Annotated in this window: 47 protein-coding genes, 7 tRNA genes and 3 rRNA genes (2 of these 57 only partly in view); 21 read left to right on the forward strand and 36 right to left on the reverse strand. The window is 53.6% G+C overall.

All coding sequences use genetic code 11. The features are described 5' to 3' along the window. The 4 genes in view from hemC to hemY are tightly spaced (at most 21 nt apart) and all read left to right on the forward strand, a layout consistent with a single transcriptional unit that may run on beyond the window. Positions 1–100, forward strand: partial view of a hydroxymethylbilane synthase gene (gene hemC / locus KI228_RS21745; protein WP_042998804.1) — the 3' portion only. Its footprint begins 842 nt before the window's first position; only the last 100 of its 942 coding nucleotides appear in the window; its start codon lies off the left edge, out of view; its stop codon occupies positions 98–100. Beyond that, complete coding sequence (hemD, locus tag KI228_RS21750) at positions 97–837, forward strand: uroporphyrinogen-III synthase (protein WP_044258294.1); 741 nt, start codon at positions 97–99, stop codon at positions 835–837. Before hemC ends, hemD begins: the two co-directional genes overlap by 4 nt. A gap of 21 nt (positions 838–858) precedes the next feature. Continuing rightward, the gene (gene hemX / locus KI228_RS21755; protein WP_061069432.1) at positions 859–2,049 is read left to right on the forward strand and encodes a uroporphyrinogen-III C-methyltransferase; all 1,191 of its coding nucleotides are present in this window, start codon (positions 859–861) and stop codon (positions 2,047–2,049) included. Between the two features lie 2 nt (positions 2,050–2,051). After that, on the forward strand, positions 2,052–3,248 hold the full coding sequence (hemY, locus tag KI228_RS21760) for a protoheme IX biogenesis protein HemY (protein WP_044258291.1): 1,197 nt from the start codon (positions 2,052–2,054) through the stop codon (positions 3,246–3,248). Between the two features lie 686 nt (positions 3,249–3,934). Here hemY and KI228_RS21765 read toward each other — a convergent pair. From KI228_RS21765 to trxA, 20 genes are all read right to left on the reverse strand, one after another. Further along, positions 3,935–4,011: transfer RNA gene (locus KI228_RS21765), tRNA-Pro, on the reverse strand. 41 nt (positions 4,012–4,052) lie between these two features. Further along, positions 4,053–4,139: transfer RNA gene (locus tag KI228_RS21770), tRNA-Leu, on the reverse strand. Positions 4,140–4,158: 19 nt separating this feature from the next. After that, a tRNA-His gene (locus tag KI228_RS21775) sits at positions 4,159–4,234 on the reverse strand. A 57-nt stretch (positions 4,235–4,291) separates the two neighbouring features. Beyond that, a tRNA-Arg gene (locus KI228_RS21780) sits at positions 4,292–4,368 on the reverse strand. A 102-nt stretch (positions 4,369–4,470) separates the two neighbouring features. Further along, positions 4,471–5,856, reverse strand: a complete 1,386-nt coding sequence (gene thrP / locus KI228_RS21785) for a bifunctional threonine/serine APC transporter ThrP (RefSeq protein ID WP_042998800.1) — start codon at positions 5,854–5,856, stop codon at positions 4,471–4,473. Positions 5,857–6,059: 203 nt separating this feature from the next. After that, positions 6,060–6,800, reverse strand: coding sequence for a lipopolysaccharide N-acetylmannosaminouronosyltransferase (gene wecG, locus KI228_RS21790; RefSeq protein WP_044258290.1), 741 nt, complete (start codon positions 6,798–6,800; stop codon positions 6,060–6,062). Positions 6,801–6,802: 2 nt separating this feature from the next. Further along, the gene (wzyE, locus tag KI228_RS21795) at positions 6,803–8,155 is read right to left on the reverse strand and encodes an ECA oligosaccharide polymerase (RefSeq protein WP_042998798.1); all 1,353 of its coding nucleotides are present in this window, start codon (positions 8,153–8,155) and stop codon (positions 6,803–6,805) included. Continuing rightward, positions 8,152–9,231 carry a TDP-N-acetylfucosamine:lipid II N-acetylfucosaminyltransferase gene (locus KI228_RS21800; RefSeq protein ID WP_061069431.1) on the reverse strand — a complete coding sequence of 360 codons (1,080 nt, stop codon included), beginning with the start codon at positions 9,229–9,231 and terminating at the stop codon, positions 8,152–8,154. The genes wzyE and KI228_RS21800 overlap by 4 nt, the downstream gene beginning before the upstream one ends. Continuing rightward, on the reverse strand, positions 9,228–10,478 hold the full coding sequence (gene wzxE / locus KI228_RS21805) for a lipid III flippase WzxE (RefSeq protein WP_044258285.1): 1,251 nt from the start codon (positions 10,476–10,478) through the stop codon (positions 9,228–9,230). Before wzxE ends, KI228_RS21800 begins: the two co-directional genes overlap by 4 nt. A 1-nt stretch (position 10,479) precedes the next feature. Beyond that, the gene (gene rffA / locus KI228_RS21810) at positions 10,480–11,610 is read right to left on the reverse strand and encodes a dTDP-4-amino-4,6-dideoxygalactose transaminase (RefSeq protein WP_044258283.1); all 1,131 of its coding nucleotides are present in this window, start codon (positions 11,608–11,610) and stop codon (positions 10,480–10,482) included. 4 nt (positions 11,611–11,614) lie between these two features. Beyond that, complete coding sequence (gene rffC / locus KI228_RS21815) at positions 11,615–12,292, reverse strand: dTDP-4-amino-4,6-dideoxy-D-galactose acyltransferase (protein WP_042998794.1); 678 nt, start codon at positions 12,290–12,292, stop codon at positions 11,615–11,617. Then, entirely contained in the window at positions 12,270–13,151 is an 882-nt protein-coding gene (gene rfbA / locus KI228_RS21820) for a glucose-1-phosphate thymidylyltransferase RfbA (RefSeq protein ID WP_058587326.1), read from the reverse strand. Before rfbA ends, rffC begins: the two co-directional genes overlap by 23 nt. A 19-nt stretch (positions 13,152–13,170) precedes the next feature. Continuing rightward, on the reverse strand, positions 13,171–14,238 hold the full coding sequence (gene rffG, locus KI228_RS21825) for a dTDP-glucose 4,6-dehydratase (RefSeq protein ID WP_044258282.1): 1,068 nt from the start codon (positions 14,236–14,238) through the stop codon (positions 13,171–13,173). Beyond that, positions 14,238–15,500, reverse strand: coding sequence for a UDP-N-acetyl-D-mannosamine dehydrogenase (gene wecC, locus KI228_RS21830; RefSeq protein WP_061069429.1), 1,263 nt, complete (start codon positions 15,498–15,500; stop codon positions 14,238–14,240). Before wecC ends, rffG begins: the two co-directional genes overlap by 1 nt. Then, on the reverse strand, positions 15,497–16,627 hold the full coding sequence (gene wecB / locus KI228_RS21835) for a non-hydrolyzing UDP-N-acetylglucosamine 2-epimerase (protein WP_042998790.1): 1,131 nt from the start codon (positions 16,625–16,627) through the stop codon (positions 15,497–15,499). The genes wecC and wecB overlap by 4 nt, the downstream gene beginning before the upstream one ends. Positions 16,628–16,682: 55 nt before the next feature. Continuing rightward, the gene (wzzE, locus tag KI228_RS21840) at positions 16,683–17,729 is read right to left on the reverse strand and encodes an ECA polysaccharide chain length modulation protein (RefSeq protein WP_042998789.1); all 1,047 of its coding nucleotides are present in this window, start codon (positions 17,727–17,729) and stop codon (positions 16,683–16,685) included. A gap of 11 nt (positions 17,730–17,740) precedes the next feature. Further along, on the reverse strand, positions 17,741–18,844 hold the full coding sequence (wecA, locus tag KI228_RS21845; RefSeq protein WP_042998788.1) for a UDP-N-acetylglucosamine--undecaprenyl-phosphate N-acetylglucosaminephosphotransferase: 1,104 nt from the start codon (positions 18,842–18,844) through the stop codon (positions 17,741–17,743). A gap of 238 nt (positions 18,845–19,082) precedes the next feature. Further along, complete coding sequence (rho, locus tag KI228_RS21850; protein ID WP_002437993.1) at positions 19,083–20,342, reverse strand: transcription termination factor Rho; 1,260 nt, start codon at positions 20,340–20,342, stop codon at positions 19,083–19,085. Positions 20,343–20,429: 87 nt separating this feature from the next. Then, entirely contained in the window at positions 20,430–20,549 is a 120-nt protein-coding gene (locus KI228_RS21855) for a rho operon leader peptide (RefSeq protein ID WP_071887707.1), read from the reverse strand. Between the two features lie 133 nt (positions 20,550–20,682). Beyond that, complete coding sequence (gene trxA / locus KI228_RS21860; protein WP_001280776.1) at positions 20,683–21,012, reverse strand: thioredoxin TrxA; 330 nt, start codon at positions 21,010–21,012, stop codon at positions 20,683–20,685. Between the two features lie 239 nt (positions 21,013–21,251). Between trxA and rhlB the strand changes: the two genes are divergently transcribed. Beyond that, positions 21,252–22,520 (forward strand): ATP-dependent RNA helicase RhlB, encoded by a 1,269-nt coding sequence (gene rhlB / locus KI228_RS21865; RefSeq protein WP_042998787.1) that lies wholly within the window; start codon positions 21,252–21,254, stop codon positions 22,518–22,520. A 135-nt stretch (positions 22,521–22,655) separates the two neighbouring features. Then, entirely contained in the window at positions 22,656–24,140 is a 1,485-nt protein-coding gene (gene gppA / locus KI228_RS21870; RefSeq protein WP_042998786.1) for a guanosine-5'-triphosphate,3'-diphosphate diphosphatase, read from the forward strand. Positions 24,141–24,184: 44 nt separating this feature from the next. Here the strand turns inward: gppA and rep are convergent, their stop codons facing one another. Beyond that, positions 24,185–26,209, reverse strand: a complete 2,025-nt coding sequence (gene rep / locus KI228_RS21875) for a DNA helicase Rep (RefSeq protein ID WP_061069428.1) — start codon at positions 26,207–26,209, stop codon at positions 24,185–24,187. A gap of 381 nt (positions 26,210–26,590) precedes the next feature. Here rep and KI228_RS21880 point away from each other — a divergent pair, with 381 nt between their 5' ends. From KI228_RS21880 to ppiC, 4 genes are all read left to right on the forward strand, one after another. Further along, positions 26,591–27,730, forward strand: coding sequence for a sugar diacid recognition domain-containing protein (locus KI228_RS21880; RefSeq protein WP_061069427.1), 1,140 nt, complete (start codon positions 26,591–26,593; stop codon positions 27,728–27,730). A 119-nt stretch (positions 27,731–27,849) separates the two neighbouring features. Next, entirely contained in the window at positions 27,850–29,118 is a 1,269-nt protein-coding gene (locus tag KI228_RS21885; RefSeq protein ID WP_042998783.1) for a GntP family permease, read from the forward strand. Between the two features lie 7 nt (positions 29,119–29,125). Then, a complete protein-coding gene (locus KI228_RS21890; protein WP_042998782.1) occupies positions 29,126–30,271 on the forward strand; it encodes a glycerate kinase in 1,146 nt (381 codons plus the stop codon). A gap of 101 nt (positions 30,272–30,372) precedes the next feature. Beyond that, on the forward strand, positions 30,373–30,654 hold the full coding sequence (gene ppiC / locus KI228_RS21895) for a peptidylprolyl isomerase PpiC (protein ID WP_001140251.1): 282 nt from the start codon (positions 30,373–30,375) through the stop codon (positions 30,652–30,654). 122 nt (positions 30,655–30,776) lie between these two features. Here ppiC and ilvC read toward each other — a convergent pair whose 3' ends face one another. After that, on the reverse strand, positions 30,777–32,252 hold the full coding sequence (gene ilvC / locus KI228_RS21900) for a ketol-acid reductoisomerase (RefSeq protein ID WP_044267332.1): 1,476 nt from the start codon (positions 32,250–32,252) through the stop codon (positions 30,777–30,779). Positions 32,253–32,410: 158 nt separating this feature from the next. Here ilvC and ilvY point away from each other — a divergent pair, with 158 nt between their 5' ends. From ilvY to KI228_RS21935, 7 genes are all read left to right on the forward strand, one after another. Continuing rightward, on the forward strand, positions 32,411–33,313 hold the full coding sequence (ilvY, locus tag KI228_RS21905; RefSeq protein WP_042998780.1) for an HTH-type transcriptional activator IlvY: 903 nt from the start codon (positions 32,411–32,413) through the stop codon (positions 33,311–33,313). A gap of 132 nt (positions 33,314–33,445) precedes the next feature. Then, entirely contained in the window at positions 33,446–34,639 is a 1,194-nt protein-coding gene (fabV, locus tag KI228_RS21910) for an enoyl-ACP reductase FabV (protein ID WP_042998779.1), read from the forward strand. A 726-nt stretch (positions 34,640–35,365) separates the two neighbouring features. Beyond that, on the forward strand, positions 35,366–36,655 hold the full coding sequence (locus KI228_RS21915; protein ID WP_081097213.1) for a glycosyltransferase family 2 protein: 1,290 nt from the start codon (positions 35,366–35,368) through the stop codon (positions 36,653–36,655). Then, positions 36,652–37,341 carry a methyltransferase domain-containing protein gene (locus tag KI228_RS21920; RefSeq protein WP_044267336.1) on the forward strand — a complete coding sequence of 230 codons (690 nt, stop codon included), beginning with the start codon at positions 36,652–36,654 and terminating at the stop codon, positions 37,339–37,341. Before KI228_RS21915 ends, KI228_RS21920 begins: the two co-directional genes overlap by 4 nt. Beyond that, positions 37,338–37,730 carry a GtrA family protein gene (locus tag KI228_RS21925; RefSeq protein ID WP_061069426.1) on the forward strand — a complete coding sequence of 131 codons (393 nt, stop codon included), beginning with the start codon at positions 37,338–37,340 and terminating at the stop codon, positions 37,728–37,730. Before KI228_RS21920 ends, KI228_RS21925 begins: the two co-directional genes overlap by 4 nt. A gap of 95 nt (positions 37,731–37,825) precedes the next feature. Next, the gene (locus KI228_RS21930) at positions 37,826–38,980 is read left to right on the forward strand and encodes a glycosyltransferase family 4 protein (protein WP_146255628.1); all 1,155 of its coding nucleotides are present in this window, start codon (positions 37,826–37,828) and stop codon (positions 38,978–38,980) included. Then, positions 38,961–40,682, forward strand: a complete 1,722-nt coding sequence (locus KI228_RS21935) for a DUF7055 domain-containing protein (protein ID WP_141227680.1) — start codon at positions 38,961–38,963, stop codon at positions 40,680–40,682. Before KI228_RS21930 ends, KI228_RS21935 begins: the two co-directional genes overlap by 20 nt. Positions 40,683–40,736: 54 nt before the next feature. On the opposite strand, the gene ilvA is transcribed toward KI228_RS21935, so the two are convergent. The 7 genes from ilvA to ilvL all read right to left on the reverse strand — a co-directional run bounded on the left by ilvA (position 40,737) and on the right by ilvL (position 47,288). After that, a complete protein-coding gene (ilvA, locus tag KI228_RS21940; RefSeq protein WP_043001785.1) occupies positions 40,737–42,281 on the reverse strand; it encodes a threonine ammonia-lyase, biosynthetic in 1,545 nt (514 codons plus the stop codon). 2 nt (positions 42,282–42,283) lie between these two features. Further along, complete coding sequence (ilvD, locus tag KI228_RS21945) at positions 42,284–44,134, reverse strand: dihydroxy-acid dehydratase (RefSeq protein WP_042998774.1); 1,851 nt, start codon at positions 44,132–44,134, stop codon at positions 42,284–42,286. Between the two features lie 61 nt (positions 44,135–44,195). After that, positions 44,196–45,125 carry a branched-chain-amino-acid transaminase gene (gene ilvE / locus KI228_RS21950; protein ID WP_042998773.1) on the reverse strand — a complete coding sequence of 310 codons (930 nt, stop codon included), beginning with the start codon at positions 45,123–45,125 and terminating at the stop codon, positions 44,196–44,198. Between the two features lie 18 nt (positions 45,126–45,143). After that, the gene (gene ilvM / locus KI228_RS21955) at positions 45,144–45,407 is read right to left on the reverse strand and encodes an acetolactate synthase 2 small subunit (RefSeq protein WP_042326055.1); all 264 of its coding nucleotides are present in this window, start codon (positions 45,405–45,407) and stop codon (positions 45,144–45,146) included. After that, complete coding sequence (gene ilvG, locus KI228_RS21960) at positions 45,404–47,050, reverse strand: acetolactate synthase 2 catalytic subunit (protein ID WP_044258256.1); 1,647 nt, start codon at positions 47,048–47,050, stop codon at positions 45,404–45,406. The genes ilvM and ilvG overlap by 4 nt, the downstream gene beginning before the upstream one ends. A 2-nt stretch (positions 47,051–47,052) precedes the next feature. Continuing rightward, positions 47,053–47,103: a peptide IlvX gene (gene ilvX, locus KI228_RS21965; RefSeq protein ID WP_193762813.1), complete on the reverse strand. Its 51-nt coding sequence runs from the start codon at positions 47,101–47,103 to the stop codon at positions 47,053–47,055. A gap of 86 nt (positions 47,104–47,189) precedes the next feature. Continuing rightward, a complete protein-coding gene (gene ilvL / locus KI228_RS21970) occupies positions 47,190–47,288 on the reverse strand; it encodes an ilv operon leader peptide (protein WP_001311244.1) in 99 nt (32 codons plus the stop codon). 352 nt (positions 47,289–47,640) lie between these two features. On the opposite strand from ilvL, the gene KI228_RS21975 reads away from it, so the two are divergent. After that, the gene (locus KI228_RS21975) at positions 47,641–49,161 is read left to right on the forward strand and encodes a YifB family Mg chelatase-like AAA ATPase (RefSeq protein WP_061069423.1); all 1,521 of its coding nucleotides are present in this window, start codon (positions 47,641–47,643) and stop codon (positions 49,159–49,161) included. Positions 49,162–49,186: 25 nt separating this feature from the next. Here the strand turns inward: KI228_RS21975 and maoP are convergent, their stop codons facing one another. After that, positions 49,187–49,525: a macrodomain Ori organization protein MaoP gene (gene maoP, locus KI228_RS21980; RefSeq protein ID WP_042326051.1), complete on the reverse strand. Its 339-nt coding sequence runs from the start codon at positions 49,523–49,525 to the stop codon at positions 49,187–49,189. A gap of 118 nt (positions 49,526–49,643) precedes the next feature. Between maoP and hdfR the strand changes: the two genes are divergently transcribed. Then, positions 49,644–50,477, forward strand: a complete 834-nt coding sequence (gene hdfR, locus KI228_RS21985; protein ID WP_042998770.1) for an HTH-type transcriptional regulator HdfR — start codon at positions 49,644–49,646, stop codon at positions 50,475–50,477. A 104-nt stretch (positions 50,478–50,581) separates the two neighbouring features. On the opposite strand, the gene KI228_RS21990 is transcribed toward hdfR, so the two are convergent. The 6 genes from KI228_RS21990 to KI228_RS22015 all read right to left on the reverse strand — a co-directional run bounded on the left by KI228_RS21990 (position 50,582) and on the right by KI228_RS22015 (position 55,906). Then, positions 50,582–50,657, reverse strand: a tRNA-Trp gene (locus KI228_RS21990). Between the two features lie 8 nt (positions 50,658–50,665). Beyond that, positions 50,666–50,742 (reverse strand) — tRNA-Asp (locus KI228_RS21995). 54 nt (positions 50,743–50,796) lie between these two features. Beyond that, a 5S ribosomal RNA gene (gene rrf, locus KI228_RS22000) occupies positions 50,797–50,912 on the reverse strand. Between the two features lie 197 nt (positions 50,913–51,109). Next, positions 51,110–54,016: ribosomal RNA gene (locus tag KI228_RS22005) — 23S ribosomal RNA — on the reverse strand. A 186-nt stretch (positions 54,017–54,202) separates the two neighbouring features. After that, positions 54,203–54,278, reverse strand: a tRNA-Glu gene (locus KI228_RS22010). An 86-nt stretch (positions 54,279–54,364) separates the two neighbouring features. After that, positions 54,365–55,906 (reverse strand): 16S ribosomal RNA (locus tag KI228_RS22015). Together the 16S, 23S and 5S rRNA genes with 3 tRNA genes alongside form the textbook arrangement of a ribosomal RNA operon. A gap of 494 nt (positions 55,907–56,400) precedes the next feature. Here KI228_RS22015 and KI228_RS22020 point away from each other — a divergent pair. Both KI228_RS22020 and mdtD read left to right on the forward strand, forming a co-directional pair. After that, on the forward strand, positions 56,401–57,120 hold the full coding sequence (locus KI228_RS22020; RefSeq protein ID WP_042998769.1) for a FadR/GntR family transcriptional regulator: 720 nt from the start codon (positions 56,401–56,403) through the stop codon (positions 57,118–57,120). After that, positions 57,117–57,671: the beginning of a multidrug transporter subunit MdtD gene (mdtD, locus tag KI228_RS22025; RefSeq protein WP_044268176.1), read on the forward strand. It continues 873 nt past the right edge of the window; only the first 555 of its 1,428 coding nucleotides appear in the window; it begins with the start codon at positions 57,117–57,119; its stop codon lies beyond the right edge, outside the window. The genes KI228_RS22020 and mdtD overlap by 4 nt, the downstream gene beginning before the upstream one ends.

Consider the following 57,671-nt stretch of genomic DNA (forward strand, 5'->3'; position numbering starts at 1 on the left):
TCAGGCGGAGCAGATGGGCATTTCGCTGGCCGAAGAGCTGCTGGATAACGGCGCGCGCGCGATTCTGACCGAGGTTTATAACGGAGAATCCCCCGCATGAGTATCCTGGTCACCCGCCCGTCTCCCGCAGGGGAAGCGTTAGTGAGCCGTCTGCGCACACTGGGGCAGGAGGCCTGGAGTTTTCCGCTCATCGAATTTACCCCGGGTCAGGATTTATCGCGACTGGCCGGGGTGTTTTCGACGATCACTGATAACGATCTGCTCTTTGTGCTGTCACAGCACGCGGTCTCTTTTGCCCATGCGCAACTGGAACGTGAAGGGCTGAAGTGGCCGGCCGCCGCGCACTATTTTGCTATTGGTCGCACGACCGCCCTGGCGCTGCATACCGTCAGCGGATATGACATTCGCTATCCACTGGATCGGGAAATCAGCGAAGTCTTGCTACAATTACCTGAATTACAAAATATTGCGGGCAAACGTGCGCTGATCTTACGCGGCAACGGCGGTCGGGAGCTATTAGGCGAAACCCTGGCGGCACGCGGTGCAGATGTCACGTTTTATGAATGTTATCAACGTAGTGCTAAACCTTACGATGGGGCACAAGAAGCGATGCGCTGGCAGTCGCGCGGCGTGACAACGATAGTGGTCACCAGCGGGGAAATGCTGCAACAGCTTAACGCACTAATCCCGCAGTGGTATCGCGAAAACTGGTTACTACGCTGTCGGCTTATTGTCGTCAGCGAGCGTCTGGCGCACCTCGCCCGGGAACTGGGCTGGCAAGATATTAAGGTCGCTGATAACGCCGACAACGATGCGCTACTGCGCGCATTACAATAACTCTCATAATGGGAAGCCATAATGACGGAACAAGAAAAATCCTCCGCCGTGGTTGAAGAGACCAGGGAGGCCGTGGAAACTCAGCCACAGCCAGCTACTGCTGAAAAAAAGAGTAAAAACGGCACTGCGCTCATCCTGAGTGCGGTGGCAATCGCCATCGCGCTGGCAGCCGGTGTTGGACTCTATGGCTGGGGAAAACAACAGGCGACCACACAGACCGCCACCAGCGATGCACTGGCTAATCAACTGACCGCGCTGCAAAAAGCGCAGGAAAGCCAGAAGGCGGAGCTGGAAGGCGTCATTAAACAGCAGGCGGCGCAGCTTGAGCAGGCCAACCGTCAGCAAACTGAACTGGCGAAACAGCTGGATGAAGTCCAACAGAAAGTCGCCACGATTTCCGGTAGCGATGCCAAAACGTGGCTGCTTGCGCAGGCCGATTTTCTGGTCAAGCTAGCCGGACGTAAGCTGTGGAGCGATCAGGATGTGACGACGGCGGCCGCACTACTGAAGAGCGCAGATGCCAGCCTCGCGGACATGAACGATCCCAGCCTGATTACCGCACGCCGGGCTATCACCGATGATATCGCCAGTCTTTCCTCCGTCGCTCAGGTGGATTACGACGGTATCATCCTGAAAATTAATCAGCTTTCTAATCAGATCGATAACCTGCGTCTGGCGGATAACGACAGCGACGGTTCACCGATGGACGCCGACAGCCCTGAGCTTTCCAGTTCAATCAGCGAATGGCGCGTCAATCTGCAAAAAAGCTGGCAGAACTTTATGGACAGCTTTATCACCATCCGCCGCCGCGATGATACTGCGGTCCCGCTGTTAGCGCCGAATCAGGATGTCTATCTGCGGGAAAACATCCGCTCTCGTCTGCTGGTTGCCGCCCAGGCTGTGCCGCGCCATCAGGAAGAGACTTACCGTCAGGCGCTGGATAACGTCTCCACCTGGGTGCGTGCCTACTACGATACCGACGACGCCACGACAAAAGCCTTCCTTGAAGAAGTGGACAAGTTGAGTCAGCAGAGCATCACGATGGACGTACCGGAAACGCTGCAAAGCCAGGCGATCCTCGAAAAATTGATGCAAACCCGCGTGCGTAACCTGCTGGCACAACCGGGCGCCGCGCCATCTGAAGCGGCCCCCGCCCCTGCGTCTGAAGCACCGCAGGCAGAAACCCCGGCAGCCGCGCCGCAAGGAGAATAATGATGCTAAAAGTATTATTGCTCTTTGTGCTGTTGATCGCGGGTATCGTGATCGGCCCGATGATTGCCGGTCACCAGGGTTATGTCCTGATCCAGACCGACACGTACAACATTGAAACCAGCGTGACCGGGCTGGTCATTATCCTGATCCTTGCGATGGTGGTACTGTTTGCCATCGAATGGCTGCTGCGCCGCCTCTTCCGAACCGGCGCACATACGCGCGGCTGGTTTGTGGGTCGCAAACGTCGTCGTGCCCGCAAGCAGACCGAACAGGCGCTGTTGAAACTGGCGGAAGGAGACTATCAGCAGGTTGAGAAGCTGATGGCGAAAAATGCCGATCATGCTGAACAGCCGGTAGTGAACTACCTGCTCGCCGCTGAAGCAGCGCAACAGCGTGGTGACGAAGCGCGCGCAAACCAACATCTGGAACGTGCGGCAGAACTCGCGGGCAACGACACGATCCCGGTTGAGATTGCGCGTGTCCGCCTGCAACTGGCGCGCAATGAGAACCATGCCGCGCGCCACGGCGTGGATAAATTGCTGGAGGTAACGCCGCGCCATCCGGAAGTATTGCGTCTGGCAGAACAGGCCTACATTCGCACCGGTGCCTGGAGCTCGCTGCTGGATATCATCCCGTCAATGGCGAAAGCGAACGTCGGTGATGAAGAGCATCGTGCGATGCTGGAACAGCAGGCGTGGATTGGTCTGATGGATCAGGCACGTGCCGATCAGGGTAGCGATGGTCTACGCGAATGGTGGAAAAACCAGAGCCGTAAAACCCGTCATCAGGTCGCCCTGCAGGTGGCCATGGCCGAGCATCTGATTGAATGCGACGATCACGACATGGCGCAGCAAATCATTATCGACGGTCTGAAGCGTCAGTATGACGATCGCCTCGTGCTGCCAATTCCGCGTCTGAAAACCAATAATCCGGAACAGCTGGAGAAAGTCCTGCGTCAGCAAATCAAGACCGTCGGCGATCGCCCGCTGCTGTGGAGTACGCTGGGTCAGTCGCTGATGAAGCACGGCGAATGGCAGGAAGCGACCGTTGCCTTCCGCGCCGCGCTGAAGCAGCGCCCGGACGCGTACGATTATGCCTGGCTTGCCGACGCGCTCGACCGCCTGCATCAACCGGAAGAAGCGGCCACCATGCGCCGTGACGGCCTGATGCTGACGTTGCAGAATAATCCCCCGCAATAACGCCCTGACGCCCGGTGACGCTTCGCGCTCCGGGCATTAATCGCATACACAAAATCATTCGGGATGCATCGAGGCGGCAAGTCTGAGGATCCCCGGGAGCTTACATAAGTCAGTGACCGGGGTGAGCAGGCGCAGCCAACAAAGGGGCAGCCTTGAGGATGACGTATATGCATAAAAAAACGCCCGCTTTTTTGGAGCAGGCGTTAAACAGGTCTGTATGACAACATAAATGGGTGCTTCACTCAACGTTATGTCCATGGTGTTTGATGAGGCCGAAGCGACATCTGTCTGTGGACGATAAGCACCGTAAACGGCTCTGCATCATTCCTGAGTTTATGAGGCACTATGGCGAGCATAAGAGATGGAATGAGCATCTACCCGACTATTATTGCACATTGCATGCCAGGATTGCACCGCTAAAAATAGGGATTAAGATAATTCGCTATCCCTGAACTGGCGCGGGTTGTCGGCGATTTTGCCTTTTTCTGCCAGCCGGAAATACACCTCATTGTCGCTCAGCAGAGACAGATCTCGCCCGATATACGAAAATCTTGAAATTTCAGAAGGTTAACCGTCACCAAATGGCGACAATGGCAAACAGGGTTGTCTCAGGGAAGCAACAGGGGAAAAGAAGAAGAAAGTGTGGCGTAGAAAAAGAAAAACCCCGCCGAAGCGGGGTTCAAAATTGGTCGGCGAGAGAGGATTCGAACCTCCGACCCACTGGTCCCAAACCAGTTGCGCTACCAAGCTGCGCTACTCGCCGATGTACTGCTTTTTGAATTTTTAGTTCAATTCGTTAAGTCGTGGTGCGAGGGGGGGGACTTGAACCCCCACGTCCGTAAGGACACTAACACCTGAAGCTAGCGCGTCTACCAATTCCGCCACCTTCGCATTTCACAACTTTTAATAATGGGGTGGCTAATGGGATTCGAACCCACGACAACTGGAATCACAATCCAGGGCTCTACCAACTGAGCTATAGCCACCACTGCAAATCTTTGTTACGCGGTATCAAAACCACCGCAGCTCCAGCACCGGGTAAATGGTGCGCCCGACAGGATTCGAACCTGAGACCTCTGCCTCCGGAGGGCAGCGCTCTATCCAGCTGAGCTACGGGCGCTTAGCGCCGTTGCGGGGGTGGATAATACGGACTTCACACCCCGCTGTCTAGTGCCTTTTTAAATAAAATGCGCGTTTGGTTACGCTTTGCGCGTTTTGTCGCTTATTCCCCCGTTTTCTGGGCGATACCCTGACGGTTGAGGCCAAAAACCTTGTAAACAGCCGTCACGGAGAGCAGGAAGATGATGCCGACAAACAGCGACATACGGGTATCTTCATTAAAGTACATGCCGATCAGTACGCAAACCAGGAAAGCCATCGTCAAATAGTTTGCCCACGGGAACAGAATCGAACGGAACGGATGGCTGGCCATCGCCGCTTTATGCGCCCGACGAAAACGCAACTGGCTAATCAGGATCACAAACCACGGCACCATCCCCGGCAGCACGCTTGCACTATAAACATAGACGAAGACGCGCTGCGGATTAGGAATGATGTAGTTCAGGCACGAACCGACCAGCAGAATCGCAATCGACAACGCCACGCCCGCCACCGGAACGCCGTGACGGGAAACTTTCCCCATCGCCGCCGGCAGTTGACGATTCTTCGCCAGCGCGTAAAGCATACGCCCACAACTGTACATTCCGCTGTTACAGCCAGACAGCGCGGCGGTCAGCACGACAAAGTTGATAATCGCCGCCGCGGTAGTGATACCAATTTTGGCAAAGGTCAGGACGAACGGACTGCCGTTGCTACCAATTTCGTTCCACGGGAAGATAGTGACGATCACGAAAATCGCTCCCACGTAGAAGATCAGAATACGCCACAGCACTTTACCTACCGCGCTACGCAGCGTGACCTGCGGGTTTTTGGCTTCGCCCGCCGTAATCCCAATCAGCTCCACGCCCTGATAAGAGGCGACCACAATACACAACGCGGTGAGGAAGCCTTTCCAGCCACCGGCAAAGAAACCGCCGTGCCCGGTCAGGTTACCAAAGCCAATCGGCTGCCCGCCGTTGCCGAGGCCGAAGAAAATCACGCCCAGCCCCACCACAATCATCACGATGATGGTGGTGACTTTGATCATCGCAAACCAGAACTCAATTTCGCCATACAGACGAACGGCCGCCAGGTTTGCCAGCGCCACCAGTCCAACGGCAATTAGCGCCGGTATCCATTGCGCCATTTCCGGAAACCAGAACTGGACATAGACGCCGATCGCGGTGATCTCCGAAATACCGACCGCCATCCACATAAACCAGTATGACCATGCGGTGAGATAACCGAAGAACGGGCTCATGTAGCGGTGAGCGTAAACGGCGAAAGAACCGGCAACCGGCTCCAGGAACAGCATCTCGCCCATTGAACGCATAATGAAAAAGACGAACAGGCCGGCGACAATATATGCCAGCAGTACCGATGGTCCTGCCCATTTCAGGGTGCTTGCCGCCCCCATAAACAGGCCGACGCCAATGGTGCCCCCGAGGGCAATCAATTCGATATGACGAGCCTCCAGCCCACGCTGCAGCTCCGGTTTATTCTCTGCCATAAATCCTCTTGTCGTGTTTACATGCTTTCCGGCATTGCCGGTTATTGTTATGGGTACATCGCTGGGGGCGCATGTTTTCGCAAATTTGGCGAAATGGCAAACGAAGCATTAAAAAATTGCATTTTTTTGTAAAAACAGTGCAAAAATGAGGCAACATGGTAGCGCATGGAGCAGAATGCGCTACCTGCATGAAGAAGGGGTTTTTAGATATTACCGCTGTAGTGCCAGCGCAGGTAACGCAGTAAACGGAGTTGACGGGTAATGCGGCTCGGCTGCGACAGCAAGCGATACAGCCACTCCAGCCCCAGATTTTGCCACACCTTCGGCGCGCGTTTTACATGACCGGTGAAAACATCATAGGTACCGCCGACGCCCATATAGAGCGCATGCGGATGCACCTGCCGGCAATCGCGCATAAAGATTTCCTGTTTCGGCGATCCCATCGCCACGGTGACGATTTTCGCCCCACTGGCGTGGATTTGCTCAAATAGCGCAGGACGCTGCTCCGGCGTAAAATAACCGTCCTGGCTGCCGACAATGTTCACATTCCACTGGGCGCGCAGTTTCGCTTGCGTTTGCACCAGCACTTCCGGCTTTCCGCCCACAAGGAATACCGGCGTGCCTTCCTCACCCGCGCGGGCCATCAACGCTTCCCAGAGATCGGCACCCGCCACGCGAGAAACCTGGGCATGCGGAAATTTTTTGCGTACCGAGCGCACGACGCTGATCCCGTCGGCATATTTATACTCTGCCGCCTCAATCAGGGTACGGACTTCTGGGTTATCTTCCGCCGTCAGGACCTTTTCTGCGTTAATCGCCACCAGCGTACCTTGTTTAAGCTGGCCGCCAGCATAGAGATAATCCAGCGCATGGTGCATATCACGCCAGCCAATCAGCTGGAGTCCGCGCAGATCGTAAATTGGTGCTGTTGTATTATCAGTCATTGCTATCCTTCAACCTGTTTGTCTGGCAGGGCTCGCCAACGTTTATGGATCAGTCCGGCCTGGTCAAACAGCCAGAACAGAAGTTTTGCCACCAGCAAACAGGCACCAAAAACCACCAGGAAAAAAACAACACGCGAGACAAACGAGTCCAGTCCCTCTCGCGCCAGCACGATCATATTGAAAATCGCGCCAAAGCAAAAACTATGCAAAATCGCGGCCTTGTAGCGGTTGGCCTCACGATTACCCAGCTCGTACAGCCAGTCGAACCATTTGATGATAAGCCCTACCACAACCGCGCCCAGCGGGATAAACAGCGCGCCGCCCATCACCACCAGCGAACCAATCAGCGTTGGCGAAATCGCCAGACCGGAATGGTTGTTCAGCACTTCCCACGTAAAGTAGTTCGCCGTATTCAGCACCACACTCGGCCGCCCTGGCCAAAGCCAGGAAGGAATAAAGACGTAGAAATCACGGGCAATTGGCGCCAGCCCCTGAAAGTCGATTTTGTCGTAATTTTGCAGCAGCAGCGCCAGGTTCTCCCACGGAGAAAACGTGTCACGGGTGAGATAGAGAAACGTATAGAACGCCTCGTCACCGCTGACGTTCAGCCCGTAGCGCTTCAATGCCAGCCAGAACATCCCGACAATCCCCAGCACGCCTGCCGCCGCCAGCATCCACAGCGAGATCCAGCCGCGAATAATGCCGATAAACAGGAAGATGGCGAAGGCAATGATGATATTGGCGCGAGTGCCGCCGACAATCATATACGTCAGCAGGCCAAATGCGACGGTGCTGACCAGGAAGAACAGCCACGCTTTGCTGTCCTGGCGCAGGAAATAGACCACCAGCATGGCCGGGATGAAAAAGTAAAAGAAGCGTTTTAACGCCACGCCGGAAACTTCACTGGAAAAAATCTGGCTATACGACTGCAGGCGGAACAGTAAAAAGCCGTTGTGCATGAAGAAGATGCCCACGCTGATCAGCGCAATCCCCATCAGAATCATCCAGGTGAGATGGGTTTCCACCCGATTCATCGTGAACAGCGGTTTGTACGGCGCGTCCGCAACCCGTTTGCGCAAGCGGGTCTTATAGGTCACATAGTAGATCGCGTAGAAACAGGCGGCGGAAAGCAGCGCCTGTAGCAGGATTTCCGGCGGTGCGACGGCAACGTCAAAGCGGAACGCCAGCACGCTGGTCAGCGGAAAGCCAAAAAAGAAGGTCAGCAAAAACAGCAGCGAGAAGAAAACGTTGAAGTTGAAGCGCACGCGGCGAAACTCAAACCAGGTTAGCGTGGCGATAAACAACGTGGAGAGGAGCCAGACAACAAACAGGCCGCTGAACTGCATCAGACTCATAGCGCCTCCCCTGCGGCAACCTGCAACGCGTGATGCCAGGGCTGCAAATAGTTCGGGCTAAAGAAGGTAATGGTATTTTTATCGACTGAGGCCAGCTGGCGCTGCGCCTCGCGCACCACCTGTTCGTTAAGTTCATCGGTCGTAAACAGCACCGGAAGATGCTGTTCCACCATGTCCTGCCAGAAGGGATTTTCGCGGTTCAGCACGCAGGGCACGCCTGCCTGAATCAGCAAACACAAGGTGCCAATTCCCTGCTGACGGGCAAAAATAAAGTACCCGAGATCGCACTGACGAAGCAGCACCAGATAGTCGTCGAACGCCAGCTTGTTGCTGAGGATCTGCAGGTTATCTGCACTGAACAGTCTTAGCCCCGCCTGACGAACGTCCGCGATATACGCCTCGTTATTCGCCGGATAGCCCATCGGGACAACCACATTTACGGTGTCGCCAAACTGCTGATGCACCGCCCGCAGCGCGGCGATATGTTCGTTGCTGCGATCGCCTGAGTTGCCCACCAGAATGGTCATTTTTCCGCTGCGTTGGCGATCGTTCACCATATTGTTGAGCGCGGGATCCATTCGCGTCGGGAAATAGAGCAGTTCTCCCGGCACGCGCGGATGCTGTTGGGCGAAATAGTTCAGATCGCCACGGGTGGCAAAAACGCCCCCAACACGGCTTTGCGCCAGACGGCGAAGCGGATAAAACAGTTTGAATTTCAGTCCGCTGGAGACTTCATACAGATCCGCGCCCCAGATGTACCAGTAAAACTGACTGGGCTTAATTCCACCGCTCAGTAACGCCAGCCACAGCGCCATATTAAACTGACCGTGGAAGAAGAAACGCTGCTGTCTGTTCGCTTTAGCTTGCGCTATCACCGCTTGCGCCAGCGATTTTTTACCGCTGTAGAAACGGATGGAGAGCGCCGGGCAACTTTCCGTCAACCCGGCATCCTGACCGGCGACCATAAAGACACGGGCATGCTCACTGGTCGATGCCAGCGTATCGTTGAAAAACCGCAGCACGGTTTGATTATGGTGAGGGATATCCGATCCCAGTACGTGAATCAGTACAGTCATGCCCGCCTACGCCAGAGTAAAAATACACAACAACATAAAGAAAAATAGACGACATACGTTGCCATATAGGCCTGTGCCGCACCCAGCGCGCCATGTGCCGGGATCAGCCAGTGCGCAAATGCCGTCAATAAAAAGAACTGGCTGATTTCCGCCAGAATATAAAACCGCAGTGACGCTTTGGCGATCACCAGGTAACCGAAGACATATGCCCCAACTTTCAGCACATCTCCAACCAACTGCCAGGCAAACAGATCGCGCATGGCGGTGAATTTCTCAGAGAACAGCAGCCAGATAGCAAAGTCACGCAGCAGCCAGACGGAGAAGCTCGCAGCGGCCACCGCAGGCAGAACAAACTTCAGCGACTTCACCACTTCCCGTGTGATGTCCCGCTTTTCGGTAAGGCGCGACAGCGTCGGCAACAGGTAAACGCTAAACGACGCGGTAATAAATTGTAGGTAAGCATCCGAGATACTGCTCACCCCTTGCCAGATTCCGACGTCATCCCAACTGTAGTGCGCCGCCAGCAGGTTTCGCATCATCACATACGCCACTGGCAGCGTGACGGAGGTGATCAGCGCCATCAGGGTAAACTTGCTGAGCTGGCCCGCCAGCCCGTTATCCCAGGATGGCTTGAGATAGCACAGAGGGATCATTCCGCGTTTCAGCAGCATGGCTGCCGCCGGGATCACCACCAGTGCGGGCACCAGCGCCAGGCCGAGGAGCGCGCCTTCATAGCCACCCAGCCGGTAACAGCCATAATAGGCGACAACGCCCACCAGGCTGCCGACAATCAGTGACAGCGCATTCCCGGCCGCATCACGAAATCCTTTCATTAACGCCAGCAGCAGGTTGGCCCAGGCAATCCCCATCTGCACCAGCGCCACTAAGCGTACTAACCCCTGATACTGCGTATGACCAAACAGTCCCTGGCTAATCGGTGCCGCCGCAAGCAGAAACACCAGCGCCAGCAGCGTCGAAAAACCCAGCACCATCGCCGAGGATGTCCCGACCACCTGCCGCAATTGTTCGGGGTTATCGTGAGACTGCGCAACGTATTTGGTGACGCCGTTGAAAATGCCGGCCCCCGCCAGGACGCCAAGCACGGTGACCATCTGACGGAAATTTCCCGCTTGCCCGACACCCGCCGGGCCGAATGACACCGCCAGCAGCTTAACGACCAGTAACCCCGCGCCAATTTTGACCAGCGTGCTGGCCGCCGTCCACAAGGACGCTTTCGCAAGCGACATATCAGGCGAAATAGTTCAGCAATGTCGTAATCACCGTGCGCTGATTCACTGCCGACAGGTTATAGAACAGCGGCAGGCGCAGCAGACGTTCGCTCTCTTTGGTGGTGTAGCGGTCCTCGCCGGAGAATTCACCAAACTTGTCGCCAGCCGGGCAGTCATGCAGCGGAATGTAGTGGAACACCGCCATAATCTCGGCTTCTTTCAGGAAGTTAATCAGCGCGCTACGATCGTCAATGTCGCGCAGCTTGATATAAAACATATGGGCGTTCTGTTTGCAGTCATCCGGAATGGATGGCAATTCAATTCTGCCCGCACGCGCCAGCGGTGCGAGGGCATCGTAGTAGGTCTGCCACAGCGCCAGACGCTGCTGATTAATGCGGTCCGCCGCTTCCAACTGTGCCCAGAGATAAGCGGCCTGTAGATCGGACATCAAATAGCTGGAACCAATATCACGCCAGGTATATTTGTCGACCTGACCACGGAAGAACTGGCTGCGGTTAGTCCCTTTTTCACGAATGATTTCGGCTCGCTCAATAAGGCTGCGATCGTTAATCAGCGTTGCGCCGCCTTCGCCACCGGCGGTGTAGTTTTTGGTTTCATGGAAACTAAAGCAGCCGATGTGGCCGATCGTTCCCAGCGCCCGGCCTTTGTAAGTCGACATCACCCCCTGCGCGGCGTCTTCTACCACAAACAGGTTGTACTTATCCGCCAGCGCCATGATGGTGTCCATCTCACAGGCCACACCCGCATAATGCACCGGCACAATCGCCCGCGTTTTTTCGGTGATCGCCGCTTCAATGCGCGTTTCGTCAATGTTCATGGTATCCGGACGGATATCCACAAAGATGATTTTAGCGCCGCGCAGCACAAAGGCATTCGCGGTCGACACGAAGGTGTAACTCGGCATGATCACTTCATCACCCGGCTGGATATCCAGCAGCAGTGCCGCCATCTCCAGTGAGGCGGTACAGGAAGGCGTCAGCAGTACCTTCGCACTGCCAAAACGCTGCTCAAGCCACTGCTGACAACGACGGGTAAAGCCCCCGTCGCCACACAGCTTGCCGCTGCCCATTGCAGACTGCATATACTCAAGTTCGGTACCCACCACCGGCGGTGCGTTAAACGGAATCATGTTGTCACCTGTATAACCAGTACGCGGTGCTTTCTACATTCGCACCGCTTTGTATATAACGTTTAAGCGCGGCGGTGTTGCCCATCTGGGTCGCCACCCGCAATGTTGTTTTGCCGCGCGCCTGCGCCCATCCCAGCGCCGCCTGCATCAGCTCTGCCCCAACGCCACGCCCGGCGAGCAAGCCGATTCGCGCCTCGCGGTCATCCAGTTCACGCAGCGAGACATAGCCGCGAATATCCCCATTTGAGGTGCGAAGAACCAGACACTGATGATCAAACGTGCCATGCACCGCGTTTTCAATCCACTGCGCATAAAAGCGAGCGCTGGCGTCAGGCGCATACCACGGCGTGCGAAAGCGGCTTTGCGCAAAGGCCGCCGCAGCGAGCTGGCGCAAGGCCGGAATGTCCGTCAGTTGTGCAATTTCTGCGCCAGTTTGACCGTTGTTTTTCCCGACAGGAAGAACAAAATCGACTTCCCCTTCCACCAGCGCGAAACCCAGTTGTTGCAGAGCATCCAGCTCGCGGGTATTGGCCGCCGGGATTTTGGCCTGCACCCGCGACCAGGGCTGTAAGGCTTCTGCGGTCAATAACGGCGCCGCCGGATCCAGCCGGACAATGGCGCTGTTGATGCCAAAGAAGCGGTTTTCCCAGCCCAGCGGCTCAATACTGGCGTGGACGTGCACGAAGCAGCTCCAGTAAATATTGGCCATAACCTGTTTTCGCCAGAGCGCTGGCGGCACGTTTCACGCCGTCATCATCCAGCCAACCATTGCGCCAGGCAATCTCTTCCAGACAGGCAATTTTGAATCCCTGACGCTTTTCAACCGTCTGCACAAAGGTGCTCGCCTCAATCAAGCTGTCATGCGTTCCCGTATCGAGCCAGGCAAAACCGCGGCCCAGCAGCTCAACGGTCAGATTGCCTGCGTCAAGGTACATCTGATTGATAGAGGTGATCTCCAGTTCGCCGCGTTCAGATGGTTTCACGCGCTTTGCGTACTCCACCACATTGCTGTCGTAGAAATAGAGCCCGGTCACCGCCCAGTTAGATTTTGGCTGCTTCGGTTTCTCTTCTAACGAGATGGCGCGGAAATTGTCATCAAACTCCACCACGCCAAACCGTTCTGGATCCATCACCTGATAGCCAAACACGGTCGCCCCTTCGGTACGCGCGGCGACATGGCGCAATTTAGGACTGAACCCCTGACCGAAGAAAATATTGTCGCCTAACACCAGGCAGGAAGGTTCGCCGTTCAGGAACGTCTCACCGATGATAAACGCTTGCGCCAGGCCATCCGGACTCGGTTGTTCGGCATACTGCAAATGAATGCCAAATTCAGAACCGTCGCCTAACAGACGCTGAAAATATCCTTTGTCTTCCGGCGTGGTGATAATCAGGATCTCACGAATGCCGGCCAGCATGAGCACCGATAACGGGTAATAAATCATCGGCTTATCGTAAATGGGGAGCAGCTGTTTCGACACGCCACGCGTGATAGGATGCAAACGGGTGCCAGAGCCGCCCGCCAGAATGATACCTTTCATGCCTTCCTCCTCCGGGAAATTAGCCCTTCAGACCTAAACGTTGCCCCTGATAACTGCCGTCTTGTACGGGCTTCCACCAGGCCTCATTCGCCAGATACCACTGCACGGTTTTACGCATGCCGCTTTCAAAGGTTTCCTGCGGCGTCCAGCCAAGCTCACGGGCGATTTTTGACGCATCAATGGCGTAACGTAAGTCGTGACCAGGACGATCGTCCACAAAGGTAATCAGGTCGCGGTAATGTGCGATACCCTGTGGTTTGTTCGGCGCCAGCGTTTCCAGCAGCTCGCAAATCGTCTCAACCACGTCCAGATTCTTACGCTCGTTATGACCGCCGATGTTATACGTTTCACCGACTTCTCCGGTGGTCGCCACGCAGTACAGCGCTCTCGCGTGATCGTCCACATACAACCAGTCGCGGACCTGCTGTCCGTTGCCATACACCGGCAGCGGTTTGCCCGCCAGCGCATTAAGAATCATCAGCGGGATCAGTTTTTCCGGGAAGTGGTAAGGGCCATAGTTGTTAGAGCAGTTGGTGATAAGGGTTGGAAGACCGTAAGTGCGCAACCAGGCGCGCACCAGGTGATCGCTGCTGGCTTTCGACGCGGAATAGGGGCTGCTAGGGGCGTAGGGCGTCGTCTCAGTAAAGAAATCATCCGTCGAGTGCAGATCGCCATACACCTCGTCCGTCGAGATGTGGTGGAAGCGAAACGCCGATTTCTTCTCGTCAGCCCGTTCACTCCAGTACGCCCGCGCCGCTTCCAGCAGCGTGTAGGTGCCAACAATGTTGGTTTCGATAAACGCCGCCGGTCCGTCGATGGAACGATCGACATGGCTTTCGGCGGCCAGGTGCATCACGCAGTCTGGCTGATACTGTTGAAATACCCGATCCAGCGAGGCACGATCGCAAATATCCACTTTCTCGAAAGCAAAGCGATCGTTCTGCGCAACCGGAGCCAGAGACATCAGATTGCCGGCGTAGGTGAGTTTATCCACCACCACCACCGCATCTGCCGTCTCATTAATGATATGCCGTACCACCGCTGAGCCGATGAAACCTGCGCCACCCGTCACCAGAATCCGTTTCATTAACGCCACACTCCTTTGGTATCCACGACGTACTGCTGCTGCACAGCATCGCCCTGAATGGCTTTAAACTGGCTATGATCGACCAGCATCACCAGCACGTCGGCCGTCGCCAGCGCGTCGTTCAGGGCGGCAAGAGTACAAAGACCGTCCAGCTTTTTCGGCAACTGGTGAATATTCGGTTCCACCACCAGCGTTTCACCGCTGTGCCACTGGGCGATACTTTTTGCGATCCCCATTGCCGGGCTTTCACGCAAATCGTCGATATTGGGTTTGAATGCGAGGCCAAAGCAGGCGATTTTCACCTCGCTGGCGCGCTTATTCGTCGCCGCCAGGCAGTCCGCAACGGCGGCTTTGACCTGATCGACGACCCAGTGTGGTTTACCGTCGTTTACTTCACGCGCGGTACGGATCAGACGCGACTGCAACGGATTCTGCGCCACAATGAACCACGGGTCGACAGCAATACAGTGCCCGCCCACACCCGGTCCAGGCTGGAGAATGTTGACACGTGGATGACGGTTCGCCAGGCGGATCAGTTCCCAGACGTTAATCCCCTGCTCGGCGCAAATCAGCGACAGTTCGTTCGCAAAGGCGATATTGACGTCGCGGAAGCTGTTTTCCGTCAGCTTGCACATTTCGGCCGTACGGGAATTGGTCACCACGCACTCGCCTTCAAGAAATATTTTGTACAGCTCGCTGGCACGCGCCGAGCACACCGGCGTCATGCCGCCGATGACCCGGTCATTCTTGATCAGTTCAACCATCACCTGACCCGGCAGAACGCGCTCAGGACAATAGGCGATATTCACATCCGCCTGCTCGCCCGCCTGCTGCGGGAAAGTGAGATCCGGACGCATTTCGGCCAGCCACGCCGCCATCTGTTCGGTCGCGCCAACCGGAGAGGTCGACTCGAGGATCACCAGCGCGCCCTTTTTCAGCACTGACGCAACGGATTTCGCCGCCGCTTCGACATAGGTCATATCCGGCTCATGCTCACCTTTAAACGGCGTCGGTACTGCAATCAGATACGCATCGGCATCGACAGGGGTCGTGGTGGCGCGCAGAAAACCGCCTTCCACCGCCGTTTTCACGACGTTATCGAGGTCCGGCTCAACAATATGGATTTCACCGCGGTTGATGGTCTCCACCGCATGCGGGTTAACGTCCACCCCAATCACCTGCTTTTGGCGCGAAGCAAAGGCAGCCGCCGTCGGCAAACCGATATATCCCAGCCCAATAACAGAAATGGTAGAAAAACTCATAGCGATACCCGATTGTTTTTTAATGCGTGTAAAATGCGGCCGCAGGCCTGCCCGTCACCGTAAGGGTTATGGGCGCGGCTCATAGCCTGATATTCGTTTTCGTCATGCAGCAAACGCGTGACTTCTTCAACAATGCGCTGTGGGTCTGTCCCCACCAGACGCACGGTCCCGGCGGTAATGGCCTCGGGTCGTTCGGTTGTTTCACGCATCACCAGCACCGGTTTGCCCAGTGACGGTGCCTCTTCCTGAATCCCGCCGGAGTCCGTCAGAATCAGCCAGGCGTGATTCATCAGCCAGACAAAGGGCAGATAGTCCTGCGGTTCAATCAGCGTCACGTTTTCAACATGACCGAGAATGCGGTTGACCGGCTCGCTGACGTTCGGGTTCAGGTGCACTGGATAGACAATCTGCACATCCTGATTGGCGGCCGCAATCTCCGCCAGCGCATGGCAAATCTGCTCAAATCCACGGCCAAAACTTTCGCGACGATGACCGGTCACCAGGATCAGTTTTTTATCCGAACTGAGGAACGGATACTGCTCGGCCAGTTCTGAACGCAACGTATCACTAGCCAGAACGCGGTCGCGCACCCAGATCAGCGCATCGATCACCGTATTGCCGGTGACAAAGATGCGGCTGTCGGCAATATTCTCGCGCAACAGGTTTTGCCGCGAGTTCTCCGTCGGCGCAAAGTGATACATCGCCAGATGCCCGGTCAGCGTACGGTTTGCCTCTTCCGGCCACGGGGAATAGAGATCGCCAGTGCGTAACCCGGCCTCGACATGGCCGACCGGTATACGTTGATAAAACGCGGCCAGACTGGTCGCAATCGTGGTGGTGGTATCTCCGTGTACCAGTACCACATCTGGCTTGAAGTCAGCGAGGATAGGCTTCAGCCCTTCCAGTATCCGACAGGTTATCTCTGTCAATCCCTGACCCGGTTGCATAATATTGAGATCGTAATCAGGAACAATAGAAAAGAGATTCAATACCTGATCGAGCATCTCCCGGTGCTGCGCGGTGACGCAGACTTTTGCGTCGAAATCAGGATCCTTTGCCAGCGCATGCACCAGAGGTGCCATTTTTATGGCTTCCGGTCGCGTGCCAAATACAGTCAGTACTTTCACATCGATTCTCTTCGAATAGTCAGTGAGGGCCCAGCCCCTCACTGCGGCAGTCGTGCTAAATCGTGCGGCGGCGGGTTAACGCAACACCTGCGCCGATAAGCCCCCCCACGATGCCCCACATCACCATCAGGAAGGCACGGCGCGGGCTATCGCGTTTTACCGGTTCTTCCGGTGTACGCAAATAGCGATAGGTCTGAAAACGCGGGTCCAGCGTGGGGCCCACATTCAATGTATTTAGCATGGCTCGATTCTGGAAGTAGTCCAGATCGAAAGAGGGGCCGACCGCCTGTAAATTTTCAAGGCGTGCCTGGAGCATGGGACGTCCGAGCAGAAACAGCTCCGAATCCGGTAATTCATCCGCTGGCACATCGGTCGCACTGCGGGAGATATTGTGCTGTTCAGCGATTTTAAGCGCCTGTTCAATACTGCTCACGCGGCGGGAGAAAATTGCTTTCGCCACCTCTTCCTGACGTTTGACCTGCGCCTTCATTTGCACGGTCCGCGCGGCCCACGCGCCTTTCAGTTCTTCATTGAGATGGCTTGCCGCACGCTGGCTGGAGAACGCCACATACTGACGCAGCAGATTGTTCGCATCAGGTGCGGTTTCGGCAATCAGCTTGACGCTGTCGTTAATGGCACGGGCAAAATCACCGGGAGTGAACTGAATGTTGTTGATCATCTCATCCAGCATGGCGGCATCGGCCTTGCTGTTGCCAACCATCCGCTGCTTGTAATAGTCAGTTTGCAGCCAGAAGTCGCGACGCGTATCCCAGGAGGCCAGTTGCATCACAAACTCTTTATAGGCTTCGTCCATGACCGAAGGTTGATCACCTGACGCGTTGTCCGCTTTCGCATCCAGATTCCGCAAAAACTGCTGTTGGGAATAGTAACCCCCCAGCATATTCACCGTGGGGCGATCGGAGATCGCGGTCGCGCTCCACTCCTGACGAGCAAAAAAAGTATACGCCAGCGCGATCAGCGCGAATAACAGCGCGATACCGACAATCCACACCTTCCCGGCCCATAAGGTACGAAACAACCCACGAATATCCAGTTCATTTTCAGCGCTCACAACGTGTGCCCCCGGTAATGGTTGAGTCATCGCACCCTCATTTACTTGGTTAATTTTGGATTGTTATCACGGTTTCTTCGTAATCTGCGCTTCATGCGCTTAATGAACCTCGCCACCTTCCAGGCACGTTTAATGCAGTAACCGTAGAGGAAGAATGCTAGCAAAAAGAGCACCAGCATGACCCATTCCGGGACAAAATGAGAATATTCCGCCAGCACGCCAATCGAGGCCAGTATTGCGGCGGCTAGCGTGATCAGGACAAACGCCTGACGTGAAGTAAACCCTGCACGCATGATCAAATGATGAATATGCTGACGGTCTGGCGAGAACGGGCTCATCCCTTTACGCAGACGACGATACATGATGGCCACCATGTCCATCAGCGGAATGGCGATGATCCATAGCGCGGTAACCGGGCTTATCGGGTGCGTTTTACCCTGGGTAGTTTCAAGCAGGATCCAGATAACGGTAAAACCAATCAGCGTACTGCCGGCGTCACCCATAAACACTTTATAGCGACGGCCAAGCGCACCGAGGTTCAACAGGATATAGGGCAGGATGGCGGCGATCATGGCAAAGCACCAGATAGCCAGACTGGTCTGTCCATCAAACCACAGAATAAGCCCCATTGCGGCAAATGAGACGCTGGAGAGCCCGCCTAATAAGCCATCGATACCATCCACCATGTTGAAGGCATTGATCGCGGCCCATACGGCGAAGAGCGTGAGGAAATAACCAAACGGGCCGAGCACCATCTCCCACGGGCCAAAGATATAACCGAGGCTGCTGAGATAAAGCTTGCCCACCGCCATCATAATTACGCCGATAGCAGCCTGAATGGTGGCACGTATTTTTACGCTAATATCAAAGCGATCGTCCAGTGCACCGATAAAGACCAGGACACCGGCACAAGCCAGATAGAGAGCAGCGTGGGGGATATAGACATTCACAATGCTAAATGTGAAACAAATCCCCGCATAAACTGAGATGCCCCCAACCAACGGTATCAATCCCTGGTGGCGTTTACGGAAGTTGGGTTTATCCACTAAACCGACCTTTTTTGCGACCTTCCGTGCAAAAAACAGGAACAGTGTCGTGAATAAAAAAATACTGATGAGATCAGTACTGACTGTCAGTAAATTCACAATGCGTGCTCTCAGAGAAAATTATAAGCAGAAGTATAACCACGAAGGCCTGTATTCAGAAGGGAAACTCCACTCCGAACCGTCTGTTTTGTATAATTATTAACCACGTGTCGCACTTGATGGCTGACGCACGTGCAGCGGAGGACAATAACCCCTGATTTGTTAACTTGTCGTTAAGATTACAGACATAAAAGCAAAACGCCACGTAAAAACGTGGCGTTTTCGGCTGAGAGCTCGTTTACGAGCGCTTCATCATGTCGAAGAAGTCGTCGTTAGTCTTGGTCATCGCCAGTTTATTAATGAGGAATTCCATTGCGTCGATTTCGCCCATCGGGTGAATAATCTTGCGCAGGATCCACATTTTCTGCAGCTCTTCCTGAGTGGTGAGCAGTTCTTCTTTACGGGTACCGGAACGGTTGTAGTCGATAGCCGGGAAGACGCGTTTTTCAGCAATCTTACGAGAGAGGTGCAGTTCCATGTTACCGGTGCCTTTAAACTCTTCGTAGATGACTTCATCCATCTTAGAGCCGGTATCGATCAACGCCGTTGCGATGATGGTCAGGCTGCCGCCCTCTTCCACGTTACGCGCCGCACCGAAGAAACGCTTCGGACGATGCAGAGCGTTAGCGTCCACACCACCGGTCAGCACTTTACCGGAAGCCGGAACCACGGTGTTGTATGCACGTGCCAGACGGGTGATGGAGTCGAGCAGAATGATAACGTCTTTTTTGTGTTCAACCAGACGTTTCGCTTTCTCGATCACCATTTCCGCTACCTGAACGTGACGGGATGCCGGTTCGTCAAAGGTAGAAGCAACAACTTCACCTTTCACCAGACGTTGCATCTCGGTCACTTCTTCCGGACGTTCGTCAATCAGCAGCACCATCAACACACAGTCAGGGTGGTTGTAAGCGATGCTCTGCGCAATGTTTTGCAGCAGCATGGTTTTACCGGCTTTCGGCGGTGCGACGATCAGACCACGCTGACCACGACCGATTGGTGAAGCCAGATCCAAAACGCGCGCCGTTAAGTCTTCGGTAGAGCCGTTACCACGTTCCATACGCAGACGAGAGTTTGCGTGCAGCGGGGTTAAGTTTTCGAAGAGAATTTTATTACGGGCGTTTTCCGGTTTGTCGTAGTTAACTTCGTTAACTTTCAGCAGCGCAAAGTAGCGTTCGCCTTCTTTTGGCGGGCGAATCTTACCAGAGATGGTATCACCAGTGCGGAGGTTGAAACGGCGGATTTGGCTGGGGGAAACGTAGATGTCATCAGGACCGGCGAGGTAGGAGCTGTCTGCAGAACGGAGGAAACCAAATCCATCCTGCAATATCTCCAGCACACCGTCACCAAAGATATCTTCGCCACTCTTTGCGTGCTGCTTCAGGATGGCAAAAATAATGTCCTGCTTACGCATACGAGCCAGGTTTTCCAGCCCCATATTTTCGCCGAGAGTGATCAGCTCAGAAACCGGCGTATTCTTTAATTCGGTAAGATTCATAGTGGTGTGAGTTCTTAAACTTGGGGTAAATCTCGAACTTAATGTTGTGAATGGTATGGCAGGGTCATCCATGCCTGTTTACGGCCATCAACTCATGTCTGTTCGCTGTCTGGTCACAGGAAAGTACGCAGAACTGAAACGACAAGACGGATTGAATGATAAGCCAGGAATCTGTCCACTTCGCGTGCGAGAAAAAACGGGAAGTATTGGAGTTATCAAGATTCAAACTTAATAAGGTATGTTTAATACGAAGTCAACACTAACTTAGCACGACTCAAGTCGGGCGTCCAGTCATCCGAATCAATTAGGATTCAGGTCGCCCGAACATGAGACGTCCGGCTTACGCCAGGTTCGCGTCGAGGAACTCTTTCAGCTGACCTTTGGACAGTGCGCCCACTTTGGTCGCTGCAACCTCACCGTTCTTGAACAGCAGCAGGGTCGGGATGCCACGGATACCATACTTCGGCGCAGTGCCTGGGTTTTGGTCAATGTTCAGTTTAGCAACCGTCAATTTGCCCTGATATTCGTCAGCGATTTCATCCAGAATCGGGGCGATCATTTTGCACGGTCCGCACCACTCTGCCCAGAAATCAACGAGGATCGCCCCGTCCGCTTTGAGTACATCCGTGTCAAAACTGTCGTCAGTCAGGTGAATAATTTTATCGCTCATATAAACTCCACAGGAATAAGCCTGGTGTGTTGGTGTATACACATCATCCTTTAAGCTGCCTCTTTGTTGGCTTCACTCATCGTCCAGGTCACGTACTCTGTACGTTCTTGTGGACGCGTTCGCTTGCCGCCTCGACGCATCATGAATGATTTGTGTACAGCATTAACCAACTAAAGGTTGACTTTATTTCACCGGATACGCTTTCGTAAAGCAATAGTAAGCTGATATTCTACCACACTATGAGCAAAACACATTTAACAGAACAGAAGTTTTCCGACTTCGCCCTGCACCCAAAGGTTATCGAAGCCCTTGAAAATAAAGGATTTCATAACTGCACGCCCATTCAGGCCCTCGCACTGCCGCTTACGCTGGCTGGTCGCGATGTTGCAGGGCAGGCGCAAACCGGTACCGGAAAAACGATGGCGTTCCTGACGTCAACGTTTCATTATCTTCTCTCTCATCCCGCGATTGACGATCGCAAGGTGAACCAGCCACGCGCCTTAATTATGGCGCCGACGCGTGAGTTAGCCGTGCAGATCCACGCTGATGCCGAGCCGCTGGCACAGACGACCGGTCTGAAGCTGGGTCTCGCTTACGGCGGTGACGGTTACGACAAACAGCTAAAAGTGCTGGAAAGCGGCGTCGATATTCTCATCGGCACCACGGGTCGTCTGATCGATTACGCGAAACAGAATCACATCAACCTGGGCGCCATCCAGGTGGTGGTCCTCGATGAAGCCGATCGCATGTACGATCTGGGCTTTATTAAAGATATTCGCTGGCTGTTCCGCCGCATGCCGCCGGCCAACCAACGCCTGAACATGTTGTTCTCTGCTACCCTCTCTTACCGCGTGCGTGAACTGGCGTTCGAACAGATGAACAACGCCGAATACGTTGAAGTCGAGCCGGAACAAAAAACGGGTCACCGTATTAAAGAAGAGCTTTTCTATCCGTCTAACGAAGAGAAAATGCGCTTACTGCAAACGCTGATCGAAGAAGAGTGGCCGGATCGCGCCATCATCTTCGCGAACACCAAACACCGCTGCGAAGATATCTGGGGTCATCTTGCCGCCGATGGTCATCGCGTTGGTTTGCTGACTGGCGATGTGGCGCAGAAAAAACGTCTGCGTATTCTCGATGAATTTACCCGTGGCGATCTGGATATTCTGGTCGCAACCGATGTTGCCGCGCGCGGCCTGCACATTCCTGCCGTGACGCACGTATTTAACTACGATCTGCCGGACGATTGCGAAGACTACGTACACCGCATCGGTCGTACGGGCCGTGCTGGTGCAAGCGGTCACTCGATCAGCCTGGCCTGTGAAGAGTACGCCCTGAACCTACCAGCGATTGAAACCTACATTGGTCACTCGATTCCGGTGAGTAAATACAACCCGGAAGCGTTGATGAACAATCTGCCGAAGCCGCTGCGCCTGACGCGTACGCGCCCTGGCAATGGCCCGCGCCGCTCTGGCGGTGCTCCGCGTAATCGTCGTCGTTCAGGTTAAGAAAGTTATGCCATACACAACATCATTCAGCCTGTATCAGGGCGGCAAGAAAACGAATCCTGATGAACTTACTTTAGCCAGTGATTCGGGTGAAAAAACGCAGCCAGCACAGATACCGGTTGAAGGATGAAGTGTATGAATTCTACCTCGTTGTACGCCGCTATCGATCTCGGTTCCAATAGTTTTCATATGCTGGTCGTACGCGAGGTAGCGGGCAGCATCCAGACGCTCACGCGCATTAAACGCAAAGTGCGTCTGGCCGCCGGTCTGAACAGCAACAATGTCCTTTCTGCTGAAGCAATGGAACGCGGCTGGCAATGCCTGCGTCTGTTTGCCGAGCGCCTTCAGGATATTCCGCAGCCGCAAATTCGCGTGGTCGCTACGGCTACGTTACGTATCGCGGTAAACGCCAGCGAGTTTATCGCTAAAGCGCAGGAAATCCTCGGTTGTCCGGTTCAGGTCATCAGCGGTGAAGAAGAAGCGCGCCTGATTTATCAGGGCGTGGCGCACACCACTGGCGGAGCGGATCAGCGTCTGGTCGTCGATATCGGCGGCGCCAGCACCGAACTGGTCACCGGAACAGGTGCGCAAACCACCTCCCTGTTCAGCCTGTCAATGGGCTGCGTCACCTGGCTCGAACGCTACTTTACCGATCGCAATCTGGCACAAGAGAATTTCGACGAAGCGGAAAAAGCGGCGCGCGATGTGCTGCGCCCGGTCGCCGATGAACTTCGCTATCACGGCTGGAAAGTCTGCGTCGGTGCCTCCGGTACCGTTCAGGCGTTGCAGGAAATCATGATGGCGCAGGGGATGGATGAGCGCATCACGCTGGCGAAACTGCAGCAGTTGAAACAGCGGGCGATTCACTGCGGTCGTCTGGAAGAGCTTGAAATTGAAGGCTTAACCCTGGAACGCGCGCTGGTGTTCCCCAGCGGGTTGGCTATTCTTATCGCCATCTTCACCGAACTCAATATTCAGTGTATGACCCTGGCCGGTGGGGCATTACGTGAAGGGCTGGTCTACGGGATGCTGCATCTCGCGGTGGATCAGGATATTCGCAGCCGCACGCTGCGTAACATTCAGCGCCGGTTTATGGTGGATACCGAACAGGCGCATCGCGTTGCGAATCTGGCGGTGAGTTTTCTCGATCAGGTAGAAAATGAGTGGCATCTTGAGCCGATCAGCCGCGAACTGCTGATCAGCGCCTGCCAGCTGCACGAGATAGGCCTGAGCGTTGATTTTAAGCAAGCGCCTCAGCATGCCGCCTATCTGGTCCGTAATCTGGATCTGCCGGGCTTCACGCCCGCACAGAAAAAACTGCTCGCCACGCTATTGTTAAATCAGACCAACCCGGTCGATCTCTCGTCGTTGCATCAGCAAAATGCCGTACCGCCGCGTGTGGCGGAGCATCTTTGTCGTCTGCTCAGACTGGCGATTATCTTCGCCAGCCGCCGTCGTGACGATCTGGTGCCAGCTATTACGCTACAGGCATCGAATGAAATTCTCACCCTGGCGCTACCGCCGGACTGGCTGGAACAGCATCCGTTGGGGAAAGAGTTGATTGAACAAGAAAGCCAGTGGCAGAGCTATGTCCACTGGCCTTTAGCAGTGCGTGAATGATTCACTGCCGGAGGGCGGCGTAAATGCCTAATCCGGCCTCCAGCCTACGATTTCTCTCTTTTCGCCGCCATCATCGCTTTCAGATTCGCCAGATGGCTTTGCCCTTTCTGCATTCGCTCTTCGGCGCTCACCACTTTACGCTCCTGCTCCCAGATCAGATCGTCCTGCGGTAACTCCAGCAGGAAACGGCTCGGCTCCGGACGCACCAGTTCACCGTACTGACGTCGCTCTTTACACAACGTAAAAATCAGCTCTTTCTGCGCGCGGGTGATGCCGACATAAGCCAGGCGGCGCTCTTCATCAATGTTGTCTTCATCGATGCTGCTCTGGTGTGGCAGGAAGCCTTCTTCCATACCCACCATAAACACATACGGGAACTCCAGCCCTTTCGAGGCATGCAGCGTCATCAGTTGCACCTGATCCAGCTCTTCCTCACTCTCGCCGCGCTCCATCATGTCACGTAGCGTGAAGCGGGTGACAACCTGAGTGAGCGTCATCGGCTCATCCAGTTCGCTGCCTTCCAGCATTTCGGTCATCCAGCTAAACAGCTGGTTGACGTTTTTCATGCGCATTTCAGCGGCTTTTGGGCTGGGCGACGTTTCGTAAAGCCATGATTCGTAATCAATTCCGTGGATGAGATCGCGAACAGCGGCAATCGGCTCACGTTCTGCCAACCGCTGAACCTCGCCCAGCCAGTGGGTAAAACGGGTGAGCGAGTCATAGCCGCGCCCGGTGAGCGTCTGGCTCAGCCCCAGATCAAAACTGGCGGTAAACAGGCTTTTGTTCCGCGTCATCGCCCATTCACCCAGCTTTTGCAGCGTGGCGGGGCCAATTTCACGCTTTGGCGTATTCACAATACGCAGGAACGCGCTGTCATCATCCGGATTGGTCAACACCCGCAGATAGGCCAGCAAGTCTTTAATTTCCGGACGCGAGAAGAACGACGTTCCACCGGAGATTTTGTAGGGGATCCGGTTCTGCATGAGGAATTTTTCGAATACTCGCGCCTGGTGGTTGCCGCGATACAGAATAGCGTAATCTTTGTATTCCGTTTTATTTACAAAGTGATGGGCGATGAGTTCCCCGGTCACCCGCTCGGCTTCGTGCTCCTCATTATTCGCACTCAGAACTTTGAGTTCCGCGCCATATCCCAGCTCGGAAAAAAGCCGTTTTTCAAAGACGTGCGGGTTATTGGAAATGAGGATGTTCGCCGCCTTCAGGATCCGCCCGGAGGAGCGGTAGTTCTGCTCCAGTTTGATCACCTGTAACGCCGGAAAATCCTGACTTAACAACACCAGGTTTTGCGGACGCGCCCCGCGCCAGGAGTAAATCGACTGATCGTCGTCCCCTACGACGGTGAATCGCGCCCGGTTTCCCACCAGCAATTTCACCAGTTCGTACTGACTGGTGTTGGTGTCCTGATATTCATCCACCAGCAGATAGCGAATCTTGTTCTGCCAGCGCTCACGCACCTCTTCATTACGTTGCAACAGCAGCGTCGGTAGCAGAATCAAATCATCAAAGTCGAGGACATTGCAGGCTTTCATATGCGCGTCGTACAGCCCGTAGCAGTGTGCAAAGATACGATCGCGCTCGCCTTTCGCACCGGCGGCCGCCTGTGCGGGCGTTTTGAGATCGTTCTTCCAGTTCGAGATCGTCGAGATCAACTGTTGCAGTATCACTTTGTCGTCTTCAATCAGCCCTTCCGTCAGATCTTTGAGCAGCGCAACCTGGTCCGTGTCATCAAACAGCGAAAAATTCGACTTCATCCCCAGCGCGGCGTATTCGCGTTTAATCACCTCCAGCCCTAACGTATGGAAAGTGGAGATCATCAACCCGCGCGCTTCTTTGCGTCCCAGCGTCTGTCCGACACGCTCTTTCATTTCGCGCGCCGCTTTATTAGTAAAAGTCACCGCCGCAATGTGTCGCGCCTGGTAGCCGCAGCCACGGATCAGATGGGCGATCTTGTTGGTGATCACGCGTGTCTTACCGGAACCCGCCCCCGCCAGCACCAGGCACGGTCCGGTGACGAATTCGACAGCTTGTTGTTGGCCGGGGTTTAAACGCATAGGTAAAAGTGCTCAATCTTCGAACGGGGGACGAATTGTAGCAGAAAGCGAGGTCGAGATTGAGCTTTCCGTAACCGCGCGTAACGCTGCCTGTGAGGGTAAGTAAGCTTGTGCTGCTGTCCAGATTCTGAACAATCCTGAACGCCGATCACACGGAAAAAATTACACAACGCCTGCACAAGAGGTTTAATTAACATATTGAGTATAAAAGAAAAACAGTAACAATAGTCGGACTAAGCTGCTTTGGCTTGTATAAACCGACAAAAAAGAAGACCGTTCATCCCACTTTCTTTGTTTATTCAACCGAAACATTTCTGAACCAAATACGCTAATAAATCAGGTGCTGCCACGTACCGCACCTCCTCTTATGCTGAGCATACAATGAATAAGATCCAGGCCACTTACTACCTACAAGACTCAACCGCTCGCCAGATAGTCCAACGCACGATGGGGATTATCCCCTATTCGGTTAACGTTATGAACGAGCACGGCATGATCATTGCCTCAGGTGAGGCGTCCCGTTTACATCAGCGCCATGAAGGTGCGGTGCTGGCGTTAACTGAAAACCGGATTGTTGAAATCGATTCGGCGACGGCTGACAAACTCAAAGGTGTGAAGCCCGGTATTAATTTGCCAATAAATTTTCGCGATCAGCTTATCGGCGTACTGGGTATCACCGGAGAGCCGGGTGAGGTGAAGGCTTATGCGCAACTCGTCAAGATGGCGTCGGAACTCATTATTGAACAAATGGCGTTACTTGAACAAAAACAGTGGGATAAACGCTACCGCGAAGAGCTAATCAACCAGCTTATTTTACGCGACCCGCCTCCGTCATCGTTAAGCGCCGTGGTCTCATGGTTAGGCGTTAATCTCCAGCTGCCGCGCGTGGTGCTTATCATGGAATTGCAGCAGCCGGATCGCGATGCGCTACGTACGCTGATGGATTATTTTGAATACAGCGCCCGCGACCATCTGGTGACATTTTCCGACTTTAACGAGCTGATTATCCTCAAACCCGTCACCCTGAAAAATGGGACTCTCAATAAATCGCTGGAGCAGCACGAGCTACAGAAATTTAAGCATTACGCACAGTCCTGCGGCTTTTCACGGCTCATCGTCGGCGGCTATTTTGCGGGAGAAAATGGCCTGCGACGCTCCTATCAGACAGCGAAATCAACCCAGGCAATGGTGAAAAGACTGAAGCTTAAGCATCAATTTATCTTTCACGATGACTACGCGCTGGCCTCATTGCTGGGGGGACTTTCCGGCACCTGGCAAGCGGAAGAGTTATCAAAAATATGGTGCGAGTTGGTTACTCAGGACAGCAAAGGCGTCATGCAAAAAACATTGCAGCACTATTTCGAACATAATTGTGATCTTTCGCAAACTGCCACCAGTCTGCATATTCACGTAAACACCCTGCGCTATCGACTGCAACGCGTTGAAGAGATAACGGGAATAAAAATCAACAACTTGAAACAACTCCTTTGGTTGTACATTGGCATGGAGCTGCAGCGGTAGTCTGTATTTTCCTCCAAATTTACATCCTGTCAGACGCGTATTTTTTAGCGGATCCTCACAAGGCTATTCCCGGCGGCTTCTCCATACTGCCCCAGTCAATTTAATGGAGAAAGCAGAAGATGGTTTCAATATCCGCAACAGGCGCCATCATCGCACTCGTGGTGGCGATCGTCTTAATATTACGCAAAGTCTCTCCCGCGTACGGCATGATGGTGGGTGCGCTGGTCGGTGGTCTCGTCGGCGGGGCAGACCTGGTCCAGACCGTCACGCTGATGGTCACGGGTGCGCAGGGCATCACCAATGCCGTACTGCGCATTCTCGCTGCAGGCGTACTGGCTGGTGTGCTGATCGAATCCGGCGCCGCGAACACAATCGCGGAAACGGTAGTGAAAAAAGTGGGCGAAAGTCGTGCCCTGCTTGCCTTAGCCATTGCCACTATGATTCTGACGGCCGTTGGCGTTTTTATCGATGTCGCGGTGATTACCGTCGCGCCGATTGCGCTTTCGATCGCCAGACGCGCCGGGCTATCAAAACTCGCCATTTTGCTGGCGATGATTGGCGGTGGCAAAGCGGGTAACGTCATGTCACCGAATCCCAATGCCATTGCCGCTTCGGATTCGTTCCATGTCCCGCTCACATCCGTCATGATGGGGGGGATTATTCCCGGATTGTTCGGCCTGGCAATCGCCTATTTTCTGGCGAAGCGTCTGAGCCAAAAAGGCTCGATGGTCACGACGGAAGAGATCATTTCTCAGGACACGCACGGCACACAACCCGGATTTCTGGCGGCCATCAGCGCCCCCCTTGTTGCCATTATTCTGTTAGCGCTGCGTCCTGTGGCGGGCATTGCTATCGATCCGCTCATTGCTCTGCCAGTGGGAGGATTAGTCGGCGCAATCCTGATGGGCCGATTTAAACAAAGTAACGCCTTTATGATGTCCGGGCTGACGCGCATGGCACCTGTCGCCATTATGCTGCTCGGTACCGGCACGCTGGCTGGCATCATTGCCAACTCAGCGTTAAAAGAGGTCCTGATCGACGGATTAACCTCTTCCGGTCTCCCTTCTTATCTCCTGGCCCCCATCTCTGGCGCAATTATGTCGATGGCCACCGCGTCGACAACGGCCGGAACCGCCGTTGCAGCAGGCGTGTTCAGTCAAACGCTGCTGGGACTTGGCGTCTCTGCGCTTGCCGGTGCAGTCATGATTCATGCCGGGGCGACGGTTCTGGATCATCTCCCTCACGGCAGTTTTTTCCACGCCACTGGCGGTAGCGTCAGTATGCAAATCCATGAACGCTTAAAACTTCTGCCTTATGAAACCCTTGTTGGTTTCGTCATCGCATTGATTTCGACACTGCTGTTTGGTGTCTTCGGACTCGCCGGGTAAGCACACAATGAAAATAGTTATCGCACCAGATTCATTTAAAGAAAGTTTGTCTGCCATGCAGGTGGCGACGGCTATCGAACAGGGGTTTCGCGAAATATATCCCGATGCCCAGTATGTCAAACTCCCTATGGCGGACGGCGGCGAAGGCACCGTTGAGTCGATGGTGGAGGCCACTGAGGGCCATTACCACTTTATCGATGTCACGGGCCCTCTGGGAACACCGGTCCAGGCACGCTGGGGAATGCTGGGTGACGGGAAGACGGCGGTGATCGAAATGGCTGCGGCGTCAGGTCTCCACCATGTGCCGCCAGAGCATCGTAACCCACTGCTGACCACCAGCTATGGAACGGGCGAGCTCATCCTTGCCGCACTCGATCGGGGCGTTGAGCACATTATTCTTGGCATCGGAGGCAGCGCGACGAATGACGGAGGCGCGGGCATGCTACAGGCGCTGGGCATCGACCTCCTGGATGAAAAAGGAGACGCGCTTCCCGAAGGCGGCGGTGCGCTCAGTAAACTGGCAACAATCGACACTTCCCACGCCGACCCGCGTCTAAAGACGGTCTCCATCACCGTGGCCTGCGACGTCAACAATCCGCTGTGCGGTCCGACGGGGGCCTCTGCCATTTTCGGCCCACAAAAGGGGGCGACGGAAGCGATGGTTGCAGCGTTAGACGGTGCGCTGGCGGTTTATGGCAAGCGACTACAGGAGTTTACCGGTCGGGATGTAATGAATGCGCCGGGCGCTGGCGCAGCAGGCGGAATGGGAGCCGCATTACTCGGTCTACTGGGCGCTGATTTAAAACCCGGTGTGGAGATTGTGATTAACGCGCTGCAACTGGAGCGCCTGGTAGCCGATGCCAGTCTGGTGATCACCGGAGAAGGTCGCCTCGACAGCCAGAGCATCTGCGGCAAAACGCCGATTGGCGTTGCCCGCTGCGCCAAACGCTATCAAAAACCGGTTATTGCGCTTGCCGGCGGTTTGACCCAGGATCATCAGATTGTTCATGAGCATGGGCTGGATGCCGTTTTCTCGGTGTTGACGCGCATCGCCACGCTACCGGAAGCCTTAGAGGACGCAGAATACAATCTGCGCATTTCGGCACGTAATATTGCCAGCGTCTGGAAGCTGTCGCAGCAGCAAATTCACTAATCCTATATCCAGGCCAGTCACCAACCGCTGGCCTGGATATTCTTTCCCTCTCCCCACATGCTAAAATCGCCCCCTTCATTTCCCCGACTCAAGGCACGATCATGGCAAAAACCGCAGCAGCACTACATATCCTTGTTAAAGAAGAGAAACTGGCACTGGATCTTCTGGAGCAGATTAAAAACGGCGCCGACTTCGGCAAACTGGCGAAGAAACATTCCATCTGCCCGTCAGGCAAACGAGGCGGTGACTTAGGCGAATTCCGCCAGGGCCAGATGGTTCCGGCGTTCGATAAAGTGGTCTTTTCCTGCCCGGTGCTGGAACCGACCGGCCCGCTGCACACCCAGTTCGGCTACCACATCATCAAAGTGCTGTACCGTAACTAAGCAAAAGCCCAGAGCGTTCAGACTCTGGGCTTTTTTTGCCGGATGGCACGATGCTTATCCGGCCTACGGCTTTGCACTTTTGTAGGTCGGGTCAGGCGTAGCCGCCACCCGACAATGTCGGTTTAACCCGCAACAGCAATGCGCTTCATATCGGTCATATAACCACGCAGTTTCTGGCCGACTTTCTCGATAGCATGGCTGCGAATCGCGTCATTTACATCGCGCAACTGAGCGTTATCCACTGCGCCTTCAGCAATCGCTTTACCCAGGTCGCCGGTCTGCAGCGTGGTCATGAACTCTTTCAGCAGCGGTACGCAGGCATAAGAGAACAGGTAGTTACCGTATTCTGCGGTATCAGAGATCACCACGTTCATTTCGTACAGACGCTTACGCGCAATGGTGTTGGCGATCAGCGGCAGCTCGTGCAGAGATTCGTAGTACGCAGACTCTTCGATGATGCCGGAATCCACCATGGTTTCGAACGCCAGCTCAACGCCTGCTTTTACCATCGCGATCATCAGTACGCCTTTATCGAAGTACTCCTGCTCGCCGATTTTGCCTTCATACTGCGGCGCGGTTTCGAACGCGGTTTTACCAGTCTCTTCACGCCATGTCAGCAGTTTCTTATCGTCGTTAGCCCAGTCAGCCATCATGCCGGAAGAGAACTCACCGGAGATGATGTCGTCCATGTGTTTCTGGAACAGCGGCGCCATAATTTCTTTCAGCTGTTCGGACAGCGCGTAAGCGCGCAGTTTCGCCGGATTGGACAGACGGTCCATCATCAGCGTGATACCGCCCTGCTTCAGCGCTTCAGTGATCGTTTCCCAGCCGAACTGAATCAGTTTCTCGGCATATGCCGGGTCAGTCCCTTCTTCCACCAGCTTATCGAAGCACAGCAGAGAACCAGCCTGCAGCATACCGCACAGAATGGTCTGCTCGCCCATCAGGTCGGATTTCACTTCCGCCACGAAGGAAGATTCCAGCACGCCCGCACGGTGGCCGCCGGTCGCTGCAGCCCAGGCTTTAGCAATCGCCATGCCTTCGCCTTTCGGATCGTTTTCCGGGTGAACCGCGATCAGCGTCGGCACACCGAAACCACGTTTGTATTCTTCACGCACTTCAGTACCCGGACACTTCGGTGCCACCATCACTACGGTGATGTCTTTACGGATCTGCTCGCCCACTTCAACGATGTTGAAGCCGTGAGAGTAACCCAGCGCCGCGCCGTCTTTCATCAGCGGTTGTACGGAACGCACTACGTCAGAGTGTTGTTTGTCTGGCGTCAGGTTAACCACCAAATCCGCCTGCGGGATCAGCTCTTCATACGTGCCGACTTTGAAGCCGTTTTCAGTCGCTTTACGCCAGGATGCGCGCTTCTCAGCAATCGCCTCTTTACGCAGGGCGTAGGAGATATCCAGACCGGAATCACGCATGTTCAGGCCCTGGTTCAGACCCTGCGCGCCACAGCCGACAATGACCACTTTTTTACCCTGAAGGTAGCTCGCGCCATCGGCGAACTCATCGCGGCCCATAAAGCGACATTTACCCAGCTGTGCCAGCTGCTGGCGCAGGTTCAGTGTATTAAAGTAGTTAGCCATGGTGGTGTACTCCGTGATGTTGTGTTGTGGTGCTTATTATTCGGTTCGCTGTTCAGCGAGAATGACTCCACAGTACAACAGGAAATTTATTGCGGAAATTGATATATTCACAACGTCACATTGCAATAACTGCAACGTAAAAATTAAGAGGTTCGCCGGTGGATTTACGCGATCTGAAAATGTTCCTGCATCTGGCGGAAAGCCGCCACTTTGGCCGCAGCGCGCGGGCGATGCACGTCAGTCCTTCTACGCTGTCACGGCAGATCCAGCGCCTTGAGGAAGACCTCGGGCAGCCGTTGTTTGTCCGCGATAATCGCACAGTCACGCTGACCGAAGCGGGTGAAGAGCTGCGAACGTTTGCCCAGCAGACGCTGTTGCAGTATCAGCAACTGCGTCACACCCTCGATCAGCAAGGTCCGTCGCTATCGGGCGAACTGCATATTTTCTGCTCGGTGACCGCCGCCTACAGCCATCTACCGCCAATCCTCGATCGCTTTCGCGCTGAGCATCCCTCAGTAGAAATTAAACTCACTACCGGCGACGCCGCCGATGCCATGGAAAAGGTGGTGACCGGCGAAGCGGATCTGGCGATTGCCGGTAAGCCTGAAACGCTGCCGGGCGCGGTGGCGTTTTCGATGCTGGAAAATCTGGCGGTGGTACTCATTGCCCCGGCCCTGCCCTGCCCGGTACGCAATCAGGTTTCGGTGGAGAAACCCGACTGGTCTACGGTGCCATTCATCATGGCCGATCAGGGGCCTGTGCGCCGCCGCATTGAACTGTGGTTTCGTCGCCATAAAATCAGCAACCCGCAGATTTACGCCACCGTGGGGGGGCACGAAGCGATGGTGTCGATGGTCGCACTCGGCTGTGGCGTGGCGCTACTGCCCGAAGTGGTGCTGGAAAACAGCCCCGAACCGGTGCGCAATCGCGTCATGATTTTAGAGCGTAGCGACGAGAAAACTCCGTTCGAACTGGGCGTCTGCGCGCCGAAAAAACGGCTGCATGAGCCGCTTATTGATGCGTTCTGGAAAATTGTGCTGGAGCGCAAAATTGCCGAGTAGTATCAGCGTCAGGTCTAAAATCAGAGGTAGATTCAGTTTTGCGGAATCTTTTCTGTATAATGACCCGCCATAATACACAGACGGTGTCATTGCCCCTATGACAGCGAAACACAAACTAAATTAGCCATCATTATGATAATCAAGCCAAAAATCCGTGGATTCATCTGTACAACGACCCATCCGACTGGCTGTAAAGTCAATGTGGAAAAGCAGATCGAGTACGTTAAACAAAACGGGAAAATCGAAAACGGTCCTTCCCGCGTGCTGGTCATCGGTGCTTCAACCGGCTATGGACTGGCATCAAGAATCTCCGCAGCGTTTGGCAGCGGAGCCGCCACTATCGGCGTATTTTTCGAAAAACCGGGTACCGAATCTAAACCAGGTTCAGCAGGCTGGTATAACGCCGCGGCTTTCGATGAAGCTGCAAAGCGGGAAGGTCTGTATTCCAAAAGCATTAACGGTGATGCGTTCTCCGACGAATGTCGTGATGAAGTCATCAAGCTCATCAAAGAAGACCTGGGCCAAATTGATTTAGTCGTTTATTCACTCGCGTCCCCGGTTCGTAAAATGCCGAAAACGGGTGAAGTTGTCCGTTCGGCGCTGAAACCTATTGGTGAGGTTTACACCTCTAAAGCGATTGATACCAATAAGGATCAGATCACGACGGCCAGCATTGAGCCCGCAACGGAAGAAGAAGTTCAGAACACCGTGACCGTAATGGGCGGAGAAGACTGGGAGCTGTGGATAGATGCCCTGCGCCAGGCCAATGTGCTGGCCGACGGCGTGAAAACCGTTGCTTACTCTTACATCGGTACCGACCTGACGTGGCCAATCTATTGGCATGGCGCGCTGGGCAAAGCGAAAGAAGACCTTGACCGTGCGGCAGGCGCGCTGCGTAATCAACTGTCTTCAATCAATGGCACAGCCAACGTTGCGGTCCTGAAATCGGTAGTCACACAGGCTTCTTCGGCCATTCCAGTGATGCCGCTGTATATCTCTATGGTCTTCAAACTGATGAAAGAACAAGGGATTCATGAAGGATGCATTGAGCAGATTAACCGTCTGATGACCACCAGCCTGTACGGTGACAAGGCTGCGCTTGATGACCACCAGCGTATCCGCATGGATGACTGGGAACTGCGTGAAGATATTCAGCAGGCATGCCGGGATCTGTGGCCGCTGATCACCACCGAAAACCTGGCGCAAGAAACCGATTATGCAGGCTACAAGCTGGAATTTCTTAACCTGTTCGGTTTTGGCCTCGACGAAGTCGATTACGAGGCTGATGTGAACCCCGAAGTCGAATTTGATGTGGTGACTCTGTAATTTGCTGATGTAAGAGCAAAAACAGACGTCTGATAAAGTCCTGGCTGAAAAGTCAGGACTTTAACTAATCAGAGCAGTGCCGCCCTGCGTAAAGAATATTCCCTACCGCAATCTATGAAACCTTCCCCTTGTTAAGCCGTTCCCAAAAACAGAACAAGTAGTCTGTGATGCTTGAGAGACGGCGTTGTGGCGATAACATTGGGTGAAAGACGTCGGCACTTGCTACACGAAAATATATTTATGGGTAATGCCTGACGCGCAGAATAAATCATCACATTATAGACATTAATAAATAACGAATAAACTGTTACTATTTTTCATGCCATAAACCAGTAGACTTAATAACGACAACTCCTGTACGATGCAATCTGATGTTAGATATATATAACGCAAATTAAGTTGTGAATTAACTTAACGCATATTATCCACACAAGGTATATTAACTAGCACCCATTCATATTCCAAATCATTCAGAATATGAATTAAATTGAAGTTGCCATTAGATATATAGAGCCTATCCCAATAGGTGTACTTTTACAGTCATGTTGCAACACGGGTGGCACGGCACAAAAGGTTCATAGCCGGAATACGTGAGGAGGACTCGCTTCACACGCCTTTCAGGCTGCTCTGATGGTCGTTCAAACGCCTGCCCAGGTTCAGAATGCCAAATGTAATAGCCCATTGGGATAGACTCTTAATCCTGCTCATGGATCGGAGCTTACTATTATGCATTCAACGCATTTTCATCGATTTGGTTATTCAGATAATTTATTAACTCCCGCCAACTATATTTCTCGACAGGTTGCCTTCTCCCCAGTTGAGATACCGGCGGCAGAGCCCGCGCCCCTGGTTTCGGCAATCATTCCATGCCTGAATGAAGAACTTACGCTTGCTATCTGTATTAAGAAAGTAACAGAAGCGTTTACTCGCCTGGGTATTCAAGGTGAAATTATCATCGGTGATAATGGCTCAACAGACCAATCCGTTGAAATTGCAAAATCACTGGGTGCCCGAGTTATTCATCAGTCCGTCAAAGGTTATGGCGCAGCAATAAGCGCGGCTGCCAGTGCGGCAAAAGGTAAATATCTCATTATGGCTGATGCCGATGACTCCTATGACTGGAGCCAGCTAGATATTTTCGTCGATGCACTGGAAAGCGGTGCAGACTTTGTTATGGGTAATCGATTTGCTGGAGGAATTGAACCAGGGGCAATGCCTCCTCTGCATCGCTATCTGGGAAATCCACTGCTTTCCGGCATAGCCAGGCTGCTTTACCACTCACCCATTCGCGATTTCCACTGTGGGATGCGGGCCTTTACCCGCGAAGCATTTCAAAAAATGGCCACTCGTTCTACCGGTATGGAATTTGCCTCTGAAATGATCATTAACGCGCACCGCGCAGGACTCATCATTCATGAAGTGCCTATCAAGCTCTATCCGGACAAACGCAACCGCCCTCCTCATTTACGTTCATTTCGTGACGGCTGGAGACATCTGCGTCTTCTCATCGCTCATGCCCCAGACAGGCTCTATTTGATCCCTGGCTTTACGCTACTACTGCTCGGAGCTATCGGCCTTGCGCTACTTGCCGCAGGCCCCATAGAAATCAACGGTTACTATTTTGGTATCCATTTCGTTGCCCTGGCGACAATGTCGACGCTTATTGGTCTTATCGCGGTCCTGTTAGGCGTGCTAGCGAAGGTCGCCATCGCCATTAACCACCCGATTGCGGAAAGCCGGGTTATCCCCTGGCTCATGCGCTCGCACCCTCTCGAGTGGCTGGTATTCAGCGGATCTGTGCTTGCCATAGCCGGTTTTTTTGCCGACCTCCTCCTTGCTTTTCACTGGATATTTACCCGTGGCTCAATGGAACAGTCGGTACACATTGTTTTTGCCATCAGCACAGCCTGCATCGCTGGAGTGCTGATGGTCCTGGCCGGATTCGTACTACAGCTCCTGCTGGACAGCCTGAACCGGCATGATTCAGATACCTCACCGCAAGGACCCGGAGTATGAAAAGAAACAGGGCCACCCCTCGAATTTGGCACACTGACTGGTTGTTGTTACGTGCACTGGCGAGACGATTACGCGAGCAAGCAGAACGTCACATTCAGCCAAATACCTTCATGATCGACTTTGGCTGCGGCGATTCCCCCTATGCTGAAATGATGCGTCAGTTGAATATTAACTATTGTGGTGCCGATCTTGATGACAGCGGTACACTCAAAATTGACCCACAGGGACGTATCCCTTTAGCTGATGGTGCCGCAGGAGCCATACTTTCCGTCCAGGTACTGGAACACGTCAGAGATCTTGATGCGTATTGCGCTGAAATTCGGCGTTTGTTAAATGATGATGGTCTCTTGTTACTCTCCACGCACGGAACCTGGCTCTATCATCCTCACCCCGAAGATCACCGCCGCTGGACCCGCACCGGTCTCATATCCGATCTTACCGATCGCGGGTTTGTGGTTGAAGAAGTCGACGCTCTGGTTGGCCCATTGGCTACAACCACCATTATTCGCCTGACAGGTTTTGCGTTTTTCATCCGTCGGCTCCCCCTCATCGGCGGCGTTCTAGCCTCAGGTCTGGCCGTCATGATGAATCTGCGCGCCATGTTCGAAGATTATGTCACGCCGGCGCAAGTACGGCATGACAACGCCTGCGTATTTTTACTTCGTGCCCGGAAAGCACCCCGATGAAAATTCGCACCTCTTTTACTTATCTCTGCATTTCTGGCTGCTGTTTCCTGGGACATAATGCCATCATGATCGTGGCGGAAAGTTTATGCGTTGCGCTCTGGTTAGCGATCCTGTTGTCTTTCGCCATCATCGCTACCGTCGGTTATATCCTGCACAGCTTATTCACGTTTAAACAGCCGCTTTCATTTGCTGGCTTTGGCCGTTATACCATCAGCATGTTGCTGAATATCCCTCTTGCCTTTATCAGCACCTGGATTTGGTATCACTGGCTGGAATTTCCGATGACCATCGCTGCGCCGCTTGCTTCGCTCTGCATGCTCGTGCTGAATTTTCTCCTTAGCCGTTGGGCTATCAGCACGTCAGGCCGCAGTAAAGCTATACAGATATGATTAACGTTCCCCTGAATCCGCACTATCAACAGAAGACGGTATCACACCATCTCGTGGTTTATCCCCATTCGATGCGTCTGGTGAGGGTCTAGCCAGTGAATATCTTGATGATAAGCCATTTCTACGAGGCACACGGCGGAGGTATTGAACGCGTTGCCGGGCATTTGTGCCGCCAGTTCGCACACCTGGGAGCGATACCGTATTGGGCAGCCAGCGCCAGCGATGCGTTACCTACCGATAATCTCAACATTATCGCGTTACGCTGCGTCGATCCGTTGGAGAAACTCACCGGTCTGCCAATGCCGTTACCTGGCCCTACAGCCATTTGCGCACTTAGCGACGCCGTACGGCGTAGCGACGTGGTGGTGATTCACGATGCGCTCTATGCCACATCAATCCTTGGTATGATGATGGCCAAACTCCACGCGAAGCCCGTCATTCTGATTCAACATATTGCTGCCATTCCTTTCAGATCACCCGTACTGCGTCTGCTTATGCGGCTGGCTAATTTGATCGTAACACGCCCGATGTTATGGGCCGCCGATGCCAGGGTATTTATTAGCGATACTGTCCGCCACGACCTGCTTGGGACCCCTGCGCGTTATCCGTATAAATTGCTGTTTAACGGGGTTGATAGCACCATTTTCTATCCCCCCGTGACTTCAGTATCCAGTCAAACTCCGCTGGCAAGATACAACCTCCCGCCTTGTGCCCGGCGCATACTATTCGTGGGTCGTTATGTTGAAAAGAAAGGGTTGTCGATACTGCACGCTCTGGCAATAACCAGACCGGAATGCCAGTTTTTACTGGCCGGAAACGGCCCACTTCGCCCCGCAGAATGGGGATTGAGCAACGTTTACGATCTTGGCGTTCAGGCCCCCCGCGCACTGGCAGAGCTTTATCGCTGTGCGGATGTTCTTCTGTTACCTGCCGTCGGAGAAGGCTATCCCCTTGTTATCCAGGAGGCAATGGCTTGTGGATTACCCATCATCTGCGGTAGCCCGGCTCACAGAGCCGATCCCGTAGCGGCAAGCTGGATACATGGTGTGAACATAGACCTCAACGAGCCACAACGTTCGGCACAGCTCTGCTCTGTCGCAATAGATAACTGCGCGCTCTCCCTCCACGAACGTGAAGCCATGATTTGTTATGCCAGAGAACATTATAGCTGGCGAAAAATGGCGCAGGAAATCATGGAGTTGGTGCTAAATGGAGATGGAGATAAAGCCAATGGCAAAGCCAGAAGATAATAAAATGGATACCTCCGGCACGCTTTTTATTGGCGCCTGCCCGCGCAGGTTAACGCTCCTCCTTGGTGTGAGTATTGCCATTAAAGTTACGCTTATTTTCGTTTTTGCCTGGCATATTCTCTTGATCATGGATGAGTTTGCCCAACTTGGCTACGCCAAGTATTTTGCTAATGGACTATTCGACACAATTCCCCCCCCTAAGGCCGTAGGGTTTGCGGTGTTTTATAAACTGGCTCACCTGATTGGGTGGGATGCGGTTTCGATCATTCTCGTCGCGCGGATGCAGACGGCACTCCTCGCTTGTGGAACCCTGCTGCTAGTCTATGCCTGCGCGCGTGCGCTGGGCGAGCAGCGCTTACGGGCGCTTTTTATTATTCTTGTTTTGCTCTGTTTTACGAATTTTATGGAGCGTATCTTCCGCACCCGTTCAGAGCCCCTGGCGCTGTTTTTCGCCCTTGCCGCCGTTCTGGTAATTCTGCGCGGCCATACGCTCAACGCAAGAAAGATTTTTATCGCCGGTATCCTGAGCGGACTGGCGTTTTTAGTTACCCAAAAATCAGCGTTCTTCAATCTGGCGCTTGGGCTTGGATTAGTGATTGACGCTACGCTGCGCAAACATTTCATCGATGCTATCGTTCGCGGCTTTTACTTAACCGCCGGTTGGTTACTTCCTGCAATTGCCTATTGCTTTATATTTGGCGGCAGCGACCCGTTACGTATCGCTGAAGGTTTGATCTTCGGTCCGGTAGAAGTGGCGGTATACAGCAGCGAAGCCTATAACGGGATTCGTGTATATGTCTTGCAAACCCTTTTAGACAATACGCTTCTCTATCTGCTCTGTTTTAGCGGCATGATAATGGCATTAAAGCGCTGGAAAACCTTGAATGAAAAAACGCGCATCGCCCTGATTTTTTCATTCGTCATTACCACGTTAGTTTTCACTCATAACCAGCCCTGGCCCTATGTGTTTATTATGGCGCTACCGTTTATATCGCTCTGGTCCCTCATCCCGCTAGATAGCCTTCTCGCCCAAAACCGCAGGCCAGCCACGAGATTATTTATCCTGGCGGTGACAACAGTAACCCTGGTTTCAAGCTACTGTCTCAATCTCAGCTACCTGAAAATTAACAATGTGCAACAACTTGAACTGGTTACCAGAGCAGAAGCACTGCTCAAACCTGACGAAAAGTATTTTGATGGTATAGGGATGCTGCCCAACAGGCTGGAGCCGACGACGCTATGGCTCGATGCCTGGTATGTTTTAAAGACACGGCGAGAAGGTAAACATTCCGAAGCCTGGCAAGTGCTGACTCAGTCCCCCCCGAAAGTCATTATATGGTCCTACCGGTTGAGTAATATCTATTCTGCTATCGCAGAAGCCATCGACAACAGCTACGTCAAGGTCGCGCCAAATATAAGATTGGCGGGGCGACAACTACACATTGGCCGTCAGGAGGAATTTAACGTACCGCTGTCCGGAAGATATCAGTTGTACAGTGAAACCGGCACCCCCGTATCAGCACAAATAAACGTGGAAGGGATCACACTCGCCCCGCCGGTTACTTTGTCGGCAGGCGCTAAAACTATCACCTTACTTAATGGTCCGGAGAAGGCGCTATTGTTGCCAGAAGGGAATTATGATGGGTTGTTCAAAGACGGAGATGATAACAAAAAACTGTTTGCCCATACGTATTACCGTTGAGCTTACAAAAAAACAGGAGATAACCCGGTCAGGTCATCTCCTGTTAAGCCGCGGTTAGCCTGCAAGAAAAAAGCGGAATGCCGGGTTATGCGTTTCGTCGTGACATTCATAGCCCAGTTCTTGCAAACGCGTTTCGAAATCCGGTTCGTGATCGCCCAGTTCAAACGCGGCCAGTACGCGGCCATAGTCTGTGCCGTGGCTGCGGTAATGGAACAACGAGATATTCCAGTGGGTCCCCAGCGTATGCAAGAACTTGAGCAGCGCGCCGGGTGATTCCGGAAATTCGAAGCTGAATAAACGTTCCTGTAGCGGTTTCGACGGACGACCGCCAACCATGTAGCGTACGTGCAGCTTCGCCATTTCGTCGTCAGAGAGGTCAACCACGCTGTAGCCACCGTCGCGCAACAGATTCAGGATCTCCGTGCGTTCTTCCATCCCCCTGCTCAACCGGACACCGACGAAAATGCAGGCGTTCTTATCATCGGCAAAGCGATAGTTAAATTCAGTGACTGAGCGACCGCCCAGCAGTTGGCAAAACTTCAGGAAGCTGCCTTTTTCTTCCGGAATGGTCACTGCCAGCAGCGCCTCACGCTGTTCGCCCAGCTCGCAACGCTCGGAAACGTAGCGCAGACCGTGGAAATTGACGTTAGCGCCGGAAAGGATATGCGCCAGACGTTCGCCGCGGATATTGTGCTGAGCGACGTACTTTTTCATTCCCGCCAGCGCCAGCGCGCCGGAAGGCTCTGCGACTGCGCGAACATCTTCGAACAGGTCTTTCATCGCCGCACATATCGCGTCGCTATCCACGGTGATGATGTCGTCGAGATATTCCTGACACAGACGGAAGGTTTCATCGCCAATGCGTTTTACCGCGACACCTTCGGCGAACAGGCCAACGCGTGGGAGATCGACCGGATGGCCCGCATCCAGCGCCGCTTTCAGACAGGCGGAGTCTTCCGCCTCCACCGCAATCACTTTGATTTGCGGCATCAATTGCTTAATCAGTACCGCCACGCCCGCCGCCAGACCGCCGCCGCCGACCGGTACAAATACACGATCAAGATGCGCATCCTGCTGCAGCAGTTCCAGCGCCAGCGTCCCCTGACCGGCAATCACCATCGGATGATCGAATGGCGGAACCCAGGTAAAACCCTGCTGCTGCGACAGTTCAATCGCTTTCGCTTTCGCTTCATCAAAGTTTGCGCCATGCAGCAGCACTTCGCCGCCAAACCCGCGAACGGCATCGACTTTGATATCGGCCGTCGCAACAGGCATCACGATCAGCGCCTTCACGCCCAGACGAGCGGAGGAAAACGCCACGCCCTGGGCATGGTTGCCTGCAGAAGCGGTGATTACCCCGTGAGCTTTTTGCGCCTCGGTCAGCCCTGCCATCATCGCGTAAGCGCCTCGAAGCTTGAAGCTGTGAACGGGCTGCCGGTCTTCGCGCTTCACGAGGATCACGTTATCAAGGCGCGATGAGAGCTTTTCCATTTTTTGTAACGGCGTCACCTGCGCCGCTTCGTATACCGGCGCGCGGAGCACCGCACGCAGATATTCTGCCCCTTCCGGGGCTGCTGACAGAGGTTGTGATTCGGCCATCATCAGCCTCCCAGTTTCGATTTATCGCGGACCGCGCCTTTATCGGCGCTGGTCGCCAGGCTGGCATAGGCGCGCAGCGCAAACGACACCTGACGCTGACGATTTTTCGGAGTCCACGCTTTGTCGCCGCGTGCTTCCTGAGCTTCACGACGCGCAGCAATTTCCGCATCACTCAGTTGCAGTTGAATGCCACGGTTTGGAATATCGATAGCAATCATGTCACCGTCTTCAATGATCGCGATATTGCCGCCGCTGGCCGCTTCCGGCGAAACGTGACCAATGGAGAGGCCAGAGGTGCCGCCAGAGAAACGACCGTCGGTAACCAGTGCGCACGCTTTGCCGAGGCCCATCGACTTGAGGAAGGTGGTCGGGTAGAGCATTTCCTGCATCCCCGGTCCGCCTTTCGGCCCTTCGTAGCGGATCACGACCACATCGCCTGCCACCACTTTGCCGCCGAGGATCGCGTCAACCGCCTCATCCTGGCTTTCATACACTTTGGCCGGGCCAGTGAACTTCAGAATACTGTCATCCACGCCGGCGGTTTTGACGATGCAGCCATTTTCCGCGAAGTTTCCGTAAAGTACCGCCAGACCGCCATCTTTGCTGTAGGCATGTTCCAGCGAACGGATACAACCTTCAGCGCGATCGTCATCCAGCGAGTCCCAGCGGCAATCCTGCGAGAACGCTTCTGTAGTACGAATACCCGCAGGGCCTGCGCGGAACATCTGCTTCACGGCGTCATCTTGCGTCACCGTGATGTCATACTGCTCAAGGGTTTGCGGCAACGTCAACCCCAGCACGTTCTTCACGTCCCGGTTCAACAGGCCCGCACGATCCAGCTCGCCCAGAATCCCCAGCACCCCGCCCGCACGGTGAACATCTTCCATATGGTATTTCTGCGTACTCGGCGCCACTTTGCACAGCTGCGGCACTTTACGGGAAAGTTTGTCGATATCACTCATTGTGAAATCGATCTCCGCTTCCTGCGCCGCCGCCAGTAAGTGCAGAACGGTATTGGTGGAACCGCCCATCGCGATATCCAGCGTCATGGCGTTCTCAAACGCTGCCTTGCTGGCTATGCTGCGCGGCAGCGCGGAGGCGTCATCCTGCTCGTAGTAACGTTTAGTCAGCTCAACAATGCGTTTACCGGCATTGAGGAACAACTGTTTACGGTCGGCGTGAGTCGCCAACAGCGAACCGTTACCCGGCTGTGACAGGCCCAACGCTTCGGTCAGACAGTTCATCGAGTTCGCGGTAAACATCCCGGAACAGGAGCCACAGGTCGGACAGGCGGAACGTTCAACCTGATTACTCTGATCGTCAGAGACTTTCGGGTCCGCGCCCTGGATCATGGCATCGACCAGATCGAGCTTGATGATTTTATCAGACAGCTTGGTTTTCCCGGCTTCCATCGGACCGCCGGAAACGAAGATCACCGGAATGTTCAGACGCAGGGAAGCCATCAGCATCCCTGGGGTGATTTTGTCGCAGTTGGAGATACAGACCATTGCATCGGCACAATGGGCATTCACCATGTACTCCACCGAATCTGCGATCAGCTCGCGCGATGGCAGTGAATAAAGCATCCCCCCGTGACCCATAGCGATACCATCATCCACGGCAATGGTATTGAACTCTTTCGCCACGCCGCCGGACGCTTCAATCTGTTCAGCGACCAGTTTACCGAGATCGCGCAGGTGCACGTGTCCTGGCACAAACTGGGTGAATGAGTTCACGACGGCAATGATCGGTTTGCCAAAATCGGCATCCGTCATTCCGGTTGCGCGCCACAGCGCGCGGGCTCCTGCCATATTGCGGCCATGAGTGGTGGTAGCGGAACGGTACTTAGGCATGCGTTATTTACTCCTGGTGTCTGTAAAACGGGACGGTGCGTGCCGTCCCATTTATCTTTAATTATGAATTTACCTGATCCAACCAGCCCCATTTGTCCTCGGTTTCACCGGTAAACAGGCCGAAGAACGCTTGCTGGATGCGTTTGGTGACTGGACCACAGCGGCCTTCTCCCACCTGAATGCCGTCAACACTGCGAACCGGGGTGATTTCCGCCGCGGTACCAGACATGAAGACTTCATCCGCCAGATACAGGGATTCGCGGGACAGAACCTGCTCGCGCACTTCAATACCCAGTTCTTTCGCCAGTTTAATGATGGCGTCACGGGTGATCCCCGGCAACGCGGAAGAGGTAAACGGCGGGGTAAACAGCACACCGTCTTTCACTTCAAACAGGTTTTCACCAGCGCCTTCGGAGATGTAACCATTCACATCCAGCGCAATACCTTCCTGATAGCCATGACGACGTGCTTCGCTACCCACCAGAAGTGACGAAAGGTAGTTACCGCCCGCTTTTGCGGCGGTCGGGATAGTGTTAGGTGCGGCACGGTTCCACGAGGAAACCATTGCATCGATCCCTTGTTCCAGCGCTTCAGCGCCCAGGTACGCGCCCCACGGGAACGCAGCGATAATGACGTCGGTGGTGTATCCCGGAGGCGGGTTCACGCCCATGCCTACATCGCCAACAAACACCAGCGGGCGAATATAAGCGCTGGTCAGGTTGTTTTTACGGATCACCTCACGGCAGGCTTCCATCAACTCATCCACGCTCTGAGAGACCGGGAAACGATAAATTTTGGCTGAGTCATGCAGGCGTTGCATATGTTCACGATGACGGAACACCACCGGGCCTTTGTGCGAGTCATAGCAACGGATGCCTTCAAAGACAGACGTACCGTAGTGCAGCGCGTGGGACATCACGTGAACTTTCGCGTCTTCCCAACGAACCATCTCGCCATTGAACCAAATGTAATCAGCTTTTTTCGTCGTCATTTCTTCTTCCTGTCACGCTTACGCGCGGATTTGTTGTGATGTTGTTGTGCTCTGGCAGATGGCAACATGTGCCACATCCACCAGCTTACTTAACTGACTAAACAGTAAGTCGACCGACCGTGGACTGGCAACGGTCAATTCGATATTTATATTCTGCGCGTCACGGGCGGCTTCCATATTCATGGCACATACCTGAAAACCACGATGGCGTACCACACGTAAAACACGTTCCAGCGTTTCCGGGTTAAAGCGAGCCTCTACGGCGACCTGATGTTGCATCATGATAATTTCTCCAGCATTTCAGCGTTGCTGGCGCCAGGCGGCACCAGTGGCCAGACATTCTCAAGTTCGTCGATTGAGACATGAAGCAGGTATGGCCCGTCGCTGTTCAGCAGGGTATCGAGCGCCGCTTCAACCTGGTCTTTTCGGGTGATGTGTTGGCCAGGGATGCCGAAGGCGCTGGCTAACGTGAGGAAATCGGGGTTATCGGTTAAGGTGGTTTCGCTATATCGTTCCTGGAAAAACAGCTGCTGCCATTGTCGAACCATACCTAACCGTTGGTTATCCAGTAAAACGATCTTCAACGGTAACTGCTTACGTTTTACGGTGCCCAGCTCCTGAACATTCATCATGAAGGAGCCGTCACCGGAGATACAGATAACGGTGTCGTCCGGTCGCGCAACCTGCGCCCCAACGGCAGCCGGTAAACCAAAGCCCATCGTGCCTAAGCCGCTGGAGGTGATGAAATTCTCCGGGCGACTGTAGGTCATATGTTGTGCAGACCACATCTGATGCTGACCGACATCCGTCGTTACAACACAGTTGGCAGGCTTACGCTCCGACAGCTGTTTCAGCAGCAGCGGCGCGTAGATGGCCTCCCCTGGATGATCGTAGCGCCAGGTGTGGTCAGTACGCAGTTCCGCATTACGCTGACGCCATTCATCGATGTCGACCGGTTGTTGCAGCGCAGGCAGCAGTGCATTCAAATCGCCCTGCAAGGTGACATGCGCCCGGCGCAGTTTGTTCAGTTCAGCCGGATCGATATCCATGTGGATAACACTGGCATGGGGCGCGAAAGTATCCAGTTTGCCGGTCACCCGGTCATCAAAACGTGCACCTACGGCAATCAACAAATCACATTCCTGCACGGCAAAATTCGCGGCTTTGGTGCCATGCATGCCCAGCATCCCCAGATAGTAGGGATAATCCGCCTCAACAGCCCCCAGGCCTTTCAGCGTGCAGGTCACCGGCATTTGCGTTACCGCAATAAACTCACGCAGCGCCGGAACCGCCTGCGCCATCCCTACGCCTCCTCCCACATACAGCATCGGTTTTTGCGCCTGAGCCAGCATGTTACGCGCCTGCTCTACGTCAGCCTGAGGGAAAACTGCCGCGTTATCGACGGTCGTGAAATACGGTTCCAGCGCCCCGGTGGCTAACTGGATATCTTTCGGGATATCAACCAGAACCGGACCCGGACGACCCGTGTTAGCGACCTCAAACGCCTCCGCCATGATGCGTGGCAGCTCTTCCAGAGACTGCACCAGGAAACTGTGCTTGGTGCAGGCCAACGACAACCCCAGTACGTCCACTTCCTGAAACGCATCAGTGCCGATGAACGGCGCAGCAACCTGCCCGGTGATCGCGACAACAGGGACCGAATCTAACAGCGCATCTGCAAGTCCGGTGATCAGGTTGGTTGCCCCCGGACCAGAAGTAGCGATGCAGACCCCCGTTTTACCGGTGGAACGGGCATAGCCAATGGCTGCGATCGCGGCCCCCTGTTCGTGTCGGCACAGCAGGTGTTCCACGCCACCGTCGTACAACGCATCGTAGACCGGCATAATTGCGCCACCGGGATAGCCGAATACGGTGTCGACCCCCTGTGCACGCAACGCATGTACCACCCACTGTGCTCCATTCATAGTTAGTTCCCCGTCATAAATCTGAAGAAACAGAATTTTATGCTGTTATTCATTTTCTGCTCCTCTGTTGTGTTTTTAAGGTCAAAAAAAACCCCCGGACCTTTCGGTGCGGGGGTCTTAGTTCGTTAAGGCTTGATTTTTAAGCCTTTCCTCGTCCAAGTGCAGCCCCGCACGGTGGGATAATAATCACCACCACGCTAATCACGACCAGGCTAATCACTCGTAGAAGGGCTGTCATTTTTGTCTTTTCTGGCATCTTGTTCGAAGGAATGCCTAAAGAGTTACCATAGATTTCGCCAATAGCACAAGATTTTTTTCTTTTCATTTTTCTGACTCAGCTAACGGATTAAAGAAAACCCCTTGTTTTATATACAAAAACCAGGAATTGAAAAAAATTCACTTTCTGAACGGAAGTAAACCCCTTTTTCATAACATCGCAGGAGAGGAAAACGGATTGCGAGCGCCCTTCCAAAAAAAGAGAACACGTAAACTAATTGCATTAAAAGTGCGGAATCTTCTGCGAATAAACATTATTTAGCAATGATCTTGCAGAGAGGAAATTAGACATAATAGTGGCATCTGGAGGGGCTATGTCACTGTCAATTGTTCATACACGCGCTGCGCTGGGTGTCAATGCACCGGCGATTACTATCGAAGTGCATATCAGCAACGGTTTACCCGGTTTAACACTGGTGGGGTTACCAGAAACGACCGTCAAAGAGGCGCGCGACCGGGTACGCAGCGCGATCATTAATAGCGGATATGACTTTCCCGCAAAGAAAATCACCATCAATCTCGCCCCTGCCGATCTTCCCAAAGAGGGCGGGAGATATGATTTACCTATTGCTGTGGCGCTTCTGGTTGCCTCTGAGCAGCTTACAACCCATAAACTCGACCAATATGAGTTAGTGGGTGAATTAGCGCTTACAGGTGTGTTACGCGGCGTTCCCGGCGCCATATCCAGCGCAACCGAGGCGATACGGGTGGGAAGGGGCATTATCGTGGCAAAAGAGAACGAAAACGAAGTCGGGCTGATTGAGGGTGAAGGATGTCTGGTTGCCGATCATCTACAAGCTGTCTGTGCCTTCCTGGAAGGAAAACATGACCTTAGCCATCCTGTTGTTAACAACGACACTATCAGTGTGTCATCTGATGATCTCAGCGATATTATTGGTCAGGAGCAAGGGAAGCGCAGCCTTGAGATCACCGCCGCAGGTGGCCACAATCTGCTATTAGTTGGCCCACCGGGTACGGGGAAAACGATGCTTGCCAGCCGTCTTAATGGCCTGTTGCCGGCATTAAGTAACGAAGAAGCCCTGGAAAGCGCCGCTATCCTCAGTCTGGTTAACTCGACTAGCGTGCAAAAGTTATGGAAACAACGACCTTTTCGCTCACCACACCACAGCGCATCCCTGACCGCCATGGTTGGTGGCGGAACTATCCCCGCACCAGGCGAAATTTCTTTGGCACACAACGGCATACTGTTTCTTGATGAGCTGCCTGAGTTTGAACGACGCACATTAGATGCTCTACGTGAACCGATAGAGTCTGGTCAGATCCACCTTTCGCGTACGCGCGCTAAGATCACCTATCCTGCGCGCTTTCAATTGGTAGCGGCAATGAATCCCAGTCCCACCGGTCATTATCAGGGCAACCATAACCGCAATACACCTGAACAGACATTACGCTATCTCAGTCGGCTATCGGGCCCCTTTCTGGACCGCTTTGATCTTTCTCTTGAGATCCCTCTCCCACCGCCAGGCATACTCAGCCAGCCCGGTGTAAAGGGAGAAAACAGCTTTACGGTTAAACAGCGGGTCATTGGTGCGCGGGAACGTCAGCATAAACGCCAGGGCAAATTGAATGCACACCTGCAAAACAGGGAGATACGTGAACACTGCCCATTAGCAGATGAAGACGCGCAGTGGCTTGAAGAGACCCTCCTCCATCTTGGATTGTCTATACGCGCCTGGCAGCGGTTATTAAAGGTATCGAGGACTATTGCCGATCTCGCGCAAGCCGAACACATTTCACGAAGACACTTGCAGGAAGCGGTCAGTTACCGGGCGATAGATCGTCTGCTTGCTCACCTGCAGAAACAACTGACATAAAAAAAGGGCCTTCGCCCTTTTTTTATTAGTCATCAGACTCTGTGTAGTCCTCAGCACCTTCCATCTGCGGTTTACCGCCGGACAGGGTATGGAAACGTTTTGGACGCTTGATACGCGTCATATATTTGGACCAGACGCGTTCCGCTTCGGTCACTGGCTCACGTTCACCACGACATACCGCAACAAAGAGCTTCTCTTCTTCGGTAACCGGCTCGCGTTTTCCGAGATCCAGCTCGTTGAAGGCATAACCGTGACGTTCAAGCAGTTGCGCCTCTTTGATGGTGAAATCACCATGACGAGAGAATCCGCGTGGATAATATTTGTTGTCGAAATATCGATTAGTCGTCGTAAAGCTTTCCGCCATCCTGCACGCTCCTAATTCTTTGGCCGATCTATTTATGGCGCGGAGTATTAGTTACGCTTGACAGAGTGTAAAACAAAACATTTAAATCATAACGACAAATAATTTTGCGGAGAGCACTGTGGATACGGAATTGTTAAAAACTTTCCTGGAAGTTAGCCGAACGCGCCACTTTGGCCGGGCTGCGGAAGCGCTCTACCTGACTCAGTCGGCGGTAAGCTTTCGCATCAGACAGTTGGAAAATCAACTGGGTGTGAATCTTTTTACCCGCCACAGAAATAATATCCGTTTAACGGCGGCCGGCGAGAAGCTTCTGCCCTATGCGGAAACGCTAATGAATACTTGGCAGGCAGCACGTAAAGAGGTCGCCCATACATCCAGACATAATGAATTTTCAATCGGTGCCAGCGCCTCTCTGTGGGAGTGCATGCTCAACGGCTGGTTGGGACGCTTGTATCAGTCACAAGAGCCCCAGAACGGTCTGCAATTCGAAGCCCGTATTGCGCAGCGCCAGTCCCTGGTAAAACAGTTGCATGAACGTCAGCTTGATCTGCTTATCACCACAGAAGCCCCAAAAATGGATGAATTTAGCAGTCAATTACTGGGGTATTTCACCCTGGCGTTATATTGCGCCAGCCCCTCAACGATGAAAGAGGCTCTGAATTATCTGCGCCTGGAGTGGGGGCCAGACTTTCAACAAAACGAAGTGGGATTGATTGCTGCCGATGAAGTCCCGGTACTCACCACCAGTTCTGCTGAACTGGCCAGACAGCAACTTCATGCTCTGAACGGCTGCACATGGTTACCCACACGTTGGGCAAAAGAGAAAGGAGGTTTGCATACTGTTGCAGACAGCGCAACGCTTTCGCGTCCGTTATACGCTATTTGGCTGCAAAATAGTGATAAACATGTACTGATCAAAGATCTTCTAAAGATAGATGTACTGGGAGAATAAGCAGAAATGAGATTGGCAAGGATGCCAGAAAAGGAAGAGATCGGTATCTGGAGGCGCGTTTTACAGACAAAAAAAATCCTTAGCAGATGCTAAGGATTATTTTCTGGCAGGGGCGGAGAGACTCGAACTCCCAACACCCGGTTTTGGAGACCGGTGCTCTACCAATTGAACTACGCCCCTAATTAGGGTGGCGGAACGGACGGGACTCGAACCCGCGACCCCCTGCGTGACAGGCAGGTATTCTAACCAACTGAACTACCGCTCCACCGAATTTTTCTACAACCACTGATTTTTACATCAGTTTACTGCTTAATTTTATGCCTGGCAGTTCCCTACTCTCGCATGGGGAGACCCCACACTACCATCGGCGCTACGGCGTTTCACTTCTGAGTTCGGCATGGGGTCAGGTGGGACCACCGCGCTAAAGCCGCCAGGCAAATTCTTGCTGCTCTGTACGCAATATTTTATCGCATCAGCTGCGTTGACTGCATTCGCCAACGTCAGTCACATACCTGTGTATGCTCCTTCCGTCGCTTCATTTGCCGCCTTGCCGCTGCGCAAACTATTGCGCACTACAATCTGGTATCAATGCTGAAAATTCTCTCAATCCGCCAAAACATCTTCGGCGTTGTAAGGTTAAGCCTCACGGTTCATTAGTACCGGTTAGCTCAACGCATCGCTGCGCTTACACACCCGGCCTATCAACGTCGTCGTCTTCAACGTTCCTTCAGGACCCTTAAAGGGTCAGGGAGAACTCATCTCGGGGCAAGTTTCGTGCTTAGATGCTTTCAGCACTTATCTCTTCCGCATTTAGCTACCGGGCAGTGCCATTGGCATGACAACCCGAACACCAGTGATGCGTCCACTCCGGTCCTCTCGTACTAGGAGCAGCCCCCCTCAATTCTCCAGCGCCCACGGCAGATAGGGACCGAACTGTCTCACGACGTTCTAAACCCAGCTCGCGTACCACTTTAAATGGCGAACAGCCATACCCTTGGGACCTACTTCAGCCCCAGGATGTGATGAGCCGACATCGAGGTGCCAAACACCGCCGTCGATATGAACTCTTGGGCGGTATCAGCCTGTTATCCCCGGAGTACCTTTTATCCGTTGAGCGATGGCCCTTCCATTCAGAACCACCGGATCACTAAGACCTGCTTTCGCACCTGCTCGCGCCGTCACGCTCGCAGTCAAGCTAGCTTATGCCTTTGCACTAACCTCCTGATGTCCGACCAGGATTAGCTAACCTTCGTGCTCCTCCGTTACTCTTTAGGAGGAGACCGCCCCAGTCAAACTACCCACCAGACACTGTCCGCAACCCGGATTACGGGCCCACGTTAGAACACCAGCCATTAAAGGGTGGTATTTCAAGGACGGCTCCACACGAACTGGCGTCCGCGCTTCAAAGCCTCCCACCTATCCTACACATCAAGGACCAGTGTTCAGTGTCAAGCTATAGTAAAGGTTCACGGGGTCTTTCCGTCTTGCCGCGGGTACACTGCATCTTCACAGCGAGTTCAATTTCACTGAGTCTCGGGTGGAGACAGCCTGGCCATCATTACGCCATTCGTGCAGGTCGGAACTTACCCGACAAGGAATTTCGCTACCTTAGGACCGTTATAGTTACGGCCGCCGTTTACCGGGGCTTCGATCAAGAGCTTCTCCTTACGGATAACCCCATCAATTAACCTTCCGGCACCGGGCAGGCGTCACACCGTATACGTCCACTTTCGTGTTTGCACAGTGCTGTGTTTTTAATAAACAGTTGCAGCCAGCTGGTATCTTCGACTGATTTCAGCTCCACGAGTAAATCGCTTCACCTACATATCAGCGTGCCTTCTCCCGAAGTTACGGCACCATTTTGCCTAGTTCCTTCACCCGAGTTCTCTCAAGCGCCTTGGTATTCTCTACCTGACCACCTGTGTCGGTTTGGGGTACGATCTGATGTTACCTGATGCTTAGAGGCTTTTCCTGGAAGCAGGGCATTTGTCACTTCAGCACCGTAGTGCCTCGTCATCACGCCTCAGTGTTAAAGTGAACCGGATTTACCTGGAACACACACCTACACGCTTAAACCGGGACAACCGTCGCCCGGCCAACATAGCCTTCTCCGTCCCCCCTTCGCAGTAACACCTGGTACAGGAATATTAACCTGTTTCCCATCGACTACGCCTTTCGGCCTCGCCTTAGGGGTCGACTCACCCTGCCCCGATTAACGTTGGACAGGAACCCTTGGTCTTCCGGCGAGCGGGCTTTTCACCCGCTTTATCGTTACTTATGTCAGCATTCGCACTTCTGATACCTCCAGCATGCCTCACAGCACACCTTCACAGGCTTACAGAACGCTCCCCTACCCAACAACACTTAGTGTCGCTGCCGCAGCTTCGGTGCATGGTTTAGCCCCGTTACATCTTCCGCGCAGGCCGACTCGACCAGTGAGCTATTACGCTTTCTTTAAATGATGGCTGCTTCTAAGCCAACATCCTGGCTGTCTGAGCCTTCCCACATCGTTTCCCACTTAACCATGACTTTGGGACCTTAGCTGGCGGTCTGGGTTGTTTCCCTCTTCACGACGGACGTTAGCACCCGCCGTGTGTCTCCCGTGATAACATTCTCCGGTATTCGCAGTTTGCATCGGGTTGGTAAGCCGGGATGGCCCCCTAGCCGAAACAGTGCTCTACCCCCGGAGATGAATTCACGAGGCGCTACCTAAATAGCTTTCGGGGAGAACCAGCTATCTCCCGGTTTGATTGGCCTTTCACCCCCAGCCACAAGTCATCCGCTAATTTTTCAACATTAGTCGGTTCGGTCCTCCAGTTAGTGTTACCCAACCTTCAACCTGCCCATGGCTAGATCACCGGGTTTCGGGTCTATACCCTGCAACTTAACGCCCAGTTAAGACTCGGTTTCCCTTCGGCTCCCCTATTCGGTTAACCTTGCTACAGAATATAAGTCGCTGACCCATTATACAAAAGGTACGCAGTCACCCCATTAAAGAGGCTCCCACTGCTTGTACGTACACGGTTTCAGGTTCTTTTTCACTCCCCTCGCCGGGGTTCTTTTCGCCTTTCCCTCACGGTACTGGTTCACTATCGGTCAGTCAGGAGTATTTAGCCTTGGAGGATGGTCCCCCCATATTCAGACAGGATACCACGTGTCCCGCCCTACTCATCGAGCTCACAACACATGCAATTTTGTGTACGGGGCTGTCACCCTGTATCGCCGGCCTTTCCAGACCGTTCCACTACCACACATGCTGATTCAGGCTCTGGGCTGCTCCCCGTTCGCTCGCCGCTACTGGGGGAATCTCGGTTGATTTCTTTTCCTCGGGGTACTTAGATGTTTCAGTTCCCCCGGTTCGCCTCGTTAACCTATGGATTCAGTTAACGATAGTGCAACGAATTGCACTGGGTTTCCCCATTCGGACATCGCCGGTTATAACGGTTCATATCACCTTACCGACGCTTTTCGCAGATTAGCACGTCCTTCATCGCCTCTGACTGCCAGGGCATCCACCGTGTACGCTTAGTCGCTTAACCTCACAACCCGAAGATGTTTCACTTCTGATTGCGAAAATTTGAGAGACTCGAACACACCATTCACAGTGTGTCGTTTCAATTTTCAGCTTGATCCAGATTTTTAAAGAGCAAATATCTCAAACATGACTCGCTGAGTCAGTTTTGAGATACAAAGGCCGGCGACTTTCACTCACACAAACCAGCAAGTGGCGTCCCCTAGGGGATTCGAACCCCTGTTACCGCCGTGAAAGGGCGGTGTCCTGGGCCTCTAGACGAAGGGGACACTGAAGTCTGCTTCGGCAAGACGCCTTGCTTTTTACTTTTCATCAGACAATCTGTGTGGGCACTACAAAGGCAGGTTCTTTAAGGTAAGGAGGTGATCCAACCGCAGGTTCCCCTACGGTTACCTTGTTACGACTTCACCCCAGTCATGAATCACAAAGTGGTAAGCGCCCTCCCGAAGGTTAAGCTACCTACTTCTTTTGCAACCCACTCCCATGGTGTGACGGGCGGTGTGTACAAGGCCCGGGAACGTATTCACCGTGGCATTCTGATCCACGATTACTAGCGATTCCGACTTCATGGAGTCGAGTTGCAGACTCCAATCCGGACTACGACATACTTTATGAGGTCCGCTTGCTCTCGCGAGGTCGCTTCTCTTTGTATATGCCATTGTAGCACGTGTGTAGCCCTGGTCGTAAGGGCCATGATGACTTGACGTCATCCCCACCTTCCTCCAGTTTATCACTGGCAGTCTCCTTTGAGTTCCCGGCCGGACCGCTGGCAACAAAGGATAAGGGTTGCGCTCGTTGCGGGACTTAACCCAACATTTCACAACACGAGCTGACGACAGCCATGCAGCACCTGTCTCACAGTTCCCGAAGGCACCAAGGCATCTCTGCCAAGTTCTGTGGATGTCAAGACCAGGTAAGGTTCTTCGCGTTGCATCGAATTAAACCACATGCTCCACCGCTTGTGCGGGCCCCCGTCAATTCATTTGAGTTTTAACCTTGCGGCCGTACTCCCCAGGCGGTCTATTTAACGCGTTAGCTCCGGAAGCCACGCCTCAAGGGCACAACCTCCAAATAGACATCGTTTACGGCGTGGACTACCAGGGTATCTAATCCTGTTTGCTCCCCACGCTTTCGCACCTGAGCGTCAGTCTTCGTCCAGGGGGCCGCCTTCGCCACCGGTATTCCTCCAGATCTCTACGCATTTCACCGCTACACCTGGAATTCTACCCCCCTCTACGAGACTCAAGCCTGCCAGTTTCGAATGCAGTTCCCAGGTTGAGCCCGGGGATTTCACATCCGACTTGACAGACCGCCTGCGTGCGCTTTACGCCCAGTAATTCCGATTAACGCTTGCACCCTCCGTATTACCGCGGCTGCTGGCACGGAGTTAGCCGGTGCTTCTTCTGCGGGTAACGTCAATGGCTAAGGTTATTAACCTTAACCCCTTCCTCCCCGCTGAAAGTACTTTACAACCCGAAGGCCTTCTTCATACACGCGGCATGGCTGCATCAGGCTTGCGCCCATTGTGCAATATTCCCCACTGCTGCCTCCCGTAGGAGTCTGGACCGTGTCTCAGTTCCAGTGTGGCTGGTCATCCTCTCAGACCAGCTAGGGATCGTCGCCTTGGTGAGCCGTTACCTCACCAACTAGCTAATCCCATCTGGGCACATCCGATGGCAAGAGGCCCGAAGGTCCCCCTCTTTGGTCTTGCGACATTATGCGGTATTAGCTACCGTTTCCAGTAGTTATCCCCCTCCATCGGGCAGTTTCCCAGACATTACTCACCCGTCCGCCACTCGTCAGCAAAGCAGCAAGCTGCTTCCTGTTACCGTTCGACTTGCATGTGTTAGGCCTGCCGCCAGCGTTCAATCTGAGCCATGATCAAACTCTTCAATTTAAGTTTGATGCTCTTAGAATTAAACGTCGTAATGAATTACGTGTTCACTCTTTGAGACTTGGTATTCATTTTTCGTCTTGCGACGTTAAGAATCCATGTCACTCTGAGTGCCCACACAGATTGTCTGATAAATTGTTAAAGAGCAGTGCCGCTTCGCTTTTTCTCAGCGGCGCGGGGTGTGCATAATACGCTTTCCCGCTTCAGAGTCAAGCATTTATTTCGCTTTTCTCTGTCGGTGTTCATCACTGGTTTTCACCGGAGAACCCCGCTGACCCGGCGGCTTGCGTGCCGTTGTTCCGTGTCAGTGGAGGCGCATTATAGGGAGTTATTTCGGGCTGACAAGGGGAAATTTAAAATAATTTTCCGAGTGTTCTTTTTTTCACCAAAACCGGTATTAACGTGCCATAAAATAAGCGTTTTGCTGTTTTTGCAGCCGCAATCACACTTCCTGGTGGCATACTAATGAGTAAGAAAAAGATAAAGGACAAAGAGTCATGCCTTTAAGCGCACAACAGTTGGCTGCACAGAAAAACCTTTCCTATGTCCTGGCTGAGAAGCTGGCGCAGCAGATCCTCAAAGGTGCATATGCCCCTGGCGCCATTCTTCCTGGCGAAATTGAGCTTGGCGAACAGTTTGGTGTGAGTCGGACCGCCGTTCGGGAAGCAGTTAAAACATTAACGGCCAAAGGGATGGTGCTGCCGCGCCCTCGCATTGGCACCCGAGTGATGCCACAGGCAAACTGGAACTTCCTCGATCAGGAATTACTCACCTGGTGGATGACTGAAGAGAATTTTCAGCAGGTTATTGAACACTTTCTGGTGATGCGTATCAGCCTGGAGCCTCAGGCGTGCTCGCTGGCGGCAACAATCGGTACCGCAGAACAAAAAGCGCATCTGAATACATTAATGGAAGAGATGGTGGCGCTGAAAAAAAACTTTAAGCGCGAACGCTGGATTGAAGTGGACATGGCCTGGCATGAGCACATTTATGAAATGAGCGCGAACCCGTTCTTAACCTCTTTTGCCTCGTTGTTTCATTCTGTCTACCATACCTATTTTAATTCAATTACTTACAACACCGTTGTGAAGCTGGATTTGCATCAGGCGATTGTCGATGCCATTGCACAAAGCGACGGTGACGGCGCGTTTAAGGCCTGTCAGGCGCTACTGTTCGCCCCAAATGAACGTCCAGAAAATAACCAGGATTGTGCATGACCAACAAAAAAGCACGCAGTATGGCCGGATTGCCGTGGATAGCGGCAATGGCTTTCTTCATGCAGGCACTGGACGCCACTATTCTAAATACCGCTTTACCCGCCATTGCCCAGAGTCTCAATCGCTCCCCACTGGCAATGCAGTCCGCAATTATCAGTTATACCCTGACGGTAGCCATGCTAATTCCGGTGAGCGGATGGCTGGCCGATCGCTTTGGTACCCGACGCGTATTCATGATCGCTGTGAGCTTGTTCACGCTCGGCTCACTCGCCTGTGCGCTTTCAAGTACGTTACCGGAGTTGGTTATCTTTCGCGTGATTCAGGGGATTGGTGGCGCAATGATGATGCCCGTTGCTCGCCTGGCATTATTAAGAGCTTACCCACGCAGTGAACTGCTGCCGGTGCTGAATTTTGTGACGATGCCTGGACTGGTCGGCCCCATTCTGGGTCCCGTACTGGGAGGCGTTCTGGTCACCTGGGCCAGTTGGCACTGGATTTTCCTGATCAATATTCCGATAGGAATCGCCGGTATTTTATATGCGCGCAAATAT

The sequence above is a fragment of the Citrobacter amalonaticus genome (assembly GCF_018323885.1).
Classification (GTDB): Bacteria; Pseudomonadota; Gammaproteobacteria; order Enterobacterales; family Enterobacteriaceae; genus Citrobacter_A; species Citrobacter_A amalonaticus.

Coding starts and splice junctions, on each gene's coding strand:
- wzxE (WP_044258285.1), bottom strand. CDS start 10,478: ATGTCGCTTGCGAAAGCGTCCTTGTGGACGGCGGCCAGCACGCTGGTC.
- rep (WP_061069428.1), bottom strand. CDS start 26,209: ATGCGTTTAAACCCCGGCCAACAACAAGCTGTCGAATTCGTCACCGGA.
- KI228_RS21920 (WP_044267336.1), top strand. CDS start 36,652: ATGAAAAGAAACAGGGCCACCCCTCGAATTTGGCACACTGACTGGTTG.
- maoP (WP_042326051.1), bottom strand. CDS start 49,525: ATGGCGGAAAGCTTTACGACGACTAATCGATATTTCGACAACAAATAT.
- KI228_RS21975 (WP_061069423.1), top strand. CDS start 47,641: ATGTCACTGTCAATTGTTCATACACGCGCTGCGCTGGGTGTCAATGCA.
- hemY (WP_044258291.1), top strand. CDS start 2,052: ATGCTAAAAGTATTATTGCTCTTTGTGCTGTTGATCGCGGGTATCGTG.
- ilvE (WP_042998773.1), bottom strand. CDS start 45,125: ATGACGACGAAAAAAGCTGATTACATTTGGTTCAATGGCGAGATGGTT.
- KI228_RS21890 (WP_042998782.1), top strand. CDS start 29,126: ATGAAAATAGTTATCGCACCAGATTCATTTAAAGAAAGTTTGTCTGCC.
- gppA (WP_042998786.1), top strand. CDS start 22,656: ATGAATTCTACCTCGTTGTACGCCGCTATCGATCTCGGTTCCAATAGT.
- wecG (WP_044258290.1), bottom strand. CDS start 6,800: ATGACTGATAATACAACAGCACCAATTTACGATCTGCGCGGACTCCAG.
- ilvG (WP_044258256.1), bottom strand. CDS start 47,050: ATGAATGGAGCACAGTGGGTGGTACATGCGTTGCGTGCACAGGGGGTC.
- hemX (WP_061069432.1), top strand. CDS start 859: ATGACGGAACAAGAAAAATCCTCCGCCGTGGTTGAAGAGACCAGGGAG.
- ilvM (WP_042326055.1), bottom strand. CDS start 45,407: ATGATGCAACATCAGGTCGCCGTAGAGGCTCGCTTTAACCCGGAAACG.
- KI228_RS21885 (WP_042998783.1), top strand. CDS start 27,850: ATGGTTTCAATATCCGCAACAGGCGCCATCATCGCACTCGTGGTGGCG.
- rfbA (WP_058587326.1), bottom strand. CDS start 13,151: ATGAAAGGTATCATTCTGGCGGGCGGCTCTGGCACCCGTTTGCATCCT.
- rffA (WP_044258283.1), bottom strand. CDS start 11,610: ATGATTCCGTTTAACGCACCGCCGGTGGTGGGTACCGAACTTGAGTAT.
- rffG (WP_044258282.1), bottom strand. CDS start 14,238: ATGAAACGGATTCTGGTGACGGGTGGCGCAGGTTTCATCGGCTCAGCG.
- wzzE (WP_042998789.1), bottom strand. CDS start 17,729: ATGACTCAACCATTACCGGGGGCACACGTTGTGAGCGCTGAAAATGAA.
- rhlB (WP_042998787.1), top strand. CDS start 21,252: ATGAGCAAAACACATTTAACAGAACAGAAGTTTTCCGACTTCGCCCTG.
- wzyE (WP_042998798.1), bottom strand. CDS start 8,155: ATGAGTCTGATGCAGTTCAGCGGCCTGTTTGTTGTCTGGCTCCTCTCC.
- hemD (WP_044258294.1), top strand. CDS start 97: ATGAGTATCCTGGTCACCCGCCCGTCTCCCGCAGGGGAAGCGTTAGTG.
- rho (WP_002437993.1), bottom strand. CDS start 20,342: ATGAATCTTACCGAATTAAAGAATACGCCGGTTTCTGAGCTGATCACT.
- KI228_RS21880 (WP_061069427.1), top strand. CDS start 26,591: ATGAATAAGATCCAGGCCACTTACTACCTACAAGACTCAACCGCTCGC.
- KI228_RS21800 (WP_061069431.1), bottom strand. CDS start 9,231: ATGACTGTACTGATTCACGTACTGGGATCGGATATCCCTCACCATAAT.
- KI228_RS21935 (WP_141227680.1), top strand. CDS start 38,961: ATGGCAAAGCCAGAAGATAATAAAATGGATACCTCCGGCACGCTTTTT.
- thrP (WP_042998800.1), bottom strand. CDS start 5,856: ATGGCAGAGAATAAACCGGAGCTGCAGCGTGGGCTGGAGGCTCGTCAT.
- ilvA (WP_043001785.1), bottom strand. CDS start 42,281: ATGGCCGAATCACAACCTCTGTCAGCAGCCCCGGAAGGGGCAGAATAT.
- trxA (WP_001280776.1), bottom strand. CDS start 21,012: ATGAGCGATAAAATTATTCACCTGACTGACGACAGTTTTGACACGGAT.
- ilvL (WP_001311244.1), bottom strand. CDS start 47,288: ATGACAGCCCTTCTACGAGTGATTAGCCTGGTCGTGATTAGCGTGGTG.
- ilvD (WP_042998774.1), bottom strand. CDS start 44,134: ATGCCTAAGTACCGTTCCGCTACCACCACTCATGGCCGCAATATGGCA.
- ilvC (WP_044267332.1), bottom strand. CDS start 32,252: ATGGCTAACTACTTTAATACACTGAACCTGCGCCAGCAGCTGGCACAG.
- KI228_RS21925 (WP_061069426.1), top strand. CDS start 37,338: ATGAAAATTCGCACCTCTTTTACTTATCTCTGCATTTCTGGCTGCTGT.
- ppiC (WP_001140251.1), top strand. CDS start 30,373: ATGGCAAAAACCGCAGCAGCACTACATATCCTTGTTAAAGAAGAGAAA.
- wecC (WP_061069429.1), bottom strand. CDS start 15,500: ATGAGTTTTTCTACCATTTCTGTTATTGGGCTGGGATATATCGGTTTG.
- fabV (WP_042998779.1), top strand. CDS start 33,446: ATGATAATCAAGCCAAAAATCCGTGGATTCATCTGTACAACGACCCAT.
- KI228_RS22020 (WP_042998769.1), top strand. CDS start 56,401: ATGCCTTTAAGCGCACAACAGTTGGCTGCACAGAAAAACCTTTCCTAT.
- KI228_RS21915 (WP_081097213.1), top strand. CDS start 35,366: ATGCATTCAACGCATTTTCATCGATTTGGTTATTCAGATAATTTATTA.